The organism is Bacteroides sp. 90-K9/2 (genome assembly GCF_047310725.1).
Lineage (GTDB): Bacteria > Bacteroidota > Bacteroidia > Bacteroidales > Bacteroidaceae > Bacteroides > Bacteroides vicugnae.
The window spans coordinates 741,585-799,255 of the sequence record NZ_JBCGVL010000001.1; the positions used below are offsets into that span (position 1 = coordinate 741,585).

At 40.9% G+C, this 57,671-nt stretch carries 44 protein-coding genes and 1 pseudogene (1 of these 45 only partly in view); 11 read left to right on the forward strand and 34 right to left on the reverse strand.

Translation table 11 applies throughout. The features are described from left to right. The 5 genes from AAHJ11_RS02920 to AAHJ11_RS02940 all read right to left on the reverse strand — a co-directional run. A partial coding sequence (locus tag AAHJ11_RS02920) for a DUF4458 domain-containing protein (RefSeq protein WP_413579041.1) occupies window positions 1-486 on the reverse strand: 486 nt, incomplete at its 3' end. A 29-nt stretch (window positions 487-515) separates the two neighbouring features. Continuing rightward, a complete protein-coding gene (locus AAHJ11_RS02925; RefSeq protein ID WP_413579042.1) occupies window positions 516-2,051 on the reverse strand; it encodes a hypothetical protein in 1,536 nt (511 codons plus the stop codon). 30 nt (window positions 2,052-2,081) lie between these two features. After that, complete coding sequence (locus AAHJ11_RS02930; RefSeq protein WP_320974272.1) at window positions 2,082-2,969, reverse strand: DUF4984 domain-containing protein; 888 nt, start codon at window positions 2,967-2,969, stop codon at window positions 2,082-2,084. 23 nt (window positions 2,970-2,992) lie between these two features. Beyond that, entirely contained in the window at window positions 2,993-4,513 is a 1,521-nt protein-coding gene (locus AAHJ11_RS02935; RefSeq protein ID WP_320974273.1) for a RagB/SusD family nutrient uptake outer membrane protein, read from the reverse strand. A gap of 12 nt (window positions 4,514-4,525) precedes the next feature. After that, window positions 4,526-7,459 carry a SusC/RagA family TonB-linked outer membrane protein gene (locus AAHJ11_RS02940; protein WP_413579043.1) on the reverse strand — a complete coding sequence of 978 codons (2,934 nt, stop codon included), beginning with the start codon at window positions 7,457-7,459 and terminating at the stop codon, window positions 4,526-4,528. A gap of 648 nt (window positions 7,460-8,107) precedes the next feature. On the opposite strand from AAHJ11_RS02940, the gene AAHJ11_RS02945 reads away from it, so the two are divergent. Next, window positions 8,108-10,033, forward strand: coding sequence for an NAD(+) synthase (locus tag AAHJ11_RS02945; protein WP_413579045.1), 1,926 nt, complete (start codon window positions 8,108-8,110; stop codon window positions 10,031-10,033). 115 nt (window positions 10,034-10,148) lie between these two features. Here the strand turns inward: AAHJ11_RS02945 and AAHJ11_RS02950 are convergent, their stop codons facing one another. The 8 genes from AAHJ11_RS02950 to AAHJ11_RS02985 all read right to left on the reverse strand — a co-directional run bounded on the left by AAHJ11_RS02950 (window position 10,149) and on the right by AAHJ11_RS02985 (window position 18,937). Beyond that, on the reverse strand, window positions 10,149-10,712 hold the full coding sequence (locus AAHJ11_RS02950; RefSeq protein WP_259022730.1) for a tyrosine-protein phosphatase: 564 nt from the start codon (window positions 10,710-10,712) through the stop codon (window positions 10,149-10,151). Window positions 10,713-10,737: 25 nt separating this feature from the next. Next, a complete protein-coding gene (hisB, locus tag AAHJ11_RS02955) occupies window positions 10,738-11,862 on the reverse strand; it encodes a bifunctional histidinol-phosphatase/imidazoleglycerol-phosphate dehydratase HisB (protein ID WP_413579046.1) in 1,125 nt (374 codons plus the stop codon). Window positions 11,863-11,865: 3 nt separating this feature from the next. Next, complete coding sequence (hisC, locus tag AAHJ11_RS02960) at window positions 11,866-12,906, reverse strand: histidinol-phosphate transaminase (protein ID WP_195649042.1); 1,041 nt, start codon at window positions 12,904-12,906, stop codon at window positions 11,866-11,868. A gap of 103 nt (window positions 12,907-13,009) precedes the next feature. Then, the gene (gene hisD, locus AAHJ11_RS02965; RefSeq protein ID WP_297284662.1) at window positions 13,010-14,293 is read right to left on the reverse strand and encodes a histidinol dehydrogenase; all 1,284 of its coding nucleotides are present in this window, start codon (window positions 14,291-14,293) and stop codon (window positions 13,010-13,012) included. 100 nt (window positions 14,294-14,393) lie between these two features. After that, window positions 14,394-15,245 (reverse strand): ATP phosphoribosyltransferase, encoded by an 852-nt coding sequence (gene hisG, locus AAHJ11_RS02970; protein ID WP_148366126.1) that lies wholly within the window; start codon window positions 15,243-15,245, stop codon window positions 14,394-14,396. 259 nt (window positions 15,246-15,504) lie between these two features. Then, entirely contained in the window at window positions 15,505-15,996 is a 492-nt protein-coding gene (locus AAHJ11_RS02975) for a PaaI family thioesterase (protein ID WP_004296910.1), read from the reverse strand. A gap of 73 nt (window positions 15,997-16,069) precedes the next feature. Further along, window positions 16,070-17,974, reverse strand: coding sequence for a fimbrillin family protein (locus tag AAHJ11_RS02980; RefSeq protein WP_413579048.1), 1,905 nt, complete (start codon window positions 17,972-17,974; stop codon window positions 16,070-16,072). 306 nt (window positions 17,975-18,280) lie between these two features. Continuing rightward, window positions 18,281-18,937, reverse strand: a complete 657-nt coding sequence (locus AAHJ11_RS02985; protein ID WP_148366123.1) for a DUF2490 domain-containing protein — start codon at window positions 18,935-18,937, stop codon at window positions 18,281-18,283. Window positions 18,938-19,091: 154 nt separating this feature from the next. Between AAHJ11_RS02985 and AAHJ11_RS02990 the strand changes: the two genes are divergently transcribed. Beyond that, a complete protein-coding gene (locus AAHJ11_RS02990) occupies window positions 19,092-20,657 on the forward strand; it encodes an ATP-binding protein (protein ID WP_413579050.1) in 1,566 nt (521 codons plus the stop codon). A gap of 150 nt (window positions 20,658-20,807) precedes the next feature. Here AAHJ11_RS02990 and AAHJ11_RS02995 read toward each other — a convergent pair whose 3' ends face one another. The 11 genes from AAHJ11_RS02995 to AAHJ11_RS03045 form a co-directional block, all read right to left on the reverse strand. Next, the gene (locus tag AAHJ11_RS02995) at window positions 20,808-22,184 is read right to left on the reverse strand and encodes an MFS transporter (protein ID WP_217721513.1); all 1,377 of its coding nucleotides are present in this window, start codon (window positions 22,182-22,184) and stop codon (window positions 20,808-20,810) included. A 12-nt stretch (window positions 22,185-22,196) separates the two neighbouring features. After that, window positions 22,197-23,096, reverse strand: a complete 900-nt coding sequence (locus AAHJ11_RS03000; protein ID WP_217721512.1) for a glycerophosphodiester phosphodiesterase family protein — start codon at window positions 23,094-23,096, stop codon at window positions 22,197-22,199. Window positions 23,097-23,116: 20 nt separating this feature from the next. Further along, window positions 23,117-24,175 carry an MBL fold metallo-hydrolase gene (locus AAHJ11_RS03005; RefSeq protein ID WP_217721511.1) on the reverse strand — a complete coding sequence of 353 codons (1,059 nt, stop codon included), beginning with the start codon at window positions 24,173-24,175 and terminating at the stop codon, window positions 23,117-23,119. A 1-nt stretch (window position 24,176) separates the two neighbouring features. Next, window positions 24,177-25,058 carry a sugar phosphate isomerase/epimerase family protein gene (locus AAHJ11_RS03010; protein WP_234132014.1) on the reverse strand — a complete coding sequence of 294 codons (882 nt, stop codon included), beginning with the start codon at window positions 25,056-25,058 and terminating at the stop codon, window positions 24,177-24,179. Window positions 25,059-25,064: 6 nt separating this feature from the next. Then, window positions 25,065-27,029, reverse strand: coding sequence for a PQQ-binding-like beta-propeller repeat protein (locus tag AAHJ11_RS03015; RefSeq protein WP_413579051.1), 1,965 nt, complete (start codon window positions 27,027-27,029; stop codon window positions 25,065-25,067). Window positions 27,030-27,056: 27 nt separating this feature from the next. Next, on the reverse strand, window positions 27,057-28,448 hold the full coding sequence (locus tag AAHJ11_RS03020; RefSeq protein WP_413579052.1) for a RagB/SusD family nutrient uptake outer membrane protein: 1,392 nt from the start codon (window positions 28,446-28,448) through the stop codon (window positions 27,057-27,059). Between the two features lie 22 nt (window positions 28,449-28,470). Next, window positions 28,471-31,914, reverse strand: a complete 3,444-nt coding sequence (locus tag AAHJ11_RS03025; RefSeq protein WP_259022725.1) for a TonB-dependent receptor — start codon at window positions 31,912-31,914, stop codon at window positions 28,471-28,473. A 208-nt stretch (window positions 31,915-32,122) separates the two neighbouring features. After that, on the reverse strand, window positions 32,123-33,112 hold the full coding sequence (locus AAHJ11_RS03030) for a FecR family protein (protein ID WP_195649034.1): 990 nt from the start codon (window positions 33,110-33,112) through the stop codon (window positions 32,123-32,125). Window positions 33,113-33,198: 86 nt separating this feature from the next. Next, window positions 33,199-33,801 (reverse strand): RNA polymerase sigma-70 factor, encoded by a 603-nt coding sequence (locus AAHJ11_RS03035; protein ID WP_099146403.1) that lies wholly within the window; start codon window positions 33,799-33,801, stop codon window positions 33,199-33,201. A 150-nt stretch (window positions 33,802-33,951) separates the two neighbouring features. Continuing rightward, window positions 33,952-36,009 carry a cytochrome c biogenesis protein CcdA gene (locus tag AAHJ11_RS03040; protein WP_413579053.1) on the reverse strand — a complete coding sequence of 686 codons (2,058 nt, stop codon included), beginning with the start codon at window positions 36,007-36,009 and terminating at the stop codon, window positions 33,952-33,954. 14 nt (window positions 36,010-36,023) lie between these two features. Then, window positions 36,024-36,323, reverse strand: a complete 300-nt coding sequence (locus tag AAHJ11_RS03045) for a Dabb family protein (protein ID WP_004296927.1) — start codon at window positions 36,321-36,323, stop codon at window positions 36,024-36,026. A 108-nt stretch (window positions 36,324-36,431) separates the two neighbouring features. Here AAHJ11_RS03045 and udk point away from each other — a divergent pair, with 108 nt between their 5' ends. Together udk and AAHJ11_RS03055 are read left to right on the forward strand one after the other, a co-directional pair. Then, complete coding sequence (udk, locus tag AAHJ11_RS03050; protein WP_148366109.1) at window positions 36,432-37,043, forward strand: uridine kinase; 612 nt, start codon at window positions 36,432-36,434, stop codon at window positions 37,041-37,043. 24 nt (window positions 37,044-37,067) lie between these two features. Next, window positions 37,068-38,459 carry a transglycosylase SLT domain-containing protein gene (locus AAHJ11_RS03055; protein WP_195649032.1) on the forward strand — a complete coding sequence of 464 codons (1,392 nt, stop codon included), beginning with the start codon at window positions 37,068-37,070 and terminating at the stop codon, window positions 38,457-38,459. A 71-nt stretch (window positions 38,460-38,530) separates the two neighbouring features. On the opposite strand, the gene AAHJ11_RS03060 is transcribed toward AAHJ11_RS03055, so the two are convergent. The 9 genes from AAHJ11_RS03060 to AAHJ11_RS03100 form a co-directional block, all read right to left on the reverse strand. Continuing rightward, on the reverse strand, window positions 38,531-40,081 hold the full coding sequence (locus AAHJ11_RS03060) for a sodium:solute symporter family protein (RefSeq protein ID WP_413579054.1): 1,551 nt from the start codon (window positions 40,079-40,081) through the stop codon (window positions 38,531-38,533). Then, on the reverse strand, window positions 40,078-40,203 hold the full coding sequence (locus AAHJ11_RS03065) for a symporter small accessory protein (protein ID WP_004296931.1): 126 nt from the start codon (window positions 40,201-40,203) through the stop codon (window positions 40,078-40,080). The genes AAHJ11_RS03060 and AAHJ11_RS03065 overlap by 4 nt, the downstream gene beginning before the upstream one ends. A 71-nt stretch (window positions 40,204-40,274) precedes the next feature. Beyond that, the gene (locus tag AAHJ11_RS03070; protein ID WP_413579055.1) at window positions 40,275-40,874 is read right to left on the reverse strand and encodes a nitroreductase family protein; all 600 of its coding nucleotides are present in this window, start codon (window positions 40,872-40,874) and stop codon (window positions 40,275-40,277) included. A gap of 11 nt (window positions 40,875-40,885) precedes the next feature. Then, window positions 40,886-43,633 (reverse strand): methionine synthase, encoded by a 2,748-nt coding sequence (gene metH, locus AAHJ11_RS03075; RefSeq protein WP_195649030.1) that lies wholly within the window; start codon window positions 43,631-43,633, stop codon window positions 40,886-40,888. Window positions 43,634-43,722: 89 nt separating this feature from the next. After that, the gene (gene smpB, locus AAHJ11_RS03080) at window positions 43,723-44,175 is read right to left on the reverse strand and encodes an SsrA-binding protein (RefSeq protein WP_117937536.1); all 453 of its coding nucleotides are present in this window, start codon (window positions 44,173-44,175) and stop codon (window positions 43,723-43,725) included. A 9-nt stretch (window positions 44,176-44,184) separates the two neighbouring features. After that, window positions 44,185-44,730 (reverse strand): Yip1 family protein, encoded by a 546-nt coding sequence (locus AAHJ11_RS03085; RefSeq protein ID WP_148366102.1) that lies wholly within the window; start codon window positions 44,728-44,730, stop codon window positions 44,185-44,187. A gap of 32 nt (window positions 44,731-44,762) precedes the next feature. Next, on the reverse strand, window positions 44,763-45,521 hold the full coding sequence (locus tag AAHJ11_RS03090; RefSeq protein ID WP_148366100.1) for a hypothetical protein: 759 nt from the start codon (window positions 45,519-45,521) through the stop codon (window positions 44,763-44,765). A gap of 82 nt (window positions 45,522-45,603) precedes the next feature. Continuing rightward, window positions 45,604-46,104: a DMP19 family protein gene (locus tag AAHJ11_RS03095; protein WP_122137680.1), complete on the reverse strand. Its 501-nt coding sequence runs from the start codon at window positions 46,102-46,104 to the stop codon at window positions 45,604-45,606. Between the two features lie 385 nt (window positions 46,105-46,489). Then, on the reverse strand, window positions 46,490-46,894 hold the full coding sequence (locus AAHJ11_RS03100; protein WP_148366097.1) for an HsmA family protein: 405 nt from the start codon (window positions 46,892-46,894) through the stop codon (window positions 46,490-46,492). Between the two features lie 238 nt (window positions 46,895-47,132). On the opposite strand from AAHJ11_RS03100, the gene AAHJ11_RS03105 reads away from it, so the two are divergent. The 6 genes and pseudogenes from AAHJ11_RS03105 (at window position 47,133) to AAHJ11_RS03130 (ending at window position 51,517) form a co-directional block, all read left to right on the forward strand. Continuing rightward, window positions 47,133-47,834: an iron-sulfur cluster assembly scaffold protein gene (locus AAHJ11_RS03105; RefSeq protein WP_004296942.1), complete on the forward strand. Its 702-nt coding sequence runs from the start codon at window positions 47,133-47,135 to the stop codon at window positions 47,832-47,834. A 19-nt stretch (window positions 47,835-47,853) separates the two neighbouring features. Further along, the gene (locus AAHJ11_RS03110) at window positions 47,854-48,864 is read left to right on the forward strand and encodes a GGGtGRT protein (RefSeq protein ID WP_005677721.1); all 1,011 of its coding nucleotides are present in this window, start codon (window positions 47,854-47,856) and stop codon (window positions 48,862-48,864) included. Between the two features lie 111 nt (window positions 48,865-48,975). Next, window positions 48,976-49,179 (forward strand): annotated as a pseudogene (locus AAHJ11_RS03115) (hypothetical protein); the annotation flags it as partial. Between the two features lie 185 nt (window positions 49,180-49,364). Further along, the gene (locus AAHJ11_RS03120; RefSeq protein ID WP_099146399.1) at window positions 49,365-49,718 is read left to right on the forward strand and encodes a DUF1622 domain-containing protein; all 354 of its coding nucleotides are present in this window, start codon (window positions 49,365-49,367) and stop codon (window positions 49,716-49,718) included. Between the two features lie 130 nt (window positions 49,719-49,848). Next, window positions 49,849-50,961, forward strand: a complete 1,113-nt coding sequence (locus AAHJ11_RS03125) for an AraC family transcriptional regulator (RefSeq protein WP_148366095.1) — start codon at window positions 49,849-49,851, stop codon at window positions 50,959-50,961. A 169-nt stretch (window positions 50,962-51,130) separates the two neighbouring features. Beyond that, window positions 51,131-51,517, forward strand: a complete 387-nt coding sequence (locus AAHJ11_RS03130) for a LytTR family transcriptional regulator DNA-binding domain-containing protein (protein ID WP_148366370.1) — start codon at window positions 51,131-51,133, stop codon at window positions 51,515-51,517. Window positions 51,518-51,541: 24 nt separating this feature from the next. Here AAHJ11_RS03130 and AAHJ11_RS03135 read toward each other — a convergent pair whose 3' ends face one another. Next, window positions 51,542-51,943 carry an FKBP-type peptidyl-prolyl cis-trans isomerase gene (locus AAHJ11_RS03135; RefSeq protein WP_074556384.1) on the reverse strand — a complete coding sequence of 134 codons (402 nt, stop codon included), beginning with the start codon at window positions 51,941-51,943 and terminating at the stop codon, window positions 51,542-51,544. Between the two features lie 100 nt (window positions 51,944-52,043). Here AAHJ11_RS03135 and AAHJ11_RS03140 point away from each other — a divergent pair, with 100 nt between their 5' ends. Continuing rightward, on the forward strand, window positions 52,044-57,671 hold the 5' portion of the coding sequence (locus AAHJ11_RS03140) for an alpha-2-macroglobulin family protein (protein ID WP_413579057.1). It continues 3 nt past the right edge of the window; 5,628 of the gene's 5,631 nt are visible here — the first part of the coding sequence; it begins with the start codon at window positions 52,044-52,046; its stop codon lies beyond the right edge, outside the window.

Sequence of the window (57,671 nt, forward strand, 5' to 3'; positions counted from 1 at the left end):
ATTCACAGTGATATCTCGTAAAGACAAGCCACCCTCAACTACCCGAATAACTGTTTCTTTTTCCGGTTCACCAGAAATAACAGGTACTAATTCTTGTCCTTCTATTTTATAAAGATAGAATCCTACAACTGTATATTCTCCTGCCAACATTTGCATCTTCTCACTACGCATACCAAATTCTGCGTCTTGATCATTAATGGCATCCAAACCTACAGTTTGCGAAATCTCTGTTCCATCTTCATTGTTTATAAGAACAATTTTCATTTTTTGCGCCTCACGCAAATATTCCAATTCATTGGTTCCGGCACGAGTCTTTCCTGACTCTCCGTTTCCGTACGATGCGCTCTTATATAGTCTGAATTGAGCGTAACCGTAGCCAGATTGCAGTTCATCGTCATCATCAGAACATCCGGTTACAGATATTCCCATGGCCATAAGCAGGCATGAAATGAAAAGCATCTTTGTGAATAATACTGTATATTTCATAAGTTGAAAATATTTTTATTTCTTAAAGTTCAACCAAAACGGGAGATAATCAATACACTAACTATATTCCCATTAGTTCCATCCATAATAGTAACAACCATCTCACCTGCTGTATTTTCACCAATTCCATAAATAGAAACCGCAGCAGAATCAACCCAAGTACCTGTGACCTCAACGCCATCCCATTTAGTCTCAACTCCATTCAGCATTGTATTGGCTTCGAGAGACCATCCTGTGAATCCACCAGGAGTAACTATCAGATTATATGACCGATTATTCTCCAGATATAACATATATACTGAAGCAGTACCATATTTCTCTATTAATTGTTCTTCTGTCAATTCACCTCCTGTATCGGCATACGAAAACACCTCTAATTGTTCTCCTGTTCCATCAACAGATACACTCAAACCACCTTCAACTTTTTGTCCTTCCTGAGTCAACCTCATTACTATATAATCATCATAATCTGATCTCATCATATAAGGCTTATCTGTACCCTCCTCAAGATAAAAAACATTATCATCAAAGGCATCTTTAATCATATCATACTTAAGAACAGGAAAAGCCATTAGGTAACCAGATCTCTCCTTTCCTACATTCTCATCCACATGAAGTTGGATATTACCTTTTTTATCATCTTCCACATTGAACCAAGTTGTACCACCATACTCTGTTTGTACGCGCGTACATCCCCATTCAGGATCATCCTCAACGAAAACAATCACATATTTATCATTTTTCGCAACAATACTAATATTCAATGGCATGGGTTCCAAATTTCCTCCCCCACTTACGCCAGAGTTAGAATAAAATTGTCCATCAACAGTGAAAGACCAATTCCATTTATTATCATCTGTTGAAAATTCTATTTTATCTTCAGGTATCCCTTCATACTTCACCGGAACGGTAGCCACCTTGTCACCAGCCTCATTCACAAAAGTAAGAAAACCTTCATTAGCATTCTTAGTATATTCAGTCTGTATATTTACATAAAGTTTATTAGTGCTTTGTTCACCAGCTTCGCCGGAAGTTATATCAGCATCAATCCAATCGGGCCACTCTGCTAATTGCCAGTCAAAATTAGCACGTACATAAAAAGAAGAAGATTTATAAGCAATAGTTGCCGGATTATCTTCCGTATAAGGATTATCATTTTCATCTAATAAAGAAACTTCATATCCGGTAGATGGGCGAGTAATCTCATAAACAACCTTTTTATCAGCACCCATCCACAAAGAGATTTCCGCTTTATAAGATTTATTCAAAGCAGTAGCATCATCTCCTATACTAACTGCCACTGTCTGCTCACCAGTCTCACCGGAACAAGAATTCATCAGTTCACCACCAACAACGAACTTACACCAAAGAGCAGACGAACTCAGTTTCCAATTCATATTTGCATTGAAGGTAAGCTCTACTGTTTCCCCAACCGCACATGATATTTTCTGCACTTCTGGGAATATCGGATCACCTTGCTTCTTGTCATCGTCATCCGAACATGCCACAAAGACAAGACAAAATGCCAATACTACAAATCTCAAAAAATATATTTTATCTTTCATATAATCAATATTTTAAATTCTCAAAAGAGATCAGTTCTGACCTGCTTGCAAACGCTCTGCTTCTTCGTCACTAATCCACTCAAGAATATTAATATAGGTACCAACCGTATCTACATCCTTCACATAGACAGTGATATACTGCAAAACAAAAGTCTGACAGACATTATAATAGGAAGTATAAATTGTAGGTTGTTTTACCATTAATTTCCCATTTCCGTAAATAGTGCCAAAAGCTTCGGAAGTACTGCCCAATACCTGATCTTCCATTTCTACAAAAGGTTCCATAGGATCAGACGGATCAAACTTTAATTTTAAATCATACCCCTTATAGAAGAAGTCATGCATGATAATCGTATTTTCCTCTTCCTTATCAATTTCAGTCTGTATCAGACGGAAGTCAATATTATTCATATAATTCTGATAGAAAGATGAAGACACCTTACACCACCCTGTAAAAACATTCAGATCAAACGGACAAGATTTCATCATTTCCACACGCGTCTTTGTTCCATATATATCCCAACGTGTTTCATCATTAGAAACAAGACGTAACGTAATCGAAAGTGAATCTGTTTTTCCGATATTCTCATAAATACCTCGAATTTTCAAATCAGCAGCACGTTCACCTGCTTTGATGGTCACTGTATTTGATTCAATGACATAATGCTTCTTTTCAATCGCATTACTTGCTTTTTCGTCCACTTCCACTGCAAATGTACGATCATAATCACAAGCCACGGTAGATGCCACAGGTACAGTGAAATAGTCCTGACTATTCTGTACCGGGAAAAGAGACATCGTATCGGCGAACATTACATAGTCGGGACCATTATACGTAGTTTTAGCCATATCACCACAACCGGACAAACCGACTGTAAGTGCTATCACTACACCCATTCCTATAAATAATCGTTTCATTATCGTATTTTTTTCTTTATACATTATTTATTACTATCATTTGGTTTGATATCAGCTCCCGGAGCTTCCAATTCATGCTGTGGAATAGGCCACACAAAATATGGATCATCTTTATCAACTTTCAATTTATTCCCCGGAGATACAGTCAGATTCTGTTCCTTACGCTCAAATCCTTCATGCCAACGTTTTAAATCGTTGAGCCGAAATCCTTCCATGTAGAGTTCTTTCACACGTTCCTCGCTAATTGTTTTCAACCAATTATCTTTAGTGATATTTGTAGCACCACCATAAGATGAATAACGAGCTATACGCAAAGTTGAAATATCTTTTCCGGCTTTTCCATAATAAGCTGCTCCCATCTGGCAGTAAGCTTCGGCCCGAATTAAGTATTGCTCAGCCAAACGGAAAGGTTTAGGCATAGTAACAAACAAAATTTGTTTTGCTATAAAATCCTTGTTTCCTGCATATTTGATCAAAAGAGGGCAAGTTAGGCCATGACTATAGCCGGTTGTAGCATTAGCAAAATAGGCATTATAACGCAAATCTGTTGTAGCATAAGAATCAAGTACCCATTGAGCAGGTACATAATCAGGTTTATAGGATGTATAATCATAATTTAGAAATACACTTCCTAGTGCTCCACCATAAGAAGTTACCTCAAACTTTACTTTCCATATAATTTCCGTAGCATCATCATACTGCCACATATACTGAAAATCATTATAGGTATTTGAGTAATTCTTCTTCGTTGCATCTGCCAGAATGTATTTTTTACTATCTATCACTTTACCAGCATACTCAACTGCCTTATCCCACTTCCGCATATACAAGTATAAACGAGCATAAAGAGAATTAACTGTACCAATGTTAAAATAGCCTGTATTGTAAAGTGTAGTATTATCATCATCATCTAATGCCAAATATTCAGCAGCCTTTTCCAAATCATCCAATACAAACTGATATGATTCCTTCAGAGATGCACGTTTCAATGGTTGAGAATTAACATAGCTGGACTTCAAAACTACCCCCAATTCATTAGCAGCCTGTTCATCACCCTCGTATGCTTTACAAAAACACTTTAGTAACTCGGAATAGGCTAAAGCACGAGCAAAATAAACTTCTCCTTTGTAGTTATCTAATTTATCCAATTGGGCATCATCAGTAGTATTCGCCTCTACTTGATCAACGTTATCAAGTATGAAATTACAACGACCAATAATGGTATACAAAGCACCATAAATGTCTTTTATTTCCGGGTTTGTCGCCAATATCTCATTACGCCATATATTGCCATATACATTTGTATATCCCTGAACGGCATATACCAGATCCGTCTGAATATCCGGAAGCAAAGTTAAATACCCACTGTAAAGAGCAGTTGCTTTAAATCCGGCATAAATACCAATTATAGCTTGGTCCACATCCTCTACCGTTTTAATGGCATCCCCTTGCGGAATAGCATCTTCCGGATACTTATCAAGGCAAGCCGTTGATGAAAATATTATGGCAGCCAAGGTTATGTATAATTTTATTCTTCTTATCATCGTTATATCTTTTTAAAATGACAACTCTAATCCAAATGAGAACTGACGCGACATTGGGTATTGAGCCTTATAGATATTTGAACTAGATTCGGGATCCATTCCCGTAAACTTAGTAAATGTTAATAAGTTTTGACCTTGAACATAAACGCGGGCAGTATTCAGAAAATTTGTTTTACGCATCCATTTTTGTGAGAAAGCATAGCTTATCATCACATTCTTTAAACGCAGAAAAGACGCATCTTCAAGAAAACGTGAATCCATCTGTGGGGATACACCATGACGTGGAATATCCGTCAAATCTCCCGGCTTCTTCCAACGATCATAAAGTAAACGGTTTGACTGATTATAACCATTAAAAAGTCCGTTTCCTTCTTCGAAATAACGGTCATTATTAACCATCCAACGATCGGCAACCCAGCTAAACTGCGCATTCAATGAAAGCCCTCTCCATGAAAGGGTCGTACCAAATCCACCTTGCCACGGAGCAAAGTAGGTTTTACCCATCATCACTTTATCATTTTCATTATATTCCGTAGTAATCTCTCCATCCTTAGTATACCACAATGCATCACCATTAGCAGGATTTACTCCGGCATAACGATTTAAATAGAATTCTCCTACAGGATGCCCGACTACCATTTTGCGTGCAGTAGTGCCATCTTCATATTCAGTTACCCCATTATAAAGTTCTGTTATCTTATTCTTATTATAAGAAACATTAGCACTGATATTCCAAATAAAATCTTTAATCTGGAGTACATCTGCATTTACAGCCAATTCGACACCACGATTCATCATCGCGCCGACATTATCCCAACGATAACCAAAACCTGTATCTGAATAAGAACACGGCACACTCATCAACATATCAGTTGTCTTCTTATTATAGAATTCAAGATCTACATTAAAACGATTAATGAAGCCTAAGTGCAAACCAACATTTGTTGTCCATAACTTCTCCCAACCTAATTTCTCATTACCAATTTGAGCAGGAGCAATACCTGCATCTCCTCCATAATTCAATCCACCGGATACGAGAGCCAAATGCTCGTAATCGCTGATAGATGAGTTACCGGAAGTACCTGTACTCAATGTAATCTGCGCATTTGTCAGCCATGAATATTTCTCCATAAACTTCTCTTTACGCAGATTCCACATTAAACCTACTGACCAAAAAGTTCCCCAGCGCTCATTACTACCAAAACGGGAAGAACCATCTGCACGAACTGAAAAGTCTGCATAATAACGATCATCATAATTATATTCACCACGAGCGAAAAAAGATAAATATGAGTAAGCGGTACTAGTATCACTCCAAGAAGAAGAGGTGGTTCCGGAACTGATATTTGTTAAGAAATCATTTGTCTGTCCTCGTGAGGTCACATGAAAAGCCTCATAACGATAATCTACTCCTTCTTGACCAAGCATGAAATTAAACGAATGTAAGTCTTTCAACATAAAACGATAATTTGCCGTATTCGTAATCATGAGATTCAGCATATCCGTTGAAGTTCGTCTTGCCGCACCATAATTATTATTAGGTTTATAGCTGGGAAAAGATTGAAGAAAGGAAGTAGAATGTGAATAATCAGCACCTAATTGCGAGCGCACTGTCAATCCCTCTATCGGATTAATTTCCGCATAAAAAGTTGATATTGCTTTATATTTCTTATTGCCTAATGGATTGTTTGCCATCCAAGCCAGAGGATTCTCGCCTGTACCTGCCCAACTGCCATCGTCTTGCAAAGCCAGACTTCCATTTTCCTTATAAGGATCCCAGTATGGCATCATAAAATGTGCCGCAGAAATAGGAGCCCACAATGCATATTCACCGTCATCACTCTGTTCTACTTCTTCATAAGCCAACATAGAGTTCGTTCCTATTTTCAACCATTCATTTGCTTTCGCTTCGACATTGGCACGGAAATTAAAACGCTCAAAAGTAGAGCCGACCGCAACACCATCCTGGTTGTAATATCCACCGGAAACAAAATAATTTATTTTTTCAGTAGCCCCGCTTACTGATAACTCATAATTTTGCAAAGGTGCGCTACTATTATAAACTTTATCAAGCCAGTTAATATCTATCTGACCCAACTTATCATAATTTTTGCCCGCATCCAGTCCTAGTTCTTTTTCATATTGGATTCGCTCGGAAGTATTCATCAGATTCCAATCCTCATTAGCCAGCTGTGAAAAACCAAGTTGTGTGCGGAAGGTGATTTTAGCAGCTTCTGACATACGTCCACGCTTTGTAGTTATTACAACCACGCCATTAGCCGCACGAGCACCATAAATAGAAGTAGAAGAGGCATCTTTCAACACAGAGATATTTTCAATATCACTGGGGCTAATTGTATTAAAATCCGCATTTGAGATAGGAACTCCATCTAATATAAATAAAGGTGCAGTACCTGAATTAATAGAGTTAGTACCACGAATCTGAAATGTAGCAGCCTTGCTAGGTTCACCAGAATTAGATAATACCATCAACCCCGGTGTCTGACCTTGAAGAGCCTGATCAAAGCTCGGTGCTGGTACATTTTCCATTTTTTCAGCTTTTACCGTAGAAACAGAACCGGCAATGGTTCCTTTCTTACGTACACCATACGCTACCACTACCACTTCGTCCACCAGCTGCGCACTACTTTCCATCGTCAGATCAATACGGGCAGATGCAGTAACCTGCCTTTCTACCGTTTTCATTCCGATATAAGAAAACTGCAAAGTGGCGGGAGATTTCGTCACTATGATTTTGTAATTACCGTCAATATCGGTAATTACACCATTTAAAGTACCCTTCTCCAAAACAGACACACCAATCATCGGCTGATTATCTTCCGCCGAAATAATATGTCCAGTTACCTGATATCCACCCTGTGCAAAAAGCAATAGGGGGATACTTGTCAGAGCGAAGAGTACAAACAAGAGAATTGATCTTCTCATCTTTGATACTTGAATTAAAAATTAATATAATTGATTTATTTTTATAAAATTTCTATAATAAGGAATACACTTATCTTCGCGTATGAAATAATAATACGCTCCTTCCCCCAATCGGTTACAAACATATCTTGCATCGATTTGGGGTAGATTATATTTTCTATAAAATACAATAGGAGTTAGACTAACTTGGCAGATTTTTTATATTACGCCAAATATCCAAATAGATTTTTCGTGTTACTGCTGTGTGAATTAAATGTTTGACCATCTGCTCTCTTAAGTTATAAATTAAACACTAATATTACTTGTTCTGTTTTAGGTTTATGTACTTTCAATGTTGTCATATTTCGGTTACAAATATATATATTATATTTAAACAAAAGAAACAATATGTCGCATTTTTTATACCATATTTCCACTTCTATCTTTTTGCTACATATTTAAGTCTATATAATCCTTTTAAGAAACAAATTCAAAATATATTCCAGCATAAATTAGATATTCACATTCATTTTGATAGTTTAATTAATTGTTTAAACAACAAATACCATAACCCATAAAAATAGCTTATTGAGAGGATTCAATACAGAAAAGAAAAATATTCAAAACTATTTCCTATTTTTGCACCCATTATATATAAAAAGGTATAAGATGAACTACGGATTTGTGAAAGTAGCTGCAGCTGTGCCACACATAAAGGTGGCTGACTGCAAATTCAATGTAGAGAAGATAGAAAGCTTGATTGCAGTAGCCGAAGGCAAAGGAGTGCAAATGATCGTATTTCCGGAAATGAGTATTACCGGATATACTTGTGGCGACCTATTTGGACAGCAGCTTTTGCTTGAAGAGGCAGAAATGGGGCTGATGCAAATCCTTAATAATACTCGTCAATTAGACATTATTTCTATTGTTGGCATGCCTGTTATTGTCAATTCGACAGTAATCAATGCAGCCGTAGTGATCCAGAAAGGGAAAGTATTGGGGGTTGCCGCCAAGACTTATCTGCCGAATTATAAAGAATTCTATGAACAGCGCTGGTTCACTTCGGCACTTCAACTGACAACCAATAACGTACGGCTTTGCGGACAAGTAGTTCCGATAGGTGCCAATCTGCTTTTTGAAACTTCGGATACGACTTTTGGTATCGAAATATGCGAGGACCTTTGGTCTACCATACCTCCCAGCTCTTCATTGGCATTACAAGGCGCAGAAATTATTTTCAATATGTCTGCTGACAATGAAGGCATCGGAAAAAACAATTATCTCTGCTCTCTTATTAGCCAGCAATCTGCACGTTGTATTGCCGGATATGTATTCTCATCATGCGGCTTCGGAGAGTCTACTACCGATGTCGTTTTTGCTGGTAACGGACTGATTTACGAAAACGGTTCGCTTCTTGCGCGCAGTGAACGTTTCAGTATGAAAGAACAACTTATTATTAGTGAAATAGATGTTGAACGTATCCGGACTGAACGTAGAATCAATACGACTTTTGCCGCCAATCAGGCAAATCTGGGAGATAAAAAAGCTGTTTCTATTGCAACAGAATTTGTTAATAGCAAAGAACTGGAATTAACCCGGAAATTCAACTCTCATCCTTTTGTACCACAGGGAGCAGAATTGAACGAGCATTGCGAAGAAGTATTCTCCATTCAGATAGCCGGACTGGCACAAAGATTGGTTCATACCGGAGCTAAAACTGCCGTAGTCGGCATTTCCGGTGGATTGGATTCAACACTGGCACTGCTTGTTTGCGTGAAGACTTTTGATAAGTTGGGATTGTCCCGGAAAGATATCCTTGGAATCACAATGCCGGGTTTCGGAACAACAGATCGTACTTATCACAATGCCATTGGTCTGATGAAATCGCTAGGTATTTCTATTCGTAAAATCAGTATAAAAGAAGCCTGTATCCAGCATTTTAAAGATATAGACCATGATATAAATGTACACGACGTTACATACGAGAATTCGCAGGCACGGGAACGTACACAAATATTAATGGACGTAGCCAATCAAACTTGGGGAATGGTGATCGGTACAGGAGATTTATCAGAACTTGCACTGGGATGGGCAACCTACAATGGCGACCATATGTCGATGTACGGAGTAAATGCAAGTGTACCGAAAACTCTGGTGAAGTACCTGGTACAATGGGTAGCGGAAAACGGCATAGATGAAAATTCAAAAGCGTTTTTACTTGACATAGTAGACACTCCTATTAGTCCGGAACTGATTCCTGCAGATGAAAACGGAGAAATTAAACAAAAAACAGAAGATTTGGTAGGTCCTTATGAGCTGCATGACTTCTTCCTTTATTATTTTTTACGTTGTGGTTTCCGCCCATCCAAGATATTCTATCTGGCCAATATTGCATTCAAAGATGTCTATGACGAAGAAACCATCAAGAAATGGCTCTCTACCTTCTTCCGTCGTTTCTTTAATCAACAATTCAAGCGTTCTTGCTTGCCGGATGGCCCCAAAGTAGGAAGTATTTCTATCAGTCCAAGAGGAGATTGGAGAATGCCAAGTGATGCTAGTTCAGCCATGTGGCTTAAAGAAATAGAGGCTCTATAAGGCAGCCTACCGATATGTTTGTGCCACCGCATTGGCACAACTGTGCCAACAGTATGGCATGGTTGTGCCAATGCGGTGGCACAGTTGTGACAGAGTGATGGCACAGACGGGAATATTAGAACTCTCCGCCTGCCATTACTTCTTCTCTTATTAGCTCCACATTGGCTTCTTTAATTCTTCTAATAATATTCTTATAGATTCGATGAAAGCCATATCCCCCTTTTGTCATCTCACGGATGGCATCTTCTTTCGAAGCATTTTGAAAAACGATACGATAAAAGGCACAAACAGCCCCTGTGCGATCAGAACCATGATGACAATGGAAAACAATAGGGGCCGTACGATTTTTAATAATGCGCAATGCTTGTATCAATTCCTTTTCACTAATCGAATGTGCTTTGGTTTTTACCCGGTGAAGTTTTAGACTTGTTCCTTTTGCTTCGTCATCATCGCTGTGTCTGTTCCGTAGATTAAGAACTTCCCCAATCCCATACTTTTCCAAAGCTTTAAAATCATCTTTAGAGGGTTGTTCCGAGCGGTATACCCCGGAATCAATCTTATACAGATTGGTCAACTCGCTATCGGGAAGAGTAATCTTCTCTACTTTCAAATTCTGACTAAAAACAGATATAGAGAAAATTACTCCCCAAAGTAGGCTTAACAAGATTCTTTTCTGCATAAGTCTATGTATCATCATTAGAAAATTACAGAACCCCTTTACTGGATGGAAGTTCAAAATGATAGATATCACGTTTCAATGCCATCTTTAGTGCACGTGCAAGAGCTTTAAAAATTCCTTCTATTTTATGATGTTCATTCTGTCCTTCGGCTTTGATGTTCAAATTCATCTTCGCTGCATCGCTTAACGATTTAAAGAAATGAAGAAACATTTCTGTTGGCATCTCTCCTATTTTCTCTCGCTTGAATTCAGCATCCCAAACCAGCCAAGGACGACCGCCGAAGTCCAGACAAACCTGACAAAGACAATCATCCATCGGCAAGGCATAGCCATAACGTTCAATCCCTCGTTTGCTACCTAAAGCCTGATAGATACATTCGCCCAATGCAATAGCGGTATCTTCGATCGTGTGATGTTCATCTACTTCCAAATCTCCTTTTACACGGATGGTCAAGTCCATGCCGGAGTGTTTTCCAATCTGCTCAAGCATGTGATCGAAAAAGCCAAGACCGGTAGAAATGTCACAAGTTCCATTTCCATCCAGATTCAAAGCAACATAAATATCTGTTTCTTTTGTAGTACGGCGTACTTCCGCCTTCCGTTCTCCGGCAAAAAGGAATTCAGTTATCCGGTCCCAGTCAGTAGTTGCAAGGGCACAGACTTCTTCTAATCCTTTTTCTTTCAGAGCTTCGGTTGAGTCTTGCAAATAAATTGCCCGGCAACCCAGATTTTTGGCAAGTTCCACATCCGTAGGACGATCACCTATCACAAAACTTCCGGCAAGATCATAATCGGGACTATTCAAATACTTCGTCAACATTCCCGTACGTGGCTTGCGGGTAGGCGCATTGTCTTCAGGGAAGCTACGGTCTATCAGAATTTCATCAAAAGTAATCCCCTCTCCTGCCAATGTTTTAAGCATCAGATTATGAGCAGGCCAAAATGTCTCTTCCGGAAAAGAGGATGTACCCAATCCATCCTGATTGGTGACCATCACAAATTCAAAGTCAAGTTTACTACGGATGAAAACCAAGTTACGGAATACCTTCGGATAGAATTCCAGTTTTTCCAATGAGTCGAGCTGATAATCAACGGGAGGTTCGATTACCAACGTACCATCTCTATCGATAAATAATACTTTCTTCTTCATAAATTATCCTTGATAGTTTTTAAGGGCAGCCAATAGGGTATTATTTTCTACACGGGTACCGACAGTCACACGCAAACAGTTGCAACAAAGTGAAATGTTATGGCGATTACGCACAATGATTCCTTCACCGACCAAATAGTTGTAGATTTTCACAGCATCTGTCACTTTAGCCAAAAAGAAGTTAGCATCAGAAGGAAACAGTTTGATAGTACATGGGAGTTTTTCAAATTCCGCTTCCAGATAATCACGCTCTTCTTTCAACGTTTTCACCCAACGTTCTATCTCATAGTGCTTATGCAACATAGAAATAGCTTGTTGTTGAGTCAACTGATTGACATTATAGGGATATTTGATTTTGCTAAGGATATCTATAATTTCTTTGGAAGCAAAAGCCATTCCCAGACGGATAGCAGCACATCCCCAAGCCTTGGAGAATGTTTGGAATACGACAAGGTTGGGATATTTATCCAGCTCTTCGAGGAAAGACGGAGCTTGGGAAAAATCATTGTATGCCTCATCCAGCATCACTAATCCTTCGAACTGGCAAAGTACCTTTTCAATTTCGGAACGGAGCAAATCATTTCCTGTCGGGTTGTTAGGCGAGCAAAGGAAAATCAATTTGGTGTGTTCGTCGGTAGCCTCCAGCAGTTTATCGGCAGAGAACTGGAAGTCATCATCCAGCAATACTTTCCGATATTCCACATCGTTCACATCGGCACAAACCTGATACATACCATAAGTAGGATCGATGGCTACGACATTATCTTTTCCCGGTTCGCAGAATGCACGAAAAACCAAGTCGATGGCTTCATCGCTACCGTTTCCAAGAAAAATATGCTCGGGGGATACTTTTTTGATTTTCGACAACAGCGTCTTCAGTTCACACTGCATAGGATCCGGATAGCGGTTATGAGGTGTATTGTAGGGGTTCTCGTTCGCATCCAGGAAAACAGAGGCGGTAACTCCTTTATATTCATCTCGTGCCGAAGAATAGGGTTTTAATTTCCAGATATTCGGCCGGGTTAGTTCTTGTAACGTTTTCATCTTCATTTATTATTTATTGAAACGCAGATTAACGCAGACAGACGCAGATTAAATTTTCCTTTGCGAAAATTCGCGTAAATCTGCGTTTCATATTAATTAATTATTAAGCTAAGCTTTTCAGACGAACTGTGACAGCATTTTTATGTGCATCCAGCTGTTCATTAGCGGCCATTTCTTCTATAGCAGGGCCGATAGCTTTTATTCCTTCCGGGAGAATTTCCTGAAATGTAATCTTACGGATAAAACTATCCAGACTTACACCGCTATAGGCTTTGGCATAACCGTTGGTCGGCAGAGTGTGATTCGTTCCGGAAGCATAGTCGCCGGCACTCTCGGGAGTTAACGAACCTAAAAAGACAGAACCTGCATTTATCACACGTTCGGCCACTTCCATATAGTTTTCCGTTTCTATGATTAGATGTTCCGGAGCATACGCGTTAGTCAGTTCCAATGCTTCATCAAGATCCTTCACTAAAATCAATTTACTATTCTCCAGTGATTTCGCTGCAATTTCACGACGGGGAAGTTCTGCTAATTGACGCTCTACTTCTGCCATCACCTCTGTTTGAAGTTTCTCGGAAGTGGTAATCAATATAGCCTGACTATCTATTCCGTGTTCTGCCTGTGACAAAAGATCTGCTGCCACAAAAACCGGATTGGCAGAGGCATCGGCCAGAACTTCCACTTCAGAAGGACCGGCAGGCATATCGATAGCTACATCACGCAGGCTCACCAATTGTTTGGCAGCTGTCACATATTGATTGCCGGGACCAAATATCTTATATACTTTAGGTACACTCTCCGTTCCATAAGCCATAGCAGCAATCGCTTGCACCCCACCAGCCTTGAATATTTTGCTGACACCTGCCAGTTGCGCGGCAAAAAGGATAGCCGGATGAATATCCCCATTTTTGTCGGGAGGAGTGCAAAGAACGATTTCCTTGCATCCTGCAATTTTAGCCGGAACAGCCAACATTAATACAGTCGAGAAAAGCGGTGCTGTTCCACCCGGAATATACAACCCGACCTTTTCGATTCCTACAGATTTTTGCCAGCAAGTTACCCCATTCATTGTCTCTACCTTCTTCCCGACAAAACGCTGGGAAGAGTGGAATGTTTCAATATTTTGTTTAGCTAAAGAAATGGCAGCTTTCAGTTCATCGCTTACCAATGATTCGGCTACCTGTATTTCTTCAGAAGTGACAGCAAGTGCAGACAAGGTCACTTTATCAAAAACAGCCTCATATTCCAATACTGCTTTGTCGCCTTCTGTCCTTACCTTATTTATAATAGAACGAACAGTATCGAACAAACTTTCCGTATTTAGTGCCGGACGTTTCAAAAGTTCCGTCCATTGCTCTTTTGAGGGATATTTAATCAATTTCATGGTTCATATTTTATTAGGCACGGATTTCACGGATTACGCGGTATCTAAGATTAGTGACTACATTATCTGTGTAATCCGTGTAATCCATGCCTATATCTATTTATACAATCATCTTTTCAATCGGCAGTACCAAAATACCTTCCGCTCCCAGTCCTTTCAGTTTTCCGATGATTTCCCAAAAACGTTTTTCATCAAGTACTGTATGAACAGAACACCAGCCTTCCTGTGCCAATGGCATCACTGTAGGACTCTTCATACCCGGCAATACAGCAATGATTTCTTCCAGTTTGTCTTTGGGAGCATTCATCAATACATATTTTTTATCTTCGGCTGTTTTTACTGCGTTCATACGGAACAACAGTTCTTCAAGCACTTCTTTTTTCTCGTCGCTCATGTTCTTGTTGCCAATCAACAATGCTTCCGACTTCATTACAACTTCCACTTCTTTCAAACGATTGCTGACCAAAGTAGAACCGGAACTTACAATATCAAAAATGGCATCAGCCAATCCAATACCCGGAGATACCTCCACCGAACCGGTTATCACATGTATTTCGGCATTTACATTATTTTTTTTCAGGAAGTTACGAAGAATCACCGGATAAGAGGTAGCAATCTTCTTGCCTTCAAACCATGACAGACCGGGATATTCAATATCTTTCGGCATAGCCAGTGACAGACGGCATTTGCTGAATCCGAGACGTTTGACAATTTCAGCATCTTCCTCCTTTTCCATAAACTCATTCTCACCCACAATTCCCAAATCAGCTACCCCGGTAGCTACCGTCTGCGGAATATCATCATCACGAAGAAATAGAACTTCGATAGGAAAGTTAGAAGACTGTACCAACAAGGTACGTTTAGTAGTGCTTAACTTGATATCTGACTCTTCTAAAAGTGCCATTGTCTCTTCGAAGAGACGCCCTTTGGCTTGTACTGCGATTCTTAACATGACTTTATTTAATTACTAATTTATTAATTACAAATACAATCTGCGTTGAAAAACAAAAAAGGCTTACCGTATTCGGTAAGCCTTCGTTATCGTTTATATAGTTATACACAATATCATCCACGCCCACCGATTATTCGTTAGGAAAATGATGATGATGATGTGTAGCTGTATATTTCATATTTCTTCTATTAACTGCGACAAAAGTAAAGTATTTGTTTGATACTACCAAACATTTATCACAAAAACTTGAGTTTTTATTTCAAATTAATGGTAATATCTCCTCCGATTCTACATCGCATTTCGAAAAATGCATTTCATCTTTCGACTTTTCTTTCGAGAAAGTAAAGTAAGTACAAACTGATTCTGTACAGACTTCTCCATCCTTATTATATAACTTTGCTTCAACAATAACGATGTTCCGCTTTACCTCTTTAATAGACGCACGCAGTACTATATGAGAATCCTTAGTATCAATCGATTTCCGGTAACGAGTTTCCATCTTCGACGTCACTCCCGTGGTTTGTAGTTTACGAAGTATAACCCAGGCACAGATTTCATCCATCAAGACAGCTTGAATACCGCCATGCAAGGTATCAATCCAGCCTTGATATTCGGGACGTGGTTTCCAAATGCTGACCACTTCGTCACCATCTTCGTAAAATTCCATTTTTAATCCGGCTTCATTATTGGAAGCACAACCAAAGCAGTTGTACCCCTCCAAACCCTTCCAAGGGTTTATTATCTTCTTCATAATTCTCTCTTTTAGTTAGTTTTACTTCCCAAATATAAGCAATTTATGGAAAAGAGAAACCTTTTTCGCCGATTTACTTTCTTATGCAACGAATGGCAAAGGCTTTTGTATCAACGCCTGCGTTAGATTCTTCAATAATATCCGTATCGCTTTTCAGATAGAAAACCTTGGTGTCGATAGCGGCATTTGCATTATCCAGTGTCCAATATGCCAGATGTTTTTTCTCGTAATCAGTTTGAAAAGCCCCCACATACATTCCTACAGGTATTCCATTAAAACCGGATAAATTAGTTGCAGGCTGTACCTGTTCTCCCGCTTTCAAAGGTAACCAAGTACCTGATTTCAGCAAAGAAGCCTCTCCATTCAGATAGTCTTTTAAAATGTTCCAGTCTTTCCAATCCGGTATACTCCAATGAATAGGTAGAATTTTATTAGAAAGTGCAACATTAGCTGTATAAAAATAGTGTTCCGTAGCAGATTGCAGATATCCGAGAACATTCGCTGTCACTGCATCCAGTCTGGGAAGTGCTTCACCGTCGACATACGAAGATACCTCCAGATTATCCCGCATCCAATATTGAGTTCCGATCTTCACTAACGGATAATTATGAATGATTCCTCCACGTACATCACGAGCGATATCTTCCAATGCCAAAACAGATAGTATGTCATCTGCCGTTGTAACGGATAAAGAAACGGTTCCGTCTGCCATCACATATACATTATTACGAATCGGCAAAGTTCCGTCAACATAGACCAACGAGTGATCTTCCATATTCCATGATACACTTCCTCCATTCACTTTTCCGGTTTTTCCTAGCAACTGTGCCACAACGCCTTGAGATAAGTCCACACTACCATTTTCTCCCATCGGATAGGCAACGATTGCCTGCGAAGAAAATTCCGGAGTAACAAGATACTCCTTACATATTTCGGCTACTTGCTTTCCCGAATGTAACACTTTATACACATTCGACTTTTGAAAAGTCAACTTCGAAACATCTATGTATTTATGAAGCGTGACCGATTCAGTATGATCTATTTCGGTTCCATCCCAATCTCCGATTTCCCCATTCACTTTGCTCATTAATACATCTTCGGCTGATACAAACTTTATTTCCAATTCGCGCTGCTTTCCACTTTTTAATTGTAGAGTAGATGGTAATAGACTTGTATATAACTTTCCTGCAGCTTCCAACGTTATGTATTGGTATCCCGGAGTCGCCTCCTGCGGTATCAGAATAAATTCCTTTCCTATCAGTCGACCGTCTTCTATCCCCCATTCTCCTGCAGGAATAATATCCTTCTCTTCGGAATAACCAGAGAAAGTTTTTTTCTGAAAATCATAACTTGTTTTAGTATAAAAGCCACTCACCGAAAGTGTAGGCTTAATGGATAACATATCTTCCAAATTCTCTTCCTCTCCAGGAACAAGAACAATTTTCAGACGAAAAAACTGATGATTATAGGTTAGAGTGACCGCCTCCTTACTGGCTGATACATCTTCTTTAGAAGCAATCAGGAAATCAGAATGTGAATAATCATCAGGAATATTTTGAGTCGTTGAAACCGCTACCTGCATGATACTCTCCCCTATCCCCACTCCACTCTTTTGGTAAGGATAATAACTGATTAAATCCAATGTAACTCCATCATCCGGATAGTATACCGACTCGTTAGATTCAAACTCACCATTAGATGAACGTATGAAATGAAGATTATCCACATAACGTTCTTCTTGCATTGTAGTAGTTCCGGCAAGAGCGAACAGACCGACTTCATCCCCTTCGGCAAAGTTATTATTTGCCATACGGGTATCAACCGACTCACGAATATCAGCGATAAACTTCAATGGAATATCTCCATCATTAACAATATCCCCCTCTTCCTCCGAAATATGGTTCACACAAGCACCAAGCAAGATAGAACAAAAAACAAGTAAACCCACGCCCCTTTGTAGGTTATAAAATAGTTTCATCACATTTATTTTTTAATTTCCCAATAGAAACTTTTGATTGAACAGAAAGAATGGCATAAGAGGAAGTATTCGCTTTCAGTTATGGGATACTGAACAACACGTCTGTTGTACTGTGGAATCATCAATTTCAAGATATCATTTTGATGTCTTGAAAACAAAAGTATATAATTATATTAAACCGAAGAATAGTTTCTATAGGAAAATTTTACATTTCAAATTAAAACACAAATAACCAATAAGTTATAAATAACCAGTCAGAGATCAAGGATTAAGCTCTCACATTATTATATTAAGAGCCTACCAATTTCAGAAAGAGTACCCCACTTCTATTCCGGCAATGTGTCTGCCTTGTGAAGATGCATATTGATAACAATAGAATGCATCCAACGACCAACGCTTGGCTAAAGCTATTTCCACTCCGGGACGATAGCGCATACGATCGGCTCTCCAAAAAGAAGCATCATCCAGACTCTGATAGATTTCAACAGAGAAATAGGGAGAAACAATTCCTTTTGTAGGAGCATAGGATAATTTCAAGCGGGAACGCAAACGAGTTTCAGAATTTCCACGATCAAAAGTCTGCTGAAATCTTTCCCTTACAGCTACTTTCAGCCATTGATAGCGAAAACTGGCAGTGGTAGTTATATAATAACGATGTCTGAACTTCCAATCCGAATCACCCAGATTCAGAAGATGGGTTTCATAGCCAACACCCAGATTCAGAAACGAATAAGGCCGGTAACTTCCACCAACAATAAGCCCCCAACGATCCAACTTTCTCACATCATCTTTCATGCGCAATTCCAAATCACCTGAAACTGAAAACCGGGAATCTATCTTATGATTTACCTTGAATTTAGTCCATGTATTGAAATCGTCACTTTGTGCCCATGCAGAAAATGATATTCCAAACAACAGCACAAATAATAGCCAAGTCTTAGTATTTAATATTATTCTACTCATTGATTTTCGGGTTAAAGTAGCAAAGATAGTAAATTATTCTACGCAAAGAAAAATCATGATACTGAAAAGATTCTGAAAAGATTATATTCGTATTCTGTCTAAATTCTCATTTGCATATTGTATCTTTGCGTAAGAAACTCTAAAATCATCGGATATGGACAACTTGATGCGTAAACTTCCTATTGGAATACAGACATTCGAAGGGATACGGAAGGATAATTATCTTTATGTGGATAAAACAGCACTTGTATGGCGTATGGCTAACCTAGGAAAGCCATATTTTCTAAGCAGGCCACGTCGCTTTGGTAAAAGCTTATTAATTTCTACATTCGATGCTTATTTTCAAGGAAAAAAAGAACTATTCAATGGTTTGGCTATTGAACAACTGGAGACGAAATGGGAACAGCATCCGGTTTTACATCTTGATCTGAATGCCAAAAAATATGAAACGGCAGCAGATTTAATTGCAATGCTAAACCAATATTTAGAAAAATGGGAAGCTATTTATGGTGATGAGAAAAAAGACCGTAGCCCTGAGGAGCGCTTTAGTTATGTAATCGAACAAGCTTCCTTGAAAACAGGAAAAGGTGTCGTCGTATTGGTAGACGAACATGACAAACCTCTTTTGCAGGCTATTACCCGTCCGAAATTGTTCGAAGAATATCGTCAGACATTGAAAGCCTTTTATGGAGTATTGAAAAGTGCTGACGCATATCTCCGTTTTGTTTTCCTGACCGGAGTTACGAAGTTCTCACAAGTCAGCGTATTCAGTGACTTGAATCAGTTGAATGACATTAGTCTGGACTATTCTTACGCCACGCTTTGCGGTATCACCCGCGAAGAACTAAAAAGTACTTTCAAGCCCGAAATTGAAACTTTCGGCCGCAAAAACAATCAGACACCGGAAGAGGTGGTCACTGCAATGGAACGCAATTATGACGGTTATCATTTTCATCCGAATGGCGAAGGAGTATTTAACCCGTTTAGTGTATTGAATGCTTTCAGCAAATTGGAGTTGGGTAGCTATTGGTTCCAGACTGGCACACCGACATTCTTGGTTGAATTATTGCAAAAAAGTGAGTATGATCTCCGTACTTTATTAAATGGTATAGAAGCACCCGCCTCTTCTTTTGCAGAATATAGAATGGATGCTAATAATCCCGTACCGCTGATTTATCAAAGTGGATATCTGACTATTAAGGATTACGACAGAGAGTTTCAGAACTATCTACTTGATTTTCCGAATGATGAAGTGCGCTATGGATTCATTAATTTCCTTGTTCCGTTTTACACTCCAATGAAGAACAACGATCAGGGATTTTATATCGGAAAATTCATTCAGGAATTACGCACAGGTAATTATGAATCTTTCCTCACCCGTCTGGAGGCTTTCTTTGCCGATATTCCGTATGAATTGAATGACCAGACTGAACGTCATTATCAGGTTATCTTCTATCTCGTATTCAAACTGATGGGACAATTCACGGAAGCAGAAGTACGCAGCGCCCGTGGACGTGCCGATGCTGTAGTTAAAACACCGAAATATGTCTATGTGTTTGAGTTCAAATTAAATGGAACCGCAGAAGAAGCAATGAAACAGATTGATGAGAAAGGATATCTGATTCCTTATCAGAAAGACCACCGGGAAATAGTGAAAATTGGTGTGGAATTTAGTGCGGAAACCCGTAATATCAATCGTTGGCTGGCAGAAACGACATAAATATGATAAAAACATTTCGGGAAGAATCGTAGTTACGAACTTCCCGAAATAAAAACCGATACCATTGAAAATAAACATTTGTCATCCTCTTTTGGAAACAAGTTTTTTCAATCTAACCTAATATACCTGATATATCTAACATACCTGAAACTAATCAGCCTCTTTTGATTTTGCATTCCAAACCAATAATGCAAAGAGTACTGACAGCAGAGCTGCACCAATCCAGAACCAATTGATGTATGTGAAATCATAAACATCGACTCCGTTCTGAACCGTCTTCTGCCCATCTATCAGAATACCACTCATTACGTCCTGTAATCCGGCTCCAATATAACTGGCAATACCCACCACTCCCAATGCTGCACCAGAAGCATTACGGGGAGCAATATCAACAGCCATCAGGCCACCTAGAAAACAGATGAGAACTCCGATACCCAAACCGAAAAGAACCATGGCAAGTACATCTATCCAGAAGTGTACACCGGGAACCAACAAGAACAGGCTAAGTGCAATAACATTCATCAATCCGAAAATCAGGGCAGGAACATTTCGGCGACCGCCAAACAACTTGTCAGAAATGACTCCCGAAAACATAGTACCGATGATACCACAGACCGGACAGATGGAAATAATGAAACTGGCATCCAACGTGGAATATCCTTTTTGCGCTTCCAGATAAAAAACGCCCCAACTATTGATGGCATAACGACTAATATACATAAAAGCACTCGAAAGAGCCAGTATCCAGATAGCAGGCATCAACAAGACCTGCCGCTGCGCCTTATTGAAATCAGCCGCTTCCGTAACGCTCATCTCCTTTTTCTCCTTGGGAATATTCACTGGAAGAAAGCCCTGACTTTCAGGAGTGTCATGAAAGAACTTCCAGACGATCAATGTACCAATCAACCCCACGATACCTGCCCCAAAGAAACCGTAACGCCAACCCAATACACTAACGATAGACGCAATAATCAGAAAGGTCAACGCTTCACCGATATTGTGGCTGGCAGACCAGAATCCATAATAGGATCCCCGTTCTTTGTCCGTGAACCAGCGGGAAAGTCCCACGACACAAGAAGCGGCTCCCATAGACTGGAACCATCCGCTAATTCCCCAAAGTATGGCAAACAGGAGGAACGAATTAGTAAAACCTAAACAAAGGTTGACCAAAGCCGTGACCAGTAAACCGGTAGTCATAAAGCGATTGATATTGCTACGGTCGGCAAGGAAACCATTCGTGAATTTCCCAATGGCATAAGTAAAGAACAATACCGAACCGATAATTCCCAGTTCCGTTTCGGAAAAGATCCCTTCATCTACTATGGGCTTCTTCACGACATTCAGACTAAGGCGGCAAACATAGTACATACCGTAACCGAAAGTGGCTGAAAGGAAAGTAGACCATTTCAGGTATTTCAGACGACGGGCCTCGGAATGAAGATGCTGTGAGTCGGATGAAGACAAAGCTTCCCCGTTACAAGGTCTCGGTGAAGAGACCTTGTAAAAGTTTATAAGTTGTTTCAACATGAGAAAGTCTATTTAGTCGTGAAGCTTCTTTTTGCGCAGATACTCCAATAAGAGGGCAGGACGGTCAGTTTGAATTAATTTGGCTCCCTGATTAATGATCCATCCCCAGCTTTCATCCGGTTGATGAAGTTCTACTGCACGGTCGTCATCATGACCACCGCATAATTCAGGCCAAAGAGAATTTATGAACAACTTAGAACCTGTATCACGCACTTCTTTTATCAGATTAAGCACCTCCGGACTATCATTATCAAACACTAACTCATAAGCAGCAGGCTTCATGTGAGTCTGATAACTGTCAATAATAGCTTCGGCTCCTTTTTTATGCAACTGTACAATAGGCATAAAAATCACTTTGTCCAATACAGCACCGTTTTCGGCTTTCACCTGTTCATAAGGAAGACCGGCTTTGATAACACATTGGTCAACCGTTCCCGTCTTTTCAAGTATGATATAAGCTTCCTGAAAATAGTCATACCCCTTATCAATATTTACCATAATCTTACCTTTGCAGAGCAACATCACTTCTTCCAATGTAGGAATCTGATGTCTTGTCTTACAAGCCACTCCATTTTTAAGACGCATTGCTTTCAATTCAGCCAATGTATAATCTTCCACCAGTCCTTTTCCGGACATGGTACGATTGATCGTTTTATCATGCATCACTACTAAATGTCCGTCTTTGGTTCTTTTCAAATCGATCTCCACCATATCGACACCCATATCAATGCAATTCTGTATACCTTGCAATGAGTTTTCCGGGGCATTACGCCAGTCAGCCCGGTGGGATACAACCAATATTTTATCCGGATGATTTCCCAGCAGATTTTCTCTGATTTCAGCTATTCTATTTTGGGCAACAGCCAGTTGCACCAAACACAGAAGAAGTATGAAGTTACATATCCGTTTCATAAGTTCAAACATTAAGTATTTTAATTCAGTTTATTGTTTTTCCAGACCAGTTTTTCTCCCCACATTGGTACATAAGTCTGTTCACAGTTAATCTTCGAAGCCCGTTCGAGTGCCATATCCAATGACCATCTCGATTCATCAACACCTGCATGAGCCAGTTCCAAGATATGTGATAACAAGACATAATCCGGTTCCACCTGTCCCGCACCTGAACCCAGAATATTATTTTCGGTCAGAGCATTGGGAGCATAACGTGGTATCAAGACATTCACATGAGAAGCCAAATTCGTATATTGTTCCGGTTTATAGTTGGAGTCTCCTACATGCATAAAGACGAAGTTACCAGTATCTTCCCCGCAATCAATCGAAAATACAGTCACAAAATTAGATAAGCCGGAATTGTTGTGATCGGTGATACAAGTTTTAATCTTGAATTTTCCAATTTCATAATCTTTATCCCCCTTTGCAGTATAAGGATATGTCGTGTCTTTCAGATAGTTGGACAACACCGGTTTACCTAAATCAAACATAGCCTGGATAAGCTCATTATTATAATGATCGGAGTGTTTGTGGGTAACACAGAGAAAATCAATATAAGGTGCCAGTTCTTTCGCCCAACGATGAGAAATGTCAATAGCAAAACATCCTGACGGAGTTTTTACCACATATCCCATATTATAGAGTAACCAGATCGCTGCCGTACCATTTTCTACTTTTGAGTTTTTAATTCCATCCATCACACGATCAAATGCACTCCGATAAAAATAGATAATCGGATCACACTTTTCCATACTCGTACTCGCCTGATCGAAGCCATTCAGATAACTGACGAAATAATCATCTTTACATTGATCCGCATATCCCTGAATCTTGGTCAAAGTAGTGGTACGTCCGGCATTGACAATCAAAGGAGAAGAACTCCACAACTGTTCCGCAGTGGCATCTACTTCCTCTGCCAATTGCGTAAGAATTCCTTCATGACCTGTTTCGGTACTGTTGCTGTCATCATCATCACAAGCAACAAAACCTATTGCCAAAAGGCAAAACAGTAAATATTGTATTTTTCTTATTATATCCATCTTATTTCTGATTTTTATAGTCATTAATTATTTTATTGAAAGTCTCAACCACCCGTTCCGGTGTCGGACGCGTGTTGCCGTTTTCATGGTCTTTGGTAGCTTCATACATGAAAACTCCTTCATAGCCGATTCTTTCGAGTGCATGCATTAACTTTCCCCATTGAATGTCACCTTGTGTAGGAAGCCAGTGACACTCGTTGACAAAGTCAAAGTCCGAGGCATGTATAGTACCTATACGTTCACCAACGGTTTCTACAAAATGCTCTGTCGTCCCCTTAGTATAATGATTGGTATCAAAACAAACCTTCACACCCGGAATATCTTTGATTATCTCCAAAAGCTCTTCTGGAGTATTACCCAGACAAGTTCTCGGCAGATTTTCGATGCACAACTGTGCTCCTATTTGATCCGCATATTTTTTCAGATAAGCGATAGACCGGGAAGCATTAGCTATTCTTTGTGCCCGAATACTGTCAGCGATAGGTTCGGAACTAGGATGCAACACTAAACACTTCGGCTGAAATTGAGCGCACTGTCCAATCATCTCCGCCATAAAATCTACATTTTCTTTCCTTTTCTTTTCATCCAGCACCGATATGTCCAACGTGCGTGAGAAAGGAAGATGTATAGACCAGACCTTGATACCGGCACTATCAATTTTTGCTTTCATATCCCGGATACGAGGGATGATTTCACCTGCCGGAACTCCTCTATAACACTGGTTAAATGCTACTTCCACATACTCCACCCCCACAGACCGGGCTTGAGAAAAGTCTGTGGAAGCAGGTACTTTCCACAAAGCTGTAGTCGTACCTACTTTATATTTCTGTGCATATAACCCTATTGTCATCGCCATAAATAAGATAAAAACAGAAACTCTCATTATCGCTTACTTTTGACGGTTTGTACCTTGAATATCACCACCACGAATACTCCATGAGTCTGTTGCTAATGTCTTATTGACAGCAAAAGCCTTTACTGAACCGATATTATTAGATCCGATTGTTCCGCAATAAAGCCGTTTGTCCGGACCGATGGTAACAGCTGCCATGACCTGTTGCCCCACAGTCTCTTCAAAAACAATGTTGCCATTAGTAATATCGAGTCCCAGCACTTTGTTATTCGATTGGGTACCTACATAAAGAATACCATCCGTACTCAAAGCACCTCCACTGTAATTCAAATTATTACCCACATTTTTCTCCCAGATTTTAGATCCGGCGGCATTTACTGCATGAACAGTCTGCGATCCTTTTTCCGTAAAATAGACATTGCCATTTTTATCAGCAATCGGGAAATAAGCATCCCCTTTCGTAGTCGGATACGTCCATTTCTTTGTCCCGTTTGTCATATCAACAGCAACAAGTCCGCCCCCTTTCAAAGTCGCATAAAGCACCTGCTCCTTCAAAGCAAACGTAGCCTGTTCCGTCACATTTACTTCTTCCAATTTCCATATCTGATCCTTATTCGGTTTAAAAGCATAAATAGCAGCACTTGTACCTGCATAAACATTTCCGTCTTTATCGATAGCCACAGCACTACCAGTTGCTCCGTCAAGTGATTGTTGCCATTTAATAGCACCACTGGATGCATCCAACGCATACAGCGTACTCTTATTGGTGAGACAGTAAAGAATACCATCGACCGACAATGCAGGAAAAGCTCCTATCGCAGCATCCAATTTTACTGCCCACTTTTGAGTTCCATTCGGATTAATAGCATATACATTATTAATAGCGGCATTTCTTACACACTGATAGATTGTACCATCAGGAGCCACCAACGCACCTCCACCATAGGTTATCTGACTGATAGCAAACACCCACTTAAATTCACCGCTCACTACATCAATAGCAAACAAATGACCTGCAGGAGTAGATGTCGGGATATACATTGTTTTTCCATCCGGAGAGAACACCGGATTGGAGGTCTTTACATATCCGGTAAGCCCACCGAAGTTCAAATCGACAGAATTCCATTTATAATTGCCGACCGTGACAGTCAGACTGCCCGACTCGGTGGTATTATTAACATAAGTCACCGTTACGGCCACTGTATAAGTACCGGTAGTAGCAAAAGCATGTACCGGATTGTTTTCTCCTGATGTCGTACCATCACCAAAATCCCAACTTACCGATTTCACTTCACCAGTCATGAAATACATATCGTTATAAGCAAAGGTAGAAGGTTCCCACACAACCAGTTCCGTACTAGCAAGAATAGGATAGATCAACCCAGGAGTAGCAGAAGTTTCCACCGCAATAGAATTGCCTGTAGGATAAACACAGACTACATTGAATGTATATTCCTGATCGTTAGTCAAACCATCAACGATGTATTCCTCCAATGAAGTATCATCCAGATTGATAATCTGATTACCGGGATTCACGCTAACCTGATAGCGAGTGAAACGTTCACTTGCAGGTTTCGTCCATCTCAAACGCACTCTTTCATTGCCGGCTGCTGCCGTCAGATCAGAAATCGGATATCTTGCATTCTTCGGTGTACAGGCAGCAGTAGTTTTACTGGCCAATCCTCCTGCATAACGAGGTTGCACAGAAAAAGTGTAAGCAACATCATTTACCAGATTATTGATAGTGGCAGTCATTGTTTTTGCATCCACAGTCATCTCGCCTCCTTCCGCTTCTGATGATCCGGAAGTCCAAAGAATCAAATATTCATTCGGACGGGCATTCTCGTATGCTTCCCAGGAAAGAGTCACATTCATATCTCCGGCTGTTGCCGTTAGTGACTTCAGTTCATATAAATCGAAACTTGCCTTTGGCAGATCTTCTTCACAAGCAGTAAAGACTACCGTGAAAATAAACAACAAGCTATATAGTATTTTTTTCATCGTTTGATTTCTTTTAGTTTAATCCTATTAATATCCCGTATTCTGCCACAACAGTTCTGTGTTGTTTATTCTTTCCAACTCCGTTTTTGGAATAGGATACAGGAATTGGTAGTCCTGAATAATATGTCCTTCTGCTTTCATAGCCTCCTTAGCACCTCCCATACGTACCAAATCGAACCAACGCTGTCCCTCATAAGGAAACTCCTGTTGACGTTCCAACATAATCGCTTTACGGAAACTATCCTGATCGGGAAGCTCTGTTATCTGAAGCGGAGACAATCCGGCACGGGTATGTACGGCATTCAAAGCAACCATAGCTTCTGAATTCTGCAAATTACTATAACTGATTTCATTCAAAGCTTCGGCGTACATCAACAACACATCGGCATAACGGAGAATAATCTGGTCATTACCGACCGTATTATAGGTCGCACTTTTGACATCTTTAAATTTATTCATCACGCATACTTTATCTTCCACCTTTACATAGGTAATCAGATCTTTGCGCTTATCTCCCTCTTTGTAACACTCTTTCAGAGACTTTGTCTGATTGGTATCATCAGTCAGGTTAATAATAGAGAACCAATATCCATGTCCTTCTCCTTCGACATCTTTATTAAAGCGAACAGCAAAAATAATCTCATCATTCATTTTATTGTTCACGTCAAACACCTGTTCGGGGGTAGTCATTAAAGAATACCGACCCACTAGTTGGGATAGCACATTGCGGGCTTCCGTCCATTTATGGAAAGTCAGGTAAATCTTGCCGAGCAACGCCATTGCAGCACCGGAAGTCACACGTCCCATATCGGCACTTGTATAAGAAGACGGCAACATATTTTCATTAATACCCTGATTCAAATCACCGACAAGAAAATCATAAACCTGTTGATCGGAACTGCGCCCGATTTTAAGAGCTTCTGCCACTGTCACCACCTTATTAGTCATCGGTATCCCTCCCCACAAACGATACATATTAAAATAAGTAAGGGCACGGATGAAAAGAGCTTCGCCTTTATATTGTTTTTTCAGAGTCGCATCGAAGTTGGCCTCATCAATTCTATCTAATACAAGATTGCAACGATAGACTCCATTATTAAAGTTCGCCCAAGCATCTTCCAGAATTCCGTTAGAGGCTTTATCTGCAAACTGATCGATATCATAACGGTCTTGAGTTCCGGCGGTGGGCGCACTCAATGTCAGATTATCACTCCGATATTCGCAACACTCTGTAAAATAGGAAACTTGTGTCTGCAATTTGGAATAACATCCTATCACGGCTACATTAAAATCTTCCGCTGTCTTATATACCTTGTCAGTAGGAACACTGCTACTCGGTTCCAAATCAAAGAAACTATCTGTACAAGCAACTGATAAAAAAGCAGTTGACAGGAATAGTATTAGTTTATATTTTTTCATATAACGTGTATTTAAAGGATGATTAAAGTGTTATATTCAGCCCAAACAAGAATGTTTTAGCCAATGGATAAGTTCCATAGTCCTCACCCGGTGAAAGAGAATTACTCGGACGTGCATTTACTTCCGGATTATATCCGCTATAATTAGTCGAAGTCCATAAATTTTGTCCAGAAACGTAAACTCTCAATTTTTCCACGAAAAAGCGTTGAGTCAGATTCTTCGGCAAGGTATATCCTAGCGTCACATTCTGCAATCGCAGATAAGAACCATCTTCCAGATGCCAAGTTGAAGTACGGCCATTATACCCCTTTGACTTACGATTGGCGCGGTTCACCTGACCGTTTCCCGGATCTTCCGGACTTTTCCAACGGTTCAAGGCTATAGTGGTGCCATTGGTATTACCTTCCAGATTATCAATGTAACGACGATTCAGATTCAGAATCTCATTACCATATACTCCTTGAAAATTAAAATCAAGGTCAAATCCCTTAAACCAGACTTTACCACCAAACCCATAAGTAAAATCGGGCATATAGTTACCTACGATCGTACGGTCTTTATCCAAGTCCATCACTCCATCCCCGTCGACATCCACAAAGCGGAAATCTCCCGGCTGGGTATTGCTAAAATGAGGATACTTCTTTAATTCTTCTTCATTGGAGAAAATTCCATCCTGCACCAACAGATAATAACATCCGATAGGTTCACCGACTTTCGTTATGTAATAAGCATGATCTACGCTACCGGTAGATATGATAGGAGCATTACCCGGACCGAGTGCCTTCACTTCGTTCGTATTAGTGGCATAATTGGCATTGAATGAATAACCGAAATCTTTAGTTATATTCTTCTGCGAGGTCAAGGCAACTTCCCATCCCCTATTATTCACTTTACCGATATTCATCAATGCAGTGCTATATCCGGTCAGGTGAGGAACCGGTACATTCAATAACATATTAGAGGTATTGGTATTATAATAATCCACAGTCAGTCCCAGCAATCCTTTGAACATCTGTAAATCGATGCCCACATTCACCATCGCATTCTTTTCCCAACTCAAATCTTCATTCTTTATGGTACTTGGCTTGTAACCATTCACTAATTGTCCGTTTCCTGTACCAAGCACATAATTATCCAAAGCCATCAGAGACAAATGATCATAATTGCCAATCTGGAAGTTACCGGTCACTCCATAACTCGCTCTTAACTTCAAATCATCAACAAACGACAGATACCTAGCCTTCGTAAAGAAGTCTTCTCCGCTTATTCTCCACGCCAAAGAAGCTGAAGGAAAATATCCCCACCGATTGTTCTTTCCAAAACGGGAAGAACCGTCTGCACGAATAGCTGCCGAAGCCATATATTTACCTTTATAACTGTACTGCATACGTGCCAGATAAGAAGCAATCGTCCATTGGGTTTTATCAGATGCACCTTTCGTCACCGTACCTCCGGAAATTGTTTGTATATAGTCGTTCGGGAAATCGGTTGCCGTCACATTATCTCCTTTATATGTCTCTTTTTGAGCCGACTGTACTAAGACCACATTGATAAAATGAGCATCCTTAATCGTTGTGTTATAATTGATTTTATTCTCCACCAACCAGTTGAAATAAAAACCTGATGAACTGTAGGCTGTCGGATTTGACTTTACATCATAATACTTCTGTCCCAATAAAGGAAGTTCCGAAGAACGATATTGGTCATTATGCGAACCGTAATAATCGCCACCAAAAGAAATGTTATAGGTAAGCCCTTTATACAATTCCAATTCAGCAAAAACTTTTCCGACAATCGCCATACGGTCTACGACATCCGATTGTAAGTTTGCCATAGCTACCGGGTTCAATACGGCATTATGCTGATAGTCATTTCCAATTCTCCAATAGCCGTTTCCCTGATAATTATAGCTGCCATCCGCATTATACACCGGCCATACCGGAGGCATCATCAATGCCGATTGCACAATACCATTAGATCCGGAAGCATCTACCCGATTGGAAGTAGAATAGGAAGGCGAGAAATTCAGACCGAATTTCAGTCTTTTATATTTCCCGTCCAAATTCATACGCATACTATATTTCTTAAAGTCGGAATTAATTATAATACCCTCTTTATCATAATAGTTGGCAGAAATGAAATAGCCGACTGTTTTTCCTCTGCCGGAAATAGAAACATTGTGGCTGGTAGTAGCAGCAGTACGAAAAATAGCATCTTGCCAATCCGTATCCGTCAACCCCTTATCACCATTCAGATAGGGAAAGAGTTCGGTAGGAATACGTTCCCATGAGTTCGGGCGCATTCCGTTCGGATCATCCGGTGACCCTCCGGGATTAGCATCCAGATAAGCGTTGTCATGACCATCCTTTGCAAATTCGGCAAACTGATATGCATTCATCATTGAAAGTTTCTTCGAAACACTCTGGATGCCATAATATCCATCATACTGCACTTTCATCTTTTCCGACTGTCCCTGCTTGGTCGTGATAATAATGACACCGTTGGAACCGCGACTACCATAAATAGCTGCCGACGAAGCATCTTTCAAAACTTCCACAGATTCGACATCATTATTATTCAGATTGGCAAATCCACGTTCTACCGGCACGCCATCAATAATATAAAGAGGATCACTACCGGCATTAACCGTACTGATACCACGAACACGGATACTTACACTTCCCTCCGGATCACCACTTGGCTGTGTAACCTGTACCCCCGGCATCTTACCCGCCAACGCCTGACGAAAGTCTGAAGCAGAAACGTCCGCAATTTGTTCAGCTTTCACGGAAGAAATAGAAGTAGAGACGTCTCTTTTCCTCTGAACTCCATATCCCACCACTACTACCTCATCAATCATCTTACTATCTTCTACCAACGTGATTTTCGCCGTATTTTTATCCTTTGCAGAGATATTTACCGTTTTATATCCAATATAAGAGATGGTCAATGTTGCAGACTCCGGTACATTCATGATTGAGTAACGTCCGTCGATATCGGTAATCGTACCACTACCCTCTCCCTTAATCTGTACACTGGCACCAATCACCGGTTCTCCTTTATCATCTGCAACAATACCTTGTATAGTACGTGTACGTTGAGCAGTTTCTTCTTTCTTAAGCGGCTGTTTGCTAACAGCAATTGTATGATCGGTCCTATTAAAATAAAGCTTGGCCTGGGAAGTAATTTCTCCCAGAATCTGTTTTAATGAAGCATTTTTAATGTCGAAAGAAACTCTCGGAGCCTTGTTCACCGTCTCCTGATCATAGAGAAACTTAAAATTAGTCTGTTTGCTGATTTTATTGAAAACACTCTCTACCGGCTCGTTTTGCACACGAAGCGTAATATCATGCTCTTTCAATGTCTGAGCAGCAGCCGGAGCTATTAAAATGAAGGTGAATAGTAAAAAAGCTAAAAACGAACAGCTATTTTTACTTATCCCTTTACAAATAAGAAGATTATTCATAAATTTGTGCGTTTTAGTAATTGACTAAAGTTATTAAAAACAAGCAATGCGCGATACGTTATTCATTTGGGTCGAAGCTTATGAATATCCGTCCGGATTGCGGATAGAGGCATTCCTTTGGAGTGCTTCTATCATTTTGGGGAGGTTCATGAAGGAGCTGTTTTCATCTATTATTTTTTAAAAGGTTAAACATTATCTATTATTCATCTCATTCTTTATAAAGAAGCACATGGATGCCCTCTTTCTTATATTTGATATCACCGCTGATAAATTCAATGGATTTAAGTACCGCTTCCAAACTCTTGTTATCATGTTCGCCGGTAATCAAGTTGTTGAAATCCTGACCGGAAGCAAAAGTAATCCGGCAATTATATACCCGTTCCAGTTCCTTTGCCACATCGCGGATAGGTGTACTGTAAAAACGTAACCCGCCTTTCATCCAGACAGCCACTCCCCTATCCTCCGTTTTCTTACTATATTCTCCGGAAACAGTATTGATAAGCACCTGTTCTTTAGCAGTCAGCCTCATCATCGCTTCCGGTAAATCGACCTGTACCTTACCACTCTCCACACTCACAGACACTATTTCATCTGTTGAATAGGATTTTACATCAAACCGGGTACCTAACACCTGAACATCCAGTCGCTTCGTCCTCACAATAAATGGCATCTTTTCATTGCGGGCAACACGGAAATATCCCTCACCTTCAAGTTCCACTTCACGGAGATCTCCAACAAAACGATCCGGATAACGCACTTGCGAACAAGAGTTCAGAACCAAAAGAGTTCCGTCCGGCAAAGTCACTTGTCTTTTCTCACCAAAGGAAGTGGTGATTTCAGCCAGTGTGACCTGTTGTGCATTCATATACCGGAAAAAGTTGACACTCCCTATGATAATGGCTATTACAGCCGCTGTACTGACTGCCACCACAGAAGCCCGGCGGAACCATGTACGTTTTTTGTGTTCAATACGCTTCAGCAATTGGCGTGCTTCTCTCTTATATTTCTCCCGCTCCAAATCATTACCAGGTTGCAGATTCCCGGATTCTTCCCAAACCTCTGCTGCCAGTTCGTCCAATATATCTTGGTTTTCTGAATCCTTAATACTTTGCAATAACTGTGAAGCATCTTCCCGGGTATAAAGATCATCCAAGTAGCGATGCAATTTATCTTTTTCTGTCTTAGTATCTTTCATCATATATTCAAAATAAGGATATTAATTTCCTTCCCTTTGTATAAGTAATACACAAAAGTAAGAAAGAGCTAGGGTATGATTAACATTTATTATAAATTCAAGCACAATAGAATCAAAAGTACATCGGCTGATGTACTTGAATATTTAGTCAAATAGGAACGAATCACTTTTAGAGAAAGAGAAATATGTTCTTGCACCGTATGAACAGAAACACCCAATGCTTCGGCTATTTCTTTATGAGACATCTGAAGTTCACGGCTCATTTTGAATACCTCACGCTGGCGGGGCGTTAATTGCTCCAACGCACGGGCAATAATCTCTTTCAAATCATTGAGCAGAACATGATTATTCGTTTCGTTCGTTGAATCAATCGCTTGAGAAAGAATCTGTTCTTTCAGCTGATCTTCATTAGCCATGTCCCGCAATTGATTCAAAATACGATTACGCACAATAGTATAAAGATAGGAAGAGAAAGAGGCTTCGGGATTGATGAAACGACGGGTTTGCCAGACTACTGTAAATGCATCCTGGAAAATATCTTCCGCAAATTCACGCGACTTGACGAATTTCAGAGCAAAGTAGAGCAAACGATTCTTATAAGCGGCATAAAGTTCGCAAAAGGCCTCTTCATCTCCGTCTATCAGGCGAAGAACTAATTCCCGATCATCTATAAGAGTGTCTGTTGCGTACATATTTTCTTTATTTTGGGCACAAAGGTATTGTTATGATGTTACAAACGTATGTATTTTTTCTGAAATAAAAAAATAAAAGCGGTCTCACCGTTTCGATGAGACCGCTTTTATTTATCCATTATTCAAGACCAGACATTATCAGAGCAATCGTTATTTCCCTTTCTTATAATTCTCCAATCCGGTCTGTAAGAATTCAATATACTTAGGAATATCTTCGTTATAAGCATACGACTTATTCAACGGTTTACCCTGATTGTCCAGCAATACATAGAAAGGCTGGGCATTAGCTCCGAATTTCACACGTTGCAGATAGCTCCATTTATCACCTACAGTACGCAAGGTACGTTCTGTACCGTTTTCGATAATCTTCACGGGTTCGGTCAACGGAGTTTTATTATCTACATAAAGTGTAATCAATACGTAGTCGTTATTAATCAAATCACTCACTTTCGGGTCAGTCCATACCGCTGCCTCCATCTTACGGCAGTTTACACAACCATATCCGGTAAAGTCGAGCATAACCGGTTTTCCATTCAGACGGGCATATTCCATTCCTAAATCATAGTCATCGAATTTCGCGTGTACATCATTCTTATGCAGATTGAAATCTTGCGTCTGCATAGGCGGAGCAAATGCAGATACGGCTTTCAATGGCGCTCCCCACAAACCGGGAACCATATATACGGCAAATGCTAAAGAGATTAACGCCATAAAGAAGCGGGTGACTCCCACCTTATTATCATCGTCATCGTGCGGGAATTTGATCTTGCCCAACAGGTAGAATCCAAGCAAAGCAAAGATGACAATCCATAAAGCCAGGAATGTTTCGCGGTCAAGCAATCTCCAACCATAAGCCAAATCAGCAACTGACAAGAATTTAAGTGCAAATGCCAATTCGAGGAAACCCAGCGTAACCTTGATAACATTCATCCATCCGCCGGACTTCGGCATCGATTTCAGCCAAGACGGGAACAGGGCGAAGAGTGTGAACGGCAACGCCAAAGCAATGGCAAATCCTAACATACCGATTGCCGGAGCAACTACGCTTCCTGTCGTAGATACCTGTACCAGCAGGAACCCGATAATCGGACCTGTACAAGAGAAAGATACCAATGAAAGCGTGAAAGCCATCAGGAAAATACTTAGCAATCCGGTCGTAGATTCAGCCTTGCTATCTACCGCATTTCCCCACTTCGACGGCAGCCTGATTTCAAACGCTCCAAAGAATGAAGCAGCAAAAATCACCAGCATCAGGAAGAAGAGAATGTTGAAAATAGCATTGGTAGATAAAGCGTTTAATGCACTGGCTCCGAAAATCAAAGTAATAGCCAAGCCCAATGCCACATAAATCACTACGATAGATGCACCGTATGTCCACGCATCACGAATTCCTTTCTTTTTGTCCTTACTACGTTTCAAGAAGAAACTGACTGTCATCGGAATAATCGGCCATACACAAGGAGTGAACAATGCCAATAATCCACCCAGAAAACCTGTAATGAATATATATATCCAGGACATGTCTTCCTGGCCATGCTCTTCTCCTAAGGCTTGTAAATCACTGATTACCGGTTTCCAAAGATCACCCGATGCAACAGCAGGCTGAATATCCGGAGCAGCTTCGGTGGTAGTTGCAGGCACCAGTTCCATCATCGCAGAAGAATCTTTCGTAACAGCAGGAACGGGTTCTTCTTTTTGCTTATCCGCTATCTTTTGCTCCGGTTGCTCTGTTTTCGTTGCAGCGGTATTTCCGGCTTTTGCTACTCCGGAATACTTGAACGGCACTTGAGTAGGAGGCAGACAACTCTCGTCATCACAAGCTCCGTATTCCAGATAACCTTCGATTGCGTAAGCTCCACCCGTAAATTTTACTTTCTGCACAAACTTTGCTGTGTTCTCGAAATAACGTACCTTCATTTCGAACAATTTATCGAAAGTAGATACTTCTTTGCCTACAGGCTTCAGCTTGCCAACAAGCTCGACACCCGACTTATTATCAACATTGAATGTTGCGGAAATAGGACCGCCATCTCCCAGATCGGTAGAATAAACATGCCAACCTTTATCTATGGTAGCTGTAAACACCACCTCTGCCTCCGTATCGGAGAGAGGTGTCAACTCTGTTTTAAACTTTACCGGATCTTTGATCTGCGCTTGCAATGCATATACAGCAAAGCTTAAAAGCAGGAAAGAGATTATTTTTCTCATCTTTATCTTGGGGTTTATAATTCATAGTCCACGCACGCACGGCTTTCCTTCGTTTCAGCCAAAATCTTTCCGGCAGCCACGTGGTCGGGATGTGTTGCGTAGAATTTAACATCTTCTAGTGTATCAAACTCACTGTAAAGCGCAATATTCCATGTTTCACCAGGATTCATATTCAATCCGACCTCTACTTTGCGAATTACAGAAATTTTAGCAGGAAGAGCTTCTATCGCTTCCTTGAATTTAGTCATGACTTCCAGTTTCTCTTCAGCAGGAACTTCGTCTTTTAACTTAAATAATACAATGTGTTTTACCATTACGTTGTTATTTTAATGAATTGTTTCTATATTTGTCTTGTTAATGTGTTTACCACATTAATAGTAATGCAAAAATACTCTATTTGGTTCAAATATACACTTAAAGAGATGTTAATTATAGGAATAGCAGGCGGAACGGGTTCCGGAAAGACCACCGTCGTACGGAAAATTATAGAAAGCCTCCCCGCAGGAGAGGTAGTACTCTTACCACAGGATTCATACTACAAAGACAGTAGTCATGTCCCGGTTGAAGAACGCCAGAATATCAATTTTGACCATCCGGATGCTTTTGAATGGAGTCTGCTTTCCAAGCATGTCATGATGCTGAAAGAAGGAAAGAGTATTGAACAGCCCACTTATTCTTATCTCACATGTACGCGTCAGCCCGAAACGATTCATATCGAACCTCGTGAAGTGGTTATCATTGAAGGAATCCTTGCCTTATGTGATAAAAAGCTGCGCAATATGATGGACCTCAAAATATTTGTTGATGCCGATCCCGACGAACGCCTGATACGTGTCATCCAAAGAGATGTCATTGAGCGCGGACGTACTGCCGAAGCTGTAATGGAACGTTATACACGGGTTTTAAAACCTATGCACCTGCAATTTATCGAACCTTGCAAACGATATGCCGACCTTATTGTACCCGAAGGAGGCAGTAATAAGGTAGCTATTGATATACTGACCATGTACATCAAGAAGCACCTTAAGAATTAAAAATTGAAAATTAAAAATTAAGAAATGAATGTCAAGACACTGAGTATTCCTTTATTTCTTATTCTATTTTGTTGTATGCTCGGATGCCGGAATAAGCATCATAACAAGATGGATGAGACAGCGCGTGATCTTCCACAAATAAAAGATAGTGGCGAACTCGTTGTATTGACATTATATAGTTCTACTTCCTATTTCATTTACCGGGGACAAGAAATGGGGTTCCAGTATGAACTTAGTGAACAGTTTGCTAAAAGTCTGGGACTAAAACTTAGGATTGAAGTAGCCAACAGCGTCAACGAAATGATCCAAAAATTATTGGCAGGCGAAGGAGACATGATTGCCTATAATCTGCCAATCACCAAAGAATGGAAAGACAGTCTTCTTTATTGTGGCGAAGATGTAATTACTCACCAGGTAATTGTTCAGCAAGGGAGAGGAAAACAGAAGCCGTTGGAAGATGTAACCGAACTGGTCGGAAAAGATATATACGTAAAACCGGGGAAATATTATGACCGCCTCGTCAATCTGAACAGTGAATTAGGAGGAGGTATCCAGATTCATGAAGTCACCAATGACAGTATCACTATTGAGGACTTGATTACGCAAGTAGCGCAAGGAAAAATTCCGTATACGGTGGCCGACAATGATTTAGCCAAACTTAACAAGACCTACTATCCCAATTTAAATATCGATCTGTCCATCAGTTTCGATCAACGGTCTTCATGGGCAGTACGAAAAGACAGTCCCGAACTGGCAGCAGCCGCTACCCAATGGCATCAGGAAAACATGACTTCTCCTGCTTACACAGCCAGTATGAAACGTTATTTTGAGAATAGTAAAATGATGCCGCACTCTCCTATCCTCTCCTTAAAAGAAGGAAAGATATCCCATTATGACCATTTATTCAAAAAGTATTCCAAAGATATCGGATGGGATTGGCGTATGCTTGCATCATTAGCGTATACAGAATCCAATTTCGATACCACAGCTGTATCTTGGGCAGGCGCCAAAGGACTCATGCAGTTGATGCCTGCCACAGCACGTGCAATGGGAGTACCTCCCGGCAAAGAGCAGAATCCGGAGGAAAGTGTGAAAGCAGCTATCAAATATATTACCGCCACCGACCGGAGTTTCAGCATGATTCCCGACAAACAGGAGCGGCTCAACTTTATCCTGGCATCTTATAATGCCGGTTTGGGACATATATATGATGCAATGGCACTAGCCGAAAAATACGGGAAGAACAAATTAGTATGGAAAGATAATGTAGAAAACTTCATCTTGCTTAAAAGCAATCAAGAATACTTCAACGATCCTGTCTGCAAAAACGGATATTTCCGTGGCATCGAGACTTACAATTTCGTTCGAGATATTATGTCGCGCTACGAATCCTACAAAAAGAAAATAAAAGCTTGAAATAAGTATTAGGTATTAAGAATTAAGCCATGCGGATAAACGTATCAGAAGCTACGGCTAATACTTAATACCTAATACTTATTTTTACTCATCAGACTGATTACGACAATAGCCAATACAGATAATGGTAAGGCAAATAATATCGGGTCAATCACAGGGAAAGGATAAGTGGTAATCAACACATCCCGTCCGAATAACGCTTTACAGATACCCAATGCTGCAGATTCTTTCTGATGAAGAAACAGAAGAGCAAACAGACTGCCGATTGTTCCCACCCAAAGACTTGCCATGACGCCTTGTTTAGTAGCTTTCTTCCAATATAAAGCACAGAAATAAGCCGGAAGAAAAGCGGCTGCACAAATTCCCATAAAGATAGAAGTTCCGCGGGCTATAATATCATGAGGCAACATATAACAAATAATATAGCTGACCAGGATAGAGAACAATACGCCCAGACGGATCACATTGGTAAGTTTATTCCGTGAACGGGGTTTATAAGTTCCGTAAATATCAGAACCTACCGAAGCCCCCATCGTATGGAACTGCGAACTTAGCGTAGACATACTGGCTGAAAGGATGCACAACATAAAGAGTGCGGCAAACCAGTCGGGCATCGCTTTATTAATAAAATATGGAATTATCTTATCAATATCCTGCACAACTTCGGTAGCAACCGCTCCTTCTGTTTTCAGGAAGAAAAGATTACTCAACGCTCCGGCATGATAGATAGCTCCTACTGTTATAATCAGAAAGAAACAACCGATAAATACACCACGGTTCAACTGCTTGCTACTCTCCACGGTCATAAAGCGAACCACCAACTGCGGCTGTGCAAGACAGCCGATTCCTACTCCTAAAATGAGAGAAGTTACCAGCGAATACCATTGTGGAGAACCTGTGATAGGCATTGTAGTCCATCCTTGATGTCCCAGCGCTTTAAACTTTTCCGGAACTAGCGGAGCAATGGCAGTCAATTCTTTATTAGCTTCGGTAAAGCCCATGCCGAGCACCTGATATAGAGAGAATAACAGAAACAGCATACAAGCAAACATAATAACGCCCTGCAAAGCATCCGTATACATTACCCCTTTCATTCCCCCCGCTATAACATAAGCAGCAATGACCAATGTAAATATCAACAAAGAGATATTGAAATCAATCTGGAAAATCTGTTCGATGAATACGGCTCCACCTTTCATTACAACCGCTGCATAAAGCGGCATTCCGATGAAAATAACAGCAGCAATAAATACCTGTATATTACGGGAGCGGAAATGACGGCCTAGTAATTGAGGGAAAGTACTCACATTCAGCTTCACCCCCATACGCCGGGTGCGCAAACCGAAAAAGATAAAAGCTATAACCACCCCTACGAACATATTGAGGAAACAGAGCCACTGAATACCCATTCCAAAAGCAGCCGCCACTCCTCCAAAACCTACAATAGCAGATGCGGAAATAAACGTAGCACCATAAGAAAGTGCCATTACGATAGGATTCATCTGACGTCCGCCTACCAAATAGTCACTGCTATTCGTCGTTTTCTTATATCCCAAAAAGCCGAGGTAGGCCAGTGACAGCAGATAAGCTACCACAATTAGTCCAAGAGTAAATGTATTCATCGGGTTTCGTCTTTTTCGTCGTCCTTATTCCAATATTTCAGCCCAAACCAAGCAGCAAAAATCACACATACCACCGAAAGTAGGTAAGGCAGAATAATAAAAGGGTCGTCTATTCCAAACATTTGCGTATCAGATTTTAATCAATTTGGACGCAAATGTAAGGAAATTATTGAAAAGACAAAACTTTTGTTTACTAATACTGATTATAATGTATCTTTTTCTCGTCAAATTTCTGTTTCGGGTTCTCTTTTGTAGCCGGATAGCCAAAAGGGATGACACAAAGTGGAAGAATATTATCGGGCAGGTTAGTATATTTACGCACTACTTGCATACGGTCTTCGTAAGGATAGGCCGCTGTCCATACAGCACCCAATCCCAGACTTTCAGCAGCCAGCAAAATATTCTGTGCTGCTGCGGAGCAATCTAAATACCAATATGACGAGCGTACAGAATCTCCACAAACGATGATGGCGTTACGGGCTTGCGTCAGCATTTTGGCATAAGGAAGTGCTGCTGCCATTGAATCCAGTTTGGCACGATCGGATACTACTACGAACTCCCATGGACGGATATCCCTACCCGTAGGAGCAGCCATTCCGGCACGAAGCATCAAGTCGATTTTCTCTTTCTCTACTCCTTTATTCAGATAAGTACGCACACTTTTGCGCTCGAAAATATTATCCAAAACAGCATTTCCGATTCCGGATGTTCCTTTTTCTTCTTTTGCAGAAGAACAGGAGGTCATAACAGTGATTCCTACAATCAGATATAAGAAAGAGAAAATCTTTTTCATTGTGACAATGTTTAAAACAGGTTCAACTTATTTTTCTGTGCTTCTTCCAGCGAAACAGTTTCACGCTTCATCAGCCCACTCTTTTCACGAAGTGCTTGATATTCAGCCTCCAATTCATTCACCAGTTCGGCTTTTGCCTGCGGGTTGAGCAATTTGGAAGCAACGCCTGCATTTTGGGAAGCATCTTTCAGGTGTACTACCGGAGCATGATAGACAGGGGCAATCTTTAATGCTGTATGCATCTTCGATGTAGTGGCACCACCAATCAGAAGAGGAATATCCAACCCCGCTTTTTCGAGTTCAGCAGCTACGTGAGCCATTTCTTCCAGAGATGGAGTAATCAGTCCACTCAACCCGATCATATCGACCTTTTCTTCGATAGCCCGCTGGACAATGGTTTCTGCGGGAACCATTACTCCTAAATCCACAATATCATAACCATTGCAGGCCATCACTACAGCTACAATGTTTTTTCCGATATCGTGCACATCTCCTTTCACCGTTGCCAGTAACACTTTACCTGCCGAAGCACTTCCTGCTACTTTTTCCGATTCAATAATCGGCTGCAAGATAGCTACAGCTTTCTTCATGGTACGGGCAGTCTTTACAACTTGGGGAAGAAACATTTTGCCGGCACCAAACAGTTCACCAACATGGTTCATTCCATCCATCAGCGGTCCTTCAATTACATCGACTGCTTTATCGTAAAGAGGCAAAGCTTCTGCCAAGTCCTGTTCCAGAAAATCTCCGATTCCTTTCATCAAGGCATACTTCAAACGTTCCTGAACAGTTCCTTCTCTCCATGCGTCTTGCTTGACAGCCGGCTGTCCGGCAGTTTCGCTCATGTTTGCTTTCAAAGATTCTGCTAGTTCTATCAAACGTTCAGCTGCATCCGGACGACGGTTTAAGACAACATCTTCTATCTTTTCCAAGACATCAGCCGGAATATCAGTGTACAATACGGAAGTTCCCGGATTCACAATCCCCATGTCCATTCCTTGCTGGATGGCATGATAAAGGAACACTGCATGCATGGCCTCACGAATATAATTGTTACCACGGAAAGAGAAAGAAAGGTTGCTGACTCCTCCGCTGATATGTGCACCGGGGAGATTTTTCTTTATCCAAGCGGTAGCTTCAATAAAATCTACAGCATAGTTATTATGTTCTTCAATCCCCGTAGCTACGGCAAGCACATTGGGGTCAAAAATAATATCGTGAGGATTAAAACCGATTTTATCAACCAAAAGACGGTAAGCCCGTTGGCATACTTCGATTTTACGGGCGGCTGTATCTGCCTGTCCTTTCTCGTCGAACGCCATAACTACAGCAGCGGCTCCATATTGCCGGATGATTCGGGCATGTTCAAGGAAAACTTCCTCTCCCTCTTTCAAAGAAATAGAGTTGACGATTGACTTACCCTGAAGACACTTCAGTCCGGCTTCAATAACTTCCCATTTGGAAGAATCGATCATAATCGGAACACGGGCTATTTCGGGTTCGGACATGATAAGATTCAGGAAAGTAGTCATCTCTGTCTTTGCCTCCAACAATCCATCGTCCATATTGACGTCAATCACTAAAGCACCGTCCTCCACTTGTTGGCGGGCGATAGAAAGGGCTTCATCATATTTCTTTTCATTGATGAGACGAAGGAACTTGCGCGAACCGGCTACGTTGCAACGTTCGCCGACATTCACAAAGTTTATTTCCGGCTTCACTTCCAGCAGTTCAAGTCCGGAGAGCCACATACAATCCGGCGCAGAGGCAGGAACGTGTGGTTCAGCTCCTTCTATAAGGGCGGGATATTCAGCAATATAAGCATCTGTCGTACCACAACAGCCACCAATAATATTGACTAACCCTTCTTCAATATATTCTCTCACTTCGTGAGCCATATCCGCAGGTGTCTGGTCATACTTACCCAGACTATTCGGTAATCCGGCATTCGGATAGGCACTAATATAATAAGGTGCACGGGATGCCAGCTGTTCCAGGAATGGTTTTAGCTGCCGGGCACCGAATGAACAGTTCAAACCGACAGAAAAGATATTGGCATGTTGCACGGAAGCCAGAAATGCATCCAATGTTTGTCCGGACAATGTTCGTCCGCCAATATCAGACACTGTTACAGATAACATGATCGGCACTTCCACACCTGTCACTTTCATGGCTTGTTCGGCAGCAAAAATTGCAGCTTTGGCATTTAGGGTATCAAAGATTGTCTCTATCAGAATGGCGTCTACCCCACCTTCGAGCATTGCTTCCATTTGTTGCTGATAGGATGCAGCCAGTTCGTCGTAACTCAAAGCACGATAAGCCGGGTTGTTTACGTCCGGGCTCATTGAGCAGGTTTTGTTGGTAGGTCCTACGGAACCGGCCACAAAACGTGGTTTATCGGGATTCTTGGCTGTATACTCGTCAGCAAGGTCACGTGCTAGTTTTACGGCTGCAAGATTCATCTCGCGCACGTATTCTTCTACGTGATAATCAGCCATAGAAACTGTGGTCGAACTAAATGTATTGGTCTCGATGATATCCGCACCCGCTTCCAGGTATTTACGATGAATATCCTGAATCACGTCGGGACGTGTCAGACACAATAAGTCATTATTCCCTTTCAGCTGTCCGGAAATATGCGCAAAGCGTTCACCACGAAAATCTTCTTCCTTGAGATTATATTGTTGAATCATTGTACCCATTGCCCCATCCAGAATAAGGATGCGCTCGGATACGATCTGAGAAATTGTCTTTTTCATTACCCTATCACATTAATACCTAATTACCACTCTGCCAACATCTGCCAGACTTCTCGTAGTCCGGCGTTTTATCTTATAGCGCTTTTTACTTACCGCTTAAACATTCTTGCCATATCTCTACGGTCGTCTTTCTCCTTAATAGATTCCCGTTTATCATACTCTTTCTTACCTTTCGCCAAAGCTATGACCAGTTTCGCCAAACCTTTCTCATTGATAAACAAGCGTACAGGGACAATCGTAAAACCGGGATTTTTCATCTCCCGCTGAAGTTTTTCCAATTCTTTTTTACTAAGCAACAACTTCCTCTCTCTACGTGCCGTATGATTATTGTACGATCCATAGAAATATTCGGCGATGTGCATATTCTTCACCCACAATTCGCCTTTCGTAAAATAGCAAAACGTATCTACCAGACTGGCTTTTCCCAAACGAATGGATTTTATTTCCGTACCGGTCAACACAATACCTGCTGTGTAGGTATCTATCAGCTCGTAATCAAACGTAGCCCGTTTATTCTTTATATTTACAGAAGGTTGTTTCATCTTCACTCATTAATTAAGTATGGCCGTCAGTCTATTAAATACAATCTGTATCACCGCCGGACATAGTATTAACAATACAGACGACAAAAGGGTGTATTTTAATCGTTGTTTTTCTTCTACTCCCATCAATACAGGAACTCCCTCCCATACCACATAGACGATGTAGAACTGCAGCAACCAAGCAATAATTCTAAAATCAGGTAATAGTCCGGTTACTATCTGAAGCAGGAAAGGCACAACTAATGCATATCCTGCAAACTGTTGTGTCAATGGCATATTGCTATGCATACCAAACATTCTTGTTCCCATTTCATTCATGGCATAAGCCGCCAGAAAATAGCCACCGAACAGGGCTACAGCTACAGCACAACAGTTAGTCATAGCTATCTGGAAACTTTGCGGGCCACCCCATCCATTCGTCAATAGTGAACCGACGAACACGGACAGACCGCATAAACCAATCATAGGATAGACAAAAGTCATATATACTTTTCGCCTATCCTCTTCCATAGAAATTTCCTCCCAGGCCTTGGCCGGAGAGGAAATCAATTTCATTGCGATGTTAAATAGTTCTTTGTAGTTCAATGTTATTCTGTAAATGCGTAATCATATTCAACCGAAGTTTCTCCATTCCCTTCTTTCAATTCATCCTTTGAATTATTGGTTTGAGCAGTCAGTTCCAAATATTTCGGTAATTTACCTGTTTTTTCTTTAAATGCAGCAAGAGCAGCCCTTATTGAATAAGCTCTATAAGCATATGTAAAATTTGAACGAGTTACCGTCTCACCTGCATCCTCAACAACATGGCTGATATACAGTTTTAACTTAGTGTCAGAAGCTGTCATTGCTGTAGGATCATAGGAAAGAACAAATGAATGTTTCTTTACTTCTGAATCTTCAACACTAGAATTTGTAACTTTCACCCAATATGGCATTGTCAAAACAATCGTATTTTTATCATAGTAAACCAAACTTGACTGTTGTTTATCCAATGAATAAAGAGGATTAGTAGGGTCTGCTTTTATTGTAGTCAAACTTTCATTACTTTTAGGGTCAATACAAAGTGGAGTAGATAACAGAGTGACTGATATGCTGTTACTATTTGCTGTCACCTGTGATTGGTCATATTGGCATGAAATTATATACATAGTCCCATCCAAGAAGCCCAATTCTGTAGTTGGAACCAACTTCGTAGTTGCATCTCCCATTAAAAACGATCCATAATTATACTTAACAGGAACAGTCATCGTAACATTGTGGTTATCGTCTCCATTCATACATGAAGTAACCGACATCCCCATAACCACAGCCATCAAAGCCACCAAGAAAAATTTCATCTGTTTCATAAACATATTTTTTAGATTTTGCAAAGATATAAATTCTAATTCATAATTAATAAATGCAAGGACTTAAAAAATACTGCATCCATTACTTTATTATTTTTGCAAAAAGCTCTAAGTGATCATCCACATAACTCGCAATCAATGCTGTAACTTGTTCTTCCATTTCCAAATAAGTCTCTTCAAGTTCATCGAAAGCTTCATATTGCTCATACATAGCCATAAATTCATCATCTGTCCGTTCCTTCTCCAAGTCTTTCCGGTTGGCATCAAAGATTTTCTTAGCCTTATAGACTAATTTAGAGAATTCTTCTGCCCCCCATAAACGCATCACTTTCGCAAACGGATTATCAAAGATATATCCACCATAGCCGTTCTGAATTAATTGGCAAAAACCGCCAACCATTATTTCATCACGAAAAATCTGATATGCCAGCAAAGAATGTTGCTCGCCAGTGAGCAAAGGCATCGTATCAGCAGTCAATTCACCACCAATCACTTCCTTATATTTATCAGTAAACACTTGGATGAATTCATCCATTCCTTCACCCGCTGCCTTTTGCAATGCAGATTCTACAACTTCGATCATAATCTTTCTTATAAATTATGTGGCAAAGCTACGAATTTTATTCTACATCTGGTGATAATCCTTGCACAATCTTACCTATCTTAACTTCATTATCCACTCTTCACGTCTTTCACAAGACGCATATCAACTCATTTACAGGTGCTTCCGGTGAACTAATCAAATAAAATACGGTATTCACACCATTCACACCTTCACAATATATGCATTTCACAGTCTCATTATATAGCGAAAATGGCTATATAACATCGGCCGACTATAGTCGACCATATAGTCAATTCCAGTCATCCGATCAGACAACAGGAGTTGTCCAGCTAGCCAACAATAGACGGCCGACAGGGATATTGCTAGTTTATTTATGAATATATGCCCCTATTCAGGCAGCTTATCATGCATGTAAATGCATCCCCAGATACACACCTATTAAATAAGGTATGAGCCAAATGCACCAAACCACAATACTGAAACGATTAAAATGCTTTTTAGCTTTAGGTGATCCCTTTACATAAGTCCATATTGCCCACGAAGCATGCACAAACATTAGAAGAATAGCAATAGTTCCCGTCACCGTATGAATTTCGTCATGTAGATGAGTCAGTTCGGCGATGTGCTCCATCAGGCTTGTGCCAACCGTATCGGCAAGCAAACCGAGAAGGAAGAAAATGATATGCCAAAACTTCAATTTCTTTTGAATACGTTCGCCCCAAACACCTATCGTATAAAAAATAAGCGCAGATGAAATAACGCAAATTGCCCCTATTAAATAATGTATATCTACTTGATTCAGTTCCATAAATTTTCGTTTTCTAATAACAACAAAGCAAAGAATAGATAGTTCTCCCTGCTTCAATCTTTCACAAATGCAATCCCGACTTTACAAACGAAGAAAAAACGGAAACAGATTTGTCTCTTTTCACAAAAAAGTAATAAAAGGCGATTTGCAGAAACAAATAAATCGACTACCTTTGTGGGCGATTTAGAGAATCGTGACTACGTATTTTTAATTATATCACTTAAAAAAAGAGCTAATTATGACTTATTCACACGAAGTGGAACACATGTGTGTTGTAAAGAAGGGTCCTAACCATGGACCGGCTCCCATACCCGAAGAAGGCAAATGGGTAAAATCTAAAGAAATCGTTGATATTTCTGGTTTGACACACGGTATCGGTTGGTGCGCTCCTCAACAAGGTGCTTGTAAACTGACACTGAACGTTAAAGAAGGTATCATCCAGGAAGCCTTGATCGAGACAATCGGTTGCTCTGGTATGACTCACTCAGCTGCTATGGCTTCTGAAATCCTTCCGGGTAAAACAGTTCTTGAAGCATTAAACACTGACCTTGTTTGCGACGCTATCAATACTGCAATGCGCGAACTTTTCTTGCAAATCGTATACGGACGTACTCAATCAGCTTTCTCTGAAGGTGGTTTGATTATCGGTGCAGGTTTGGAAGACTTGGGTAAAGGTCTGCGTAGCCAGGTAGGTACTCTTTATGGTACTTTGGCTAAAGGTCCTCGTTACCTTGAAATGGCAGAAGGTTATATCAAACAAATCTTCTTGGACAAGAACGACGAAATCTGCGGATACGAATTCGTACACATGGGTAAGTTCATGGACGAAATCAAGAAAGGTACTGATGCTAACGAAGCTTTGAAGAAAGTTACAGGTACTTATGGACGCGTAACAGCAGAACAGGGAGCAGTTAAATCTATTGATCCACGTCACGAATAATATAAGGAGGAAAGAAACTATGATTAGAGAAGTAAAATTCGAAAGCCAAGACCGTCGTATCAAAGGTATCATTGAAGCCTTGAACGCTAACGGCATCAAAGACATCGAAGAAGCTAACGCTATCTGCGAAGCTGCCGGACTTGATCCTTATAAAACGTGTGAAGAAACTCAGCCTATCTGCTTTGAAAATGCAAAATGGGCTTATGTAGTAGGTACTGCTATCGCTCTTAAGAAGAACTGCACAAACGCTGCTGAAGCTGCTGAAGCTATCGGTATCGGTTTGCAAGCATTCTGTATCCCGGGTTCTGTAGCTGACGACCGTAAGGTTGGTATCGGTCATGGTAACCTGGCTGCTATGTTGCTGCGCGAAGAAACTAAATGTTTCGCTTTCCTGGCAGGTCACGAATCTTTCGCTGCTGCTGAAGGTGCTATCAAAATCGCTGCAAAAGCAGACAAAGTACGTAAAGAGCCGTTGCGTTGCATCCTGAACGGTCTTGGAAAAGACGCTGCTCAGATCATCTCTCGTATCAACGGCTTTACTTATGTTCAGACTCAATTCGATTACTTCACAGGTGAACTGAAAGTTGTTCGCGAAATCGCTTATTCTGACGGTCCTCGTGCAAAAGTAAAATGTTATGGTGCTGACGACGTTCGTGAAGGTGTAGCTATCATGTGGAAAGAAGGTGTAGACGTATCTATCACAGGTAACTCTACTAACCCGACCCGTTTCCAACACCCAGTTGCAGGAACTTACAAGAAAGAACGTGTTCTTGCTGGCAAACCTTATTTCTCTGTTGCTTCTGGTGGTGGTACAGGTCGTACTCTTCACCCGGATAACATGGCTGCCGGTCCTGCTTCTTATGGTATGACTGACACGATGGGACGTATGCACTCTGACGCTCAGTTCGCTGGTTCTTCATCAGTTCCTGCTCACGTAGAAATGATGGGATTCCTGGGAATTGGTAACAACCCGATGGTAGGTTGTACAGTAGCTTGTGCGGTTGATGTAGCTCAGGCTTTAAGCAAGTAATTCAGATTACTTTATATAGATAAACTCCTGTAGTCCTTGCGATTGCAGGAGTTTTTTTGTAGTAACTTGTAATAGATGGCAGTTACAAACACTTCATTCCAGACATTATTTAAGGCTACAGAAGATGAAATAGCTGAATATATGGAAGCACTTGGTTTTGAAATGGACTATATAGATGAATTCCATAATGAACAATACAAAATCTTTGACGCTGTCCCTAACAATGTATTATATGGTATTGATGGTGACTTATATTTCATTGATACGCAAATAAGATTAAGAACATTTAAGAAATCAGCACTATACTCATTATAAGAATTAAGATCAAAGGTAGCCTTTCCGTTATTTACAACCACATTCCCTTTTGAATAGGTATACATCTCCATTCATCAACAGATATAACTTAATATAAACCTGCAAGAGCAAATAATGTAGCTAATTCAAGAACTTTTGTACGACTTCGCCTGTTTACATAACAGATACTAAAACATTATACAACAATGCTACTCACATTCTTAAATACACTTGCCACTATTATCAGTGTTATTAGTCTGCTAATTGTCACTTACGGAGTATTAGTCTGCTTCATTGCCTTTTTACGCAATGAGATAAAACGATTCAACGGAACATATACGGTTAACAATATACGACAGTTGAGGGCGGATTTTGGTACTTACCTTTTGCTTGGATTGGAGTTTCTAATTGCTTCCGACATACTAAAAACAGTGGTTGATCCGACGTTGGACGAATTGGCAATCCTAGGTGGAGTAGTCATAGTGAGAACTGTGCTTTCTGTATTTTTGAATAAAGAGATCAAAGAATTGGCCGAAAATGATTCAGCGAAAGAAATATAGCATATTACCGCACAACTAAGTTTCTTCAAAGCCACGTCCTTTTTTATTGCCTGATATTTCTATTTTACCTACCTTTGTACGGGAAACATTTACACACTGACTGGCAAGGAATAGAAACACGTCAAAAAAAATGGGAATTACACATCTATCTATTGAGCTTACACTTGATCTGATTGCGTTAATTATAGGAATCATCCTTATCATACGCGCCAAAGATAATTATCCGAAATTATATTGGGGAATTATAGCTACCGGCATCGGTATTATGTTTTCATGGGAAAATATCGGATGGCTGACAATTGTCACAGACACTCCGGAATACAACTTCACAGAATTGCTCAACATTGAGAAAATGCTCAAATGGTATGCTTTAGCAAATATTGTAGCCCTGTTCCCTATCGCTTCTTTATCGCCGGGCTATCTGAACCATTTCAGAATATTTACTTTTCTATTATTACCCATTATTACGATAACCGTAGGAATCAGCTATTTAAGCTTCAATGGGAATATCACTCCCATCCACTCCATGGATGAAATTATTCCGAATATCCATCTAATAGATGTCAAGCTTAGGGTTTGCATATTCCTGTTATCCGTTTTTACCCCGCTCGTTCTTCTTATTTATCCTATGATGAATAACAAGACCTACCGCAGGATAAATAATAACATGTATCTATTCATCGGTTTTCTATTCGTATTTTTAGGGATATACATCTTGTTCACTCTAAATATCAATGAATTTGTTTTCAACCTGTTCGGTATTATGGCAATCGTTTTTACGGTCTTATTCTCCATACAATATTTACGTTACGAGAACCCGTTTTCGAACCATATAAACATGATTCATAACGCAAAGAATACGGAAAGCCCCATAATGCCACAAGCCGGAAAATCATCTCCTCCTCTCCCGCTCTTCTTAACGATTGAAACCTATCTTCAGGAACAGCATCCCTATACCGATCAACGGTATAATATAGAACTTTTAGCCAAAGCTCTGAATAAACAAGAACACGATATTTCAGCAGCAATCAAAAGTCGGGGTTTTACAGGTTTCCGGGAATACATTAATTATCTTCGACTGGAATATTTCAGACAGCTAGCCGCCGAAAATCCAAAGAGTAATGTAAAAGAACTGATGTTTGCATGCGGTTTCACCTCCCGGGCAACTTTCTATCGTAACTTTTCAGAAAAGTATGGTGTATCACCCAGCAAATTCATTGATAGTCAAAGAGTAAAGCAATAAATTCCTTTTTTTAAAAGCATAATTCTTACTAGTAAAAGTGTCTCATTTCAGGAATGAGACACTTTTTATTTTTGTAGCTAAAAGCAATCCATTACTTTTGATGCAAAATAAAACTACGACGTTCACATCATCAACAGATTAATCAGATACCAAGATAAATAGAATGAATATGAATACTGATAATTGCAATCACACCAACACAGAGAAAAATCAAGAAGAAAAGATCTTTTTATATACTACTATAACTGGAAACTTGCAACTAATCCATTTAGAACAGATTGGCTATTTCCGGTATAACTCCAAGAGTAAACTATGGGAAGCTGTATTAAATAACAATCATATCCTGGCACTCAGAAGAAATACAAACTCACAAAAGATATTGAGTCTGCATCCCTATCTTATCCAGATTAGCCAGTCACACATTATCAATATAAGCTATCTGGTTTCGATTGAAGACAACAATTGCATATTGCTTCCTCCATTTAATGAAATGGAACTTTTACAAGTAAGCAAGTCTTTCATGAAGAAGCTAAAAGAAAAATATCCATGTATCTGATTCCCTATAGCTCATCTTTATGCTCTATGCAACACCCAGCAGTTCCACTTCGAAGATCAATGTCGAGTAGGCAGGAATAGAATCAAAAGATTTGATACCGTATCCCATTGCATAAGGAATATAAATAATCCATTTATCGCCAACATGCATTTTCTGAAGTGCCACCTGCCATCCTTCTATTACATCACTAAGACGTAGGGCATCGGGACAAGTACGCTCATAAGAATTATCAAACACCCGGCCATCAATCAGACTTCCTTTGTAATGCACGGTAACAATACTCCGTGCACCCGGAGAAATCGTACTTTCGCCAGTTTCCAAAACTTTGTAATAGATTCCACCCGGCAATGCGAAAACACCCTCCTGAAAAGACAGCTTTTTCAGAAATCGCCGATTGGCCTCTTTGTATTCTTTCTTTTTCCCCATAAATAAATTGATTAAGAACTTGCAAAAATAATCAGAATAACAAAGGATTTAGCATAAAAACTGTATATTTGTTTGTTGAACTATAAAAAAACTCCTCGCTATGGGACAAACAAAGACTACACGTAGCATCAGTGCTACCGGACTATTTTTGCTCATCATGATAACTGTGGGCCTATATTCATGCACACGCACTCAAAAAGACATCATTCCTTCTGCCGATTATGCACCGTATGTAAACGCGTATACGGGAGGAGTCATCTCGCAAAATTCGACCATACGTATAGAACTGACCCACGACCAACCCATGGTGGATATGAACAATGAGTTAAAAAGCAACCCATTCAGTTTCTCACCTTCATTAAAGGGAAAAGCATATTGGGTAAGCAACAATACCATTGAATTTGTGCCTGAAGAAGGAGCGCTGAAACCGGGAACACTTTACGAAGGAACTTTCCGGCTCGGAGACTTCATCGAAGTGGACAAAAAGCTGAAAGAGTTCAACTTCTCATTCCGTGTACAGGAACGTAACTTCACCCTGCAACTGGAATCATTACCGATTACAGCTACCCAACCGAATGAGATAAATATGAAAGGAGAGATACGTTTCAGCGACGTAGTGAAAAAGGAAGAGGTAGAAAAGATGCTGACTGCCAGTGACGGGAAAAAGAGTTATCCGGTGGAAGTCACCGCAACCGACAATCATACCCGGTATTTGTTTAGTATCAGACAAATCCCCAGAGAAGCTGATGATTACCCCTTGACTATCACAGCCAACGGCAACCCGGCCGGCATCAACCGTAAACAAAGCGAAGAAGTACTGATACCGGCAAAAGATTGTTTTCGTTTTATGTCTGCCGAACGCATCGACCAACCGGAAAACGGAATCGAGATTGTTTTCTCCGCTCCCCTATCCACTACTCAAGATTTAAAAGGACTGATTGAGATCCCGGAAATCTCCTCATCAATCTTCCAAATCAGCGAGAACAGAGTTTTTATCTATTTCGAAGCAAACACACAAAGTAAACTGACGTTGAATATCCATGAAGGAGTCAAAGACAGTCAAGGTAAAGCGTTGGGAACTTCTCATACGATCTCATTCAGTGAAGTAAGCCTGAAACCACAAGTGGAAATGTCTACTACCGCCGCTATCCTGCCCGATTCGAAAAGTCTGATTATTCCTTTCAGGGCTGTCAACCTGTATGCTGTGGATTTGAGCGTGATCCGCATTTTTGAGAACAATGTATTGATGTTTATGCAAACCAATTCACTGGCCTCGGCCAATGAGCTGCGCCGTTCGGGCAGACTGGTTTACAAGAAAACGTTATGGCTTGCCAAAGATGCTTCCAAAGACATTCATCATTGGGGAGATTACTCGATAGACCTTGCCGGATTAATCCATCAGGAACCGGGTGCCATCTATCGTGTAATACTTTCATTCCGTCAGGAATACTCCGCTTATCCTTGTGGAGGAGTCGAGAATCAGGATATGAAATTCGCCGACAGCAGCACCTCCGACGGACTGACTAAAGTAAGTGGAAGTGTCTTGTCCGAAGAAGATGAAGCAATCTGGAATACCCCCGAAGCCTACTATTATTACAATGGCGGAACAATGGACTGGAGTGTATACCGATGGACGGAACGCGACAATCCCTGTCATCCGTCTTATTACATGAATTCAGACCGGATAGCTGCCTGCAACGTTTTTGCTTCCAACCTGGGAATGATTGTAAAACGGAACTCACTGAATAAACTGTGGATTGCTGTCAGTAATATTTTGGATACAAAGCCGATAGGGAAAGCACAGGTAACAGCGTATAACTTCCAGTTACAACCCATAGGGAAAGGAGAAACCAATGGGGAAGGATTCGTTGAAATCACTCCGAACGGTGTGCCTTTCATAATTGTGGCTGAATCGGAAAAGCAAAAGGCATACGTCCGCGTTGTGGACGGTGAAGAACAATCCGTCAGCAGATTCGACGTGGGAGGAAAAGATATCCAAAAGGGACTGAAAGGATTCATATATGGCGAAAGAGGGGTATGGCGCCCGGGAGACACGCTGCATATTTCCTTTATATTGGAAGACCGCGAAAAGAGAATCCCCGACAAGCATCCCGTAGCATTGGAGATTTACAATCCGAGGGGACAGTTCTACACGAAAATGATTTCAACACAAGGAATGAACGGATTCTATACATTCGACGTTCCGACACAGGCAACAGACCCGACCGGGCTTTGGAATGCGTATATCAAGGTGGGAGGAACCACCTTCCACAAAGGTCTGCGTATCGAAACCATAAAACCCAACCGCCTGAAAATAAATCTGGCATTGCCGAAGGTTCTTCAAGCCACGGACAAGGATTTCTATGCCCCACTCACTTCAACTTGGCTGACAGGAGCAACTGCCTCCAAACTGAAAGCCAAAGTAGAAATGTCTTTATCGAAAGTGAATACACAGTTCAAGAATTACGGACAATATATCTTTAACAATCCGGCTACGGATTTCACGACTATCAAAACAGATATATTTGACGGCACACTGGATGCAGAAGGAAAAGCAAACGTCATGCTGAAAGTTCCGACCGCAACGGAAGCGCCGGGTATGCTGAACGCTACTTTCACCACCCGCGTGTTCGAACCGGGAGGAGATGCCAGCATCTACACTCAAACGATTCCATTCTCACCATTCACCTCTTATGTCGGTATCAATCTGAACCAGCCGAAAGGCAAATATATTGAAACTGACAAAGATCATGTATTCGATATTGTAACTGTAAACACGCAGGGACAGCTAGTGAACAGTTCTAATCTGGAATACAAAATATACCGCATCGGCTGGAGTTGGTGGTGGGAAAACAGTGGTGAATCTTTCGGAACGTATATCAACAATAGTTCCATCACTCCTGTTGCCAGCGGCAATTTACAGACAAAAGGCGGAAAAGCATCTTTCAAATTCCGTATCGATTATCCGTCATGGGGACGCTATCTGGTTTACGTGAAAGATAAAGAGAGTGGACATGCCACCGGAGGTACAGTTTATGTTGACTGGCCGGAATGGCGGGGACGTTCGAGCAAGACTGATCCCAGCGGTATCAAGATGCTTGCTTTCTCGCTGAACAAAGACTCTTATGAAATAGGAGAAACAGCCACAGCAATCATTCCTGCAGCAGCGGGAGGACGTGCACTGGTATCCATAGAAAACGGTTCTACCGTATTACGACAAGAATGGATAGAGGTTTCCAACGGAGGAGATACGAAATATACATTCAAGATTACACCGGAGATGACTCCGAATGTATATCTGCATATCAGTTTGTTACAGCCTCATGCGCAAACAGTCAATGACCTGCCCATCCGTATGTATGGCGTTGTTCCGGTATTCGTGACTAACAGTCAGACGGTGTTACAACCGCAGATACAGATGCCGGAAGTGTTACGCCCGGAAACCAACTTCAATGTGACCGTCAGCGAAAAGACCGGAAAACCGATGACTTATACATTAGCTATTGTAGACGACGGTTTGCTGGATCTTACCAATTTCAAGACCCCGGACCCATGGAATGATTTCTATTCACGCGAAGCACTCGGCATCCGGACATGGGATATGTATGATAATGTATTGGGAGCTTCCGCCGGAAGTTACAGTTCACTTTTCAGTACGGGTGGCGACGCGACATTGAAGCCTGCCGATGCAAAAGCAAACCGTTTCAAACCGGTAGTCAAGTTTGTAGGTCCTTTCTATCTGGGAAAAGGTAAGAGCCAGACGCATACGCTGAAACTTCCGATGTATGTGGGTTCGGTACGTGCCATGGTGGTTGCCGGACAAGAGGGAGCGTACGGCAATGCGGAAAAAACGGCTTTTGTACGGACTCCGTTAATGATGTTGTCCACCTTGCCCCGTGTGCTTAGCATTCAGGAAGAAATCACCGTTCCGGTCAATATCTTTGCGATGGAAAATCAAGTGAAGAATGTAACCGTATCACTTCAGGCATCCGGTGGAGGAGTACAGATTGTAGGGGCCAACCAACAGTCGCTCAAATTTAGCCAACCGGGTGACCAGCTCGTGTTCTTTACCTTAAAAACAGGTAGCAAAACAGGAAAGGCTACCATCCATCTGACAGCCAATGGTGGCGGACAACAAACGAAAGAAACCATTGAAATAGAAGTACGCAACCCGAATCCCGTAGTAACCCTGCGCAACAGTCAATGGGTAGAAGCCGGACAAAGCAAAGAACTTTCATACAATCTAAGCAGTTCTTCTGCAAATAACCAGATAAAGCTGGAAGTATCACGCATACCTTCGGTTGACATCAGCCGCCGGTTCGACTTCTTATACAACTATCAGCACCATTGTACGGAACAGTTGACTTCCAAGGCTTTGCCTCTTCTATTTATCGGTCAATTCAAAACAATAGATAAGATAGAAGCCGAAAAGATAAAGACAAATGTACAGGAAGCTATCCGGCAGATTTATGGTCGTCAACTTCCCAATGGCGGATTTGTATATTGGCCGGGAAATGCTGTTGCCGACGAATGGATCAGTTCTTATGCAGGAATGTTCCTGACACTGGCACAAGAAAAAGGATACGCCGTTCATTCGAACGTACTGAATAAGTGGAAGCGTTTTCAACGTGCTGCCGCACAAAACTGGCGGATGCCGCAGGATGCAAGCGGCTGGCAACAATGGCAGTCGGAATTGCAACAGGCTTTCCGTTTATATACGCTTGCATTGGCAGGAGCACCGGAATATGGGGCCATGAACCGGATGAAAGAACAGGCAGGATTATCCATTCAGGCTAAATGGAGACTGGCAGCAACCTATGCACTGACCGGAAAGATGAAACCGGCTGAAGAACTGGTGTATAATGCGGAAACAACAGTAAGCCCCTACTCTTCCATGAATCAGATTTACGGTTCCTCCGACCGTGATGAAGCTATGATTCTGGAAACACTGATCCTGATGAACCGGGAACGGGATGCTTTGCAGCAGGCAAAAGTCGTTTCAAAGAATCTGTCACAAGAGGAGTGGTTCAGTACCCAATCCACCGCTTTTGCTCTTATGGCAATGGGACGTCTGGCCGAAAAGCTGTCAGGCACACTGGATTTCGTATGGACATGGAACGACAAACAACAACCTGCCGTGAAATCAGCTAAGGCTGTGTTTGAGAAGGAAATAGCCACCACTCCCAAATCCGGTATGATCGCTGTGAAGAATCAAGGAAAAGGAGCGCTTAGCGTAGACCTTATCACACGCACACAGTTGTTGAACGATACATTACCGGCCATCAGCGACAATCTTCGCATGGATATAAGATATGCCAACCTGAACGGTACACCGATCTCTGTCAATGATATTATACAGGGAACTGACTTTATGGCTATCACCTCCATATCCAATATTAGCGGAACTTCCGACTACACCAATCTGGCACTGACGCATATCATACCGTCCGGTTGGGAAATATACAACGAAAGAATGGTTGCCCCCGAAACGGAAAGCGTAGCAGCCGACGGTTCCGGTAAGTCCGTCAGCAAATATAATTATCTGGATATACGCGATGACAGGGTATTGACTTATTTCAATTTGCGTCGTGGTGAAACAAAAGTATTCACTGTCAAACTGCAAGCGACTTATGCAGGTAACTTTATTCTTCCTGCCGTTCAATGTGAAGCAATGTATGATGTAAACGTACAGGCACGCAGCAAAGCGGGAAGAACAACTGTCAGTCGA

Coding starts and splice junctions, on each gene's coding strand:
- AAHJ11_RS02925 (WP_413579042.1), bottom strand. CDS start 2,051: ATGAAAGATAAAATATATTTTTTGAGATTTGTAGTATTGGCATTTTGT.
- AAHJ11_RS02930 (WP_320974272.1), bottom strand. CDS start 2,969: ATGAAACGATTATTTATAGGAATGGGTGTAGTGATAGCACTTACAGTC.
- AAHJ11_RS02935 (WP_320974273.1), bottom strand. CDS start 4,513: ATGATAAGAAGAATAAAATTATACATAACCTTGGCTGCCATAATATTT.
- AAHJ11_RS02940 (WP_413579043.1), bottom strand. CDS start 7,459: ATGAGAAGATCAATTCTCTTGTTTGTACTCTTCGCTCTGACAAGTATC.
- AAHJ11_RS02945 (WP_413579045.1), top strand. CDS start 8,108: ATGAACTACGGATTTGTGAAAGTAGCTGCAGCTGTGCCACACATAAAG.
- AAHJ11_RS02950 (WP_259022730.1), bottom strand. CDS start 10,712: ATGCAGAAAAGAATCTTGTTAAGCCTACTTTGGGGAGTAATTTTCTCT.
- hisB (WP_413579046.1), bottom strand. CDS start 11,862: ATGAAGAAGAAAGTATTATTTATCGATAGAGATGGTACGTTGGTAATC.
- hisC (WP_195649042.1), bottom strand. CDS start 12,906: ATGAAAACGTTACAAGAACTAACCCGGCCGAATATCTGGAAATTAAAA.
- hisD (WP_297284662.1), bottom strand. CDS start 14,293: ATGAAATTGATTAAATATCCCTCAAAAGAGCAATGGACGGAACTTTTG.
- hisG (WP_148366126.1), bottom strand. CDS start 15,245: ATGTTAAGAATCGCAGTACAAGCCAAAGGGCGTCTCTTCGAAGAGACA.
- AAHJ11_RS02975 (WP_004296910.1), bottom strand. CDS start 15,996: ATGAAGAAGATAATAAACCCTTGGAAGGGTTTGGAGGGGTACAACTGC.
- AAHJ11_RS02980 (WP_413579048.1), bottom strand. CDS start 17,974: ATGAAACTATTTTATAACCTACAAAGGGGCGTGGGTTTACTTGTTTTT.
- AAHJ11_RS02985 (WP_148366123.1), bottom strand. CDS start 18,937: ATGAGTAGAATAATATTAAATACTAAGACTTGGCTATTATTTGTGCTG.
- AAHJ11_RS02990 (WP_413579050.1), top strand. CDS start 19,092: ATGGACAACTTGATGCGTAAACTTCCTATTGGAATACAGACATTCGAA.
- AAHJ11_RS02995 (WP_217721513.1), bottom strand. CDS start 22,184: ATGTTGAAACAACTTATAAACTTTTACAAGGTCTCTTCACCGAGACCT.
- AAHJ11_RS03000 (WP_217721512.1), bottom strand. CDS start 23,096: ATGAAACGGATATGTAACTTCATACTTCTTCTGTGTTTGGTGCAACTG.
- AAHJ11_RS03005 (WP_217721511.1), bottom strand. CDS start 24,175: ATGGATATAATAAGAAAAATACAATATTTACTGTTTTGCCTTTTGGCA.
- AAHJ11_RS03010 (WP_234132014.1), bottom strand. CDS start 25,058: ATGAGAGTTTCTGTTTTTATCTTATTTATGGCGATGACAATAGGGTTA.
- AAHJ11_RS03015 (WP_413579051.1), bottom strand. CDS start 27,029: ATGAAAAAAATACTATATAGCTTGTTGTTTATTTTCACGGTAGTCTTT.
- AAHJ11_RS03020 (WP_413579052.1), bottom strand. CDS start 28,448: ATGAAAAAATATAAACTAATACTATTCCTGTCAACTGCTTTTTTATCA.
- AAHJ11_RS03025 (WP_259022725.1), bottom strand. CDS start 31,914: ATGAATAATCTTCTTATTTGTAAAGGGATAAGTAAAAATAGCTGTTCG.
- AAHJ11_RS03030 (WP_195649034.1), bottom strand. CDS start 33,112: ATGATGAAAGATACTAAGACAGAAAAAGATAAATTGCATCGCTACTTG.
- AAHJ11_RS03035 (WP_099146403.1), bottom strand. CDS start 33,801: ATGTACGCAACAGACACTCTTATAGATGATCGGGAATTAGTTCTTCGC.
- AAHJ11_RS03040 (WP_413579053.1), bottom strand. CDS start 36,009: ATGAGAAAAATAATCTCTTTCCTGCTTTTAAGCTTTGCTGTATATGCA.
- AAHJ11_RS03045 (WP_004296927.1), bottom strand. CDS start 36,323: ATGGTAAAACACATTGTATTATTTAAGTTAAAAGACGAAGTTCCTGCT.
- udk (WP_148366109.1), top strand. CDS start 36,432: ATGTTAATTATAGGAATAGCAGGCGGAACGGGTTCCGGAAAGACCACC.
- AAHJ11_RS03055 (WP_195649032.1), top strand. CDS start 37,068: ATGAATGTCAAGACACTGAGTATTCCTTTATTTCTTATTCTATTTTGT.
- AAHJ11_RS03060 (WP_413579054.1), bottom strand. CDS start 40,081: ATGAATACATTTACTCTTGGACTAATTGTGGTAGCTTATCTGCTGTCA.
- AAHJ11_RS03065 (WP_004296931.1), bottom strand. CDS start 40,203: ATGTTTGGAATAGACGACCCTTTTATTATTCTGCCTTACCTACTTTCG.
- AAHJ11_RS03070 (WP_413579055.1), bottom strand. CDS start 40,874: ATGAAAAAGATTTTCTCTTTCTTATATCTGATTGTAGGAATCACTGTT.
- metH (WP_195649030.1), bottom strand. CDS start 43,633: ATGAAAAAGACAATTTCTCAGATCGTATCCGAGCGCATCCTTATTCTG.
- smpB (WP_117937536.1), bottom strand. CDS start 44,175: ATGAAACAACCTTCTGTAAATATAAAGAATAAACGGGCTACGTTTGAT.
- AAHJ11_RS03085 (WP_148366102.1), bottom strand. CDS start 44,730: ATGAAATTGATTTCCTCTCCGGCCAAGGCCTGGGAGGAAATTTCTATG.
- AAHJ11_RS03090 (WP_148366100.1), bottom strand. CDS start 45,521: ATGAAACAGATGAAATTTTTCTTGGTGGCTTTGATGGCTGTGGTTATG.
- AAHJ11_RS03095 (WP_122137680.1), bottom strand. CDS start 46,104: ATGATCGAAGTTGTAGAATCTGCATTGCAAAAGGCAGCGGGTGAAGGA.
- AAHJ11_RS03100 (WP_148366097.1), bottom strand. CDS start 46,894: ATGGAACTGAATCAAGTAGATATACATTATTTAATAGGGGCAATTTGC.
- AAHJ11_RS03105 (WP_004296942.1), top strand. CDS start 47,133: ATGACTTATTCACACGAAGTGGAACACATGTGTGTTGTAAAGAAGGGT.
- AAHJ11_RS03110 (WP_005677721.1), top strand. CDS start 47,854: ATGATTAGAGAAGTAAAATTCGAAAGCCAAGACCGTCGTATCAAAGGT.
- AAHJ11_RS03120 (WP_099146399.1), top strand. CDS start 49,365: ATGCTACTCACATTCTTAAATACACTTGCCACTATTATCAGTGTTATT.
- AAHJ11_RS03125 (WP_148366095.1), top strand. CDS start 49,849: ATGGGAATTACACATCTATCTATTGAGCTTACACTTGATCTGATTGCG.
- AAHJ11_RS03130 (WP_148366370.1), top strand. CDS start 51,131: ATGAATACTGATAATTGCAATCACACCAACACAGAGAAAAATCAAGAA.
- AAHJ11_RS03135 (WP_074556384.1), bottom strand. CDS start 51,943: ATGGGGAAAAAGAAAGAATACAAAGAGGCCAATCGGCGATTTCTGAAA.